We start from the raw sequence: 57,671 nt of genomic DNA, 5'->3' as shown, positions 1-57,671 counted from the left end.
AAATGGATTTTTACCTCTAAGTGTATTAGCGAGTGCAGCTTATCCCTCTTTGATAGAACCTATTAAAATAAATAATAAATTATATATTGATGGTGGTATAGTTGATAATTTCCCTGCTAAAGCATTAAAAGACAAAGGTATAGATATAATTATCGGTGTAGATTTAGGATCCGGATTACAAAAAGCTGAAGATATTAAATCATTAATAAATGTGATAAATCAAATTATTAGTTATAGAATAAATATGAAAACTGACTTTGAAAGAAGTTATGTTAATCTTTTAATAAAACCTGACTTGAAAGATTATAGCGTTACAGATTTTGATAAGAAGGATTCTATATTACTAAAAGGTAAACTTGCTGCAGAAAAAGCATATATAGAATTAAAAAAAATAGCTAAACTGCAAAATAATAAAGATACGATTAACAATACAAAAGAAATACCAGTTAATAAAAATTTATATGTTACTACATTAAATATTGAAGGTAAAAACTCGTATGATTCTAAATATATTAAGAGAAAAATTGGAATTGAAATTCCTGGTAATACTTCTATAAAAGACATAAGTAAAGGAATTTCCGCTTTGTATTCAACAGGAAACTTTAATAGAGTATATTATCAAATTCAAAATAATAAGGAAAAAAATGATAGTATAAAACTAACACTGTTTTTAGATGAAAAAAATAACAATTCACTTAAATTAGGAATACATTATGACGATGTTTATAAAGCTTCTATTCTTACAAATATAACTTTATATAAGCTTTTATTTAAAAATTCTTCCTTATCAACAGATATAGTTTTTAGTAATAATTTTAGAACTTATATTAACTATTTTATTGATAATGGAGTTTATCCTAGCATAGGGTTTAATACAAATTTTAATGCTTTTAATTTTAATTATTCTGATTTAAAGAAAAGTAAATATATTATAAACAGAATACGAAATTTTGATCAGCAAATATATTTTCAATCAACTCTTAAAGAAAAATATGCTGTAGGATTAGGTTTAGAATATAGTTATATTAATTTTTCTCCTTTTAAATCTAATCCAACTTTCTTAAAAGATGAAAGCTATTTTATAAATCCATATTTTTATATCAAAGTTGATACAAGAGACAACGCAAATTTCTCTTCTAGAGGTTTTAAAATAAATGCTATTGCTAAGCAAATATTAGTTTCTAATGCACCAAATTTTAATGACTTTACCATTATAAAAGGAGATTTAAACTTTTCAATACCCATAACAAAAAAATTATTTATTGAAAACCAAGATTTTTTAGGAACTTCTTTTAATAGTCCGGCAATGCAATATAAATATTACATTGGAGGTTATTTTGAGCAAGAACTCTATAATTTTAAACGATTTTTAGGATTACCTTTTGCATATACAAGTGGAAATCATCTTATTTCTTTATACAGTTCTATAAATTATAAAATATTAAAAAATCATTATGCTAAATTATATGTTAATTATGCCAATGTAGAAAACTATTTTAAAGATATAAAATATTTTAATTATAAATATTCCAGTTATGGAATAGGCTATGGTTATGATAGTCCTTTCGGCCCAATTAATTTATTATACACTTATTCTGTAAATCAAAAAAAAGGAGTATTTAGCGTAGGATTAGGTTATTGGTTTTAAATTAAATATAATACAAATACAATGATACATTATTTTTCAGAAAATAATTTTATTCTAAAAAATAAAAGAAAAAGAAAAAAATGGATACATAATACCATTATAAATGAAAATACAAAATTAGGTAATATTAATTATATTTTTTGTTCTGATGAACAGTTATTAAAAATTAATATTGAATATCTCAATCATGATTTCTATACTGATATTATTACATTTGATTATAGAGAAAATGATATTATTTCTGGTGATATTTTTATTTCTATTGATAGAATCAAAGAAAATTCAAATATTAATAAATCAAATTTTGAAGAAGAATTGAATAGGGTTTTAGTACATGGAATTTTACATATAATTGGTTATAAAGATAAATCAATTGAAGACTCAAAATTAATGCGAGAAAAAGAAAATTATTATTTAAACATATATAAAAATTTACAATAAATATTTGTTTCACGTGAAACATTATAAAATATGATATTAGAAAAATATGATGTAATTGTAGTTGGTGCAGGACATGCAGGCTGTGAAGCAGCTGCAGCTGCAGCACAATTAGGTTCTAAAACCTTATTGATAACTATGAACCTTCAAACTATAGGTCAAATGTCATGTAATCCTGCTATGGGAGGAATTGCAAAAGGACAAATTATAAGAGAAATTGATGCTTTAGGAGGTTTATCAGGTATTGTAACTGATAAAACTATGATTCAGTTTAAAATGTTAAACTTATCTAAAGGTCCAGCTATGTGGAGTCCTAGAGCTCAATCAGATAGAATGAAATTTTCAGAAGAATGGAGAAATCAATTAGAAAATATTCCTAATTTAGATTTTTTTCAGGATATGGTTACGGAAATAATCACAGATCAACATAAAATTGTGGGTGTTAAGACATTTATGGGAGCCATAATTTATTCTAAATCTGTAATACTTACAAATGGAACTTTTTTAAATGGATTAATTCATATAGGTGAAAAACAATTTGGAGGTGGTAGAATGGGTGAAAAAGCAGCTTTTGGCATCACGGAAAGTTTAATAAAATTAGGTTTTGAATCTGGAAGAATGAAAACAGGTACTCCTCCACGTGTAGATGGTAGAAGCATTGATTTTTCTAAAATGGAAGAACAAAAAGGAGATACAGATCCACAAAAATTTTCATATACCAATACACCAAAATTAAAAAAACAAAGAAGCTGTTATATAACCTATACAAATATAAAAGTACATGAAACTTTAAAAGAAGGTTTTGAAAGATCACCTTTATTTAATGGTACAATTAAAAGTACCGGTCCCAGATATTGCCCTTCTATTGAAGATAAAATTAATAGATTCTCTGAAAGGGAAAGACATCAAATTTTTGCTGAACCAGAAGGTTGGAAAACTATTGAATATTATATAAATGGATTTAGTACATCTTTACCAGATGATATTCAAATAAAAGCATTACAATTAATACCAGGTTTTGAAAATGCTAAACTATTTAGACCTGGATATGCTATAGAATATGATTATTTTCCTCCAACACAATTAAAAAATACGTTAGAAACAAAAATAATAGATAATTTATATTTTGCCGGACAAATAAATGGTACAACAGGTTATGAAGAAGCTGCTGCTCAAGGTTTAATTGCAGGAATTAATGCCTCTTTAAAAATTCAAGAAAAAAATTCTTTTACTTTAAAAAGAAATGAAGCTTATATAGGTGTACTTATAGATGATTTAATAACTAAAGGTACAGAAGAACCTTATAGAATGTTCACTTCTAGAGCAGAATATAGAATGAGTTTAAGACAAGATAATGCAGATGAAAGACTTACTCCATTAGGTTATAATATAGGTTTAGTTTCAGAAAAAAGAATGAAAAATTTAGAAGAAAAATTAAAAAAGACTAATGAGTGTATAGCTTTTATAAAATCAACTTCTATAAAACAAGAGGAAACAAATCCAATATTAATCGATAAAAAATCTACTCCTATTACACAAACTGTAAAAGCAGATAGTATTTTAGTAAGACCTAATATAAAATTAAAAGATTTAGAAAAAATTAATAATATTCAAAATTATTTATATGCACATAATTATTCAGATGAAATATTAGAACAAGTTGAAATTAAAATTAAATATAAAGGATATATAGATAAAGAACTTGAAAATGTTGAAAAATTAAATAGACTAGAAAATATAAAAATACCATCTAATTTTGATTATTCAAAATTAAATAGTATTTCTACAGAGGCAAAACAAAAATTAATAAAATTTAAACCTGAAACTATTGGTCAAGCTAGTAGAATAAGTGGAGTATCGCCATCTGATATTAATGTACTATTAATATATATGGGAAGATAAAAAAATAAAAATTAAAAATACATAATCTAAATGTTCCACGTGAAACATTAAATTTTATGTTTAAATTTCAAGGAAAATAAATAATGAAAATTAAAGATCATTTTTTAACAAAAGAAATTTTTGAAGTTAAAGAAACTCAATATAAAGGTGTTTTAAAAACACAAAATATACCTGAAAATTTAGAAAAATATTATGAAAGTAATAAATACTTATCACATTCAAAAGATAATTCATTAAAATCTAAAATATATCAGTATACTCAAAAATTAAATGAAAAATATAAACTTAAAATAATTTCTAAATATAAAAAAACTGGTAAAATTCTAGATTATGGTTGTGGAGATGGATCTTTCCTGAAATTTATGAAAAATAATAATTATTCAATTATAGGATATGAACCAAATTCTAAAGCTTTAAATAATGCTATTTATAAAATTGGAAAAGAAAATACAATTAATTCATTAAACGATATTGAAAATAATTCTATAGATATTATTACACTTTGGCATGTATTAGAACATATATCAAATCCAGAAAAAATTTTAAATGAATTAAAAAATAAATTAAAAAAAAATGGAATACTCATAATAGCTATTCCAAATTATAAATCCTATGATGCAAAATATTATAAAGAAAATTGGGCAGCATGGGATGTTCCAAGACATATTTATCATTATTCTAAAGAAGGAGCTATAAACTTTTTTAATTTAAATCAGTTTAATGTAATCCACACTTATCCCCTACCCTTTGATAGTTTTTATATTTCATTAATTAGTGAAAATTACTCTAAAAACTATTTTAGTTTATTACGTTTTCCATTTATTGGTATACTATCTAATATAAAAGCTTTGAAAAATAAAAATTATTCTTCACTCATATATATTTTAAATAAATAAAATTGTATAAATATTATATAAAAAGAGACAATGATAACATTGTCTCTTTTTATTATATTATGTAAATATTTAATTAATTGTTTAAAATAGCAGCAACACCCGGTAATTCTTTTCCTTCTAAAGATTCTAACATTGCACCACCACCTGTTGAAACATAACTAACTTTATCAGTATAACCATTTTGTTTAACAAAAGCTACACTATCTCCACCTCCTACTAAAGAAAAAGCACCGTTTTTTGTAGCTTCTGCAATAGCATCCCCAATTGCTTTAGTACCAACTGCAAAATTTGGCATTTCAAATACACCTAATGGTCCATTCCAAAGAATAGTTTTTGAATGTAAAATTACATCAGAAAAAGATTTAATTGTTTTAGGACCAACATCAAGTCCTTCCCAACCTTCCGGAATATTCTTTGTTTCAACAACCTGAGTTTTAGCATCATTAGAAAAATCATCAGCAATAACAGAATCTTCAGGAATGAAAACTTTTACATTATTTTCTTTAGCTTTTTTTAATATATCTAAAGCTAAATCTAATTTATCATCTTCACATATTGATTTACCTACACTTCCACCTAAAGCTTTGACAAAAGTATAAGTCATCCCGCCACCAATAATTAAATTATCAACTACCGGAAGTATATTTTCTATAATTGTAATTTTTGAAGATACTTTAGATCCTCCTAATATTGCAGTAACAGGTTTTTCTCCTGTTTTAAGCACCTTTTGAATAGCATCTAATTCTTTAGCCATTAATAAACCAAAACATTTAGCATTTGGAAAAAACTGAGCTATTACAGCTGTTGAAGCATGTGCTCTATGTGCAGTTCCAAAAGCATCATTTACGTAGATATCTCCTAATTTTGCTAATTGTTTAGCAAAATCTACATCACCTTTTTCTTCTTCTGAATGAAATCTTAAATTTTCTAACAATAAAACTTCACCAGGTTTTAATGCTAAAGCTGCAGATTCAGCTTTTGATCCAACACATTCATCAACAAATTTTACTTTTGTACCTAATACTTCTGATACTTTATCTACTATATGTTTTAGAGAGTATTTATCAGTAACCTGTCCTTTAGGTCTTCCTAAATGAGTCATTAAAATAACAGATCCACCATCATTTAATACTTTATCTATTGTAGGTTTTGCTGAAATTATTCTAGTAGAATCTGTAACTTTTAGATTTTCATCTTGTGGAACATTAAAATCTACACGAATTAATGCTTTTTTTCCATTAAAATTAAAATCATTAACTGTTTTCATATTTTACCTTTTAATATTTAATACAAAGATAGTTTCATTGAAAGTAAAATAGAAATTTTAAAGGCTGAAATTTATCCACATTTGTACTATTATTATTATAAATTTTTTTAATTAAAAACAAAATATATAGTAATAGTAATAATATAGATGTTTATATGTTAATAAATTTTATAATAATAATTTTAAAGGTGATATTAACATGTTTATTAACATGTATACAAGTATAATAATTTGTATATTAATAATTTACATATATTTTAACAAATAATTACAAATTTGAATAACTTATTTGTTTATAGATTTAATGTTAATAACTGAAATAAATAACTTTCAAAACTTAGTAGTAATATATATAAATAAATTTGGATAAAAAATAAATTATATAATAATATCAAAAATCGTATTTTATAAAAATATTTTTAATTTTATTTTTTAACAATAATTTTTTTTAAATGTTAATATTTGTTTAACCTACCTATTTTTAGGTAATTAAATAATTAGAAATAAATATTTTTTTTATAAATATTTGATTTTGTTTATTATATATATTTTTATATAATTAATATATTTATAAAGTTATAAACAACATATTAATTAACTATAAATCAATATATTATGACTTAATTTTTATTTAATTTATTAATAATCAATAAAATAATTATAAAAAAAACCATCTATTATTATAGATGGTTTTTTTTTTATAATTAAGATTATTATTTTTTAATAATATATATACTAAAAATAATATTAAGAATGAGATTTAATAAAAATCCTCCTATAGCAAAATAACATGCAGATTTAGATTTTTTAGGATTTTTATTCTTTTCTACAAAAAATAAAATTATACCTACTAAAGGAATTAAGACACTTGCAACTTTAAGTAAAGTGCTTAAATCTTCTTCATTAGAAGGATCTTGTTGATTAAAATTTTCAGATTGATTTTCTGTTGACATAATTTATAAATTTTAATGATTATTATTTATTTAATATATATTCTAAAATAAAATTACCAATAAATTTACCTAAACAAGAAGCTAGAGAAGCTAATCCTATACCACATAAAAAACCAGTAATTACTCTTAATATGTTATTACTTTCTCTTTTAAAAAATAATTGTGTTGATCCATCTAAATATGCAGGTAAAAGCAATAAAATAGAATACCAAATATTTATATCAAAAAATATAAATAAAAATGAGAAGGGAACAAAAGCTATATAAATTCCTGTGCATCGTGCACACAAAGGAAATTGTTTTCCTTTCCAAAAAAATGATCGTTCCGGTTTTTGATGACAGGCATGGAATTTATACATAGTTTAACTTAGTTTGGATGGCAAAAGTAAAAAAAATGTTAATATAAAAAAAATATAAATTATATATAATTAGTATTTATATGTTTCTTCCTTTTTCATTAGAATATAAATATGTAAGTAAATCGCTTTGCCAAAACTCTTTTGTATCAATATCTAATACAGATATTTTACCAGTAAAAGCAGCTCCTGTATCTAAATTCCATACGCAAGCTTTTTGTGTAGGAAAAGGTGAATTTATATGTATTGTAGGAGTATGACCTATATAAATTTCTTTATAAATTTTTAATCTTTTTGGATATAAAGGTGAATTCATACATAAGTTTGTGTCCATAGCTGTTGCAGTTTCCCAAAGTGTTCTATCCCAATAAAACACATCTTCATGAGTTTCATTTTCAATACCTCTTACGTGTGTAAAACCAGCATGTAAGAATAACCGTTTTTTGTCATCGAGGTAGTAAGTTAATAGATTTTCTAAAAATTTAATATGTTTTTTTTTTGTTTTATCAGAGATATTCGCATAATTTTTAATTGTAATAGCTCCACCATGTTTTAACCATTTAGGATTAGGTGTATTGGATTTTAACCAATTTAGTAAAAGAACATCATGATTTCCTTTTATGAAAATACAATTAAATTTTTTTTTCAATTCAATTAGAAAATCTAAGGTGTTAGGAGTATCACTCCATCCATCTACATAATCTCCCAAGAAAATAAGAAGATCATTTTCAGTTATTTCAGCTTTTTTTAATACTTGTTTTAAACCTTTAAGTCCACCATGAATATCACCTATTACTAATTTTCTTTTCATTAATTAAATTTTTTTTAAAATGATTTTGAAATTAGCGATTAAATTATGATTATTTATGATTATTATTACATTTTTTTGTCACTTCATTTTGTAACTCTTCGAGAACCGGTTTTATAGTACTTTCTGGTAAATCGCTAATTCTAATATACATTAAACCATCAATAGCATCGTTAAATTTAGGATCTACGTTAAATGCTATTACTCTAGCATTTTGTTTAAAGTATTTTTTTATTAAAACAGGCAATCGTAAAGCAGGTTCCAATTCATCAATTAATTTATCAAACTTATTTAAATCATCTTCTGCAGCATCAAAAAATAGATCTTTTTCGTTTTCTTTTAATTTTACTTTAAATTCATTTTTAGGGTGAACATATTGAGCTACGTATGCATCAAAATAATGAGAACGCATAAATTCTACCATTATAGATTTAGAGAAATTTGAAAATTGATTGCTTATACTTACACCTCCAATTAAATATTTATAATCAGAATGTCTTAAACATACATGAACAATTCCTCTCCATAATAAAAATAAAGGTAATGGCTTTTGTTGAAATTCTGAAATAATAAAGGCCCTTCCCATTTCAATAACTCTTTTAAAAAACGGATAGAGTTCTGTATCAAATTCAAATAAAGAAGCCGTGTAAAAGCCATTGATTCCGTATTTTGTATAGATACTTTTACCCATTCCCATCCTATAAGCTCCTACAATAAGTTCATTTTCACTATCCCATAAAAATAAATGATGATAAAACTGATCAAATTCATCTAAATCAAAAGGCTCATTTGTGCCCTCTCCTACTTCTCGAAATGTTAGTTCCCTTAATCTTCCAATTTCTCTTAAAATATTGGGAATTTTTTCTGCTTTGCTAAAAAATATTTCATATTGATAATTAGTAAATAATTGACAATCAAATTCTCTTAGAAGCTCTATTTCTTTTTTTATATTGTTTTTAGGAGTTTCTTCTATAATAGGTTTTACTTCATCAGAATTTGCTGATTTGGTCATAGCGGAAACAGAAAGAAATTTTACATTTTTAAAAGGATTTTTTGTCATGGTATAAAAGGATTTAAGCATATAAACCTTATTCCTTAAAAAATTACCATAATCTTTTATATCAGAATATTCTTGTTGCTGTTTTATAGATATAGGCTTTCCGATTCTTATTTGTATAGGTTGCTTCCTTTTCCTTACCATTTCAGATGGAAGTAAAGCCGTTTGCAGGTCAGGATGTATATCATAAGCTTTATAAAAAAGTTTACTGTTTTTAGCGTGAAAATACATAGGAATTACCGGTACCTTTGCTTTTTGTATAAATTTAAGACCGCTTTCTGTCCATTCTCTATCTTGATATTCTTTTGTTTTAGAATTATAATGAGATACTTCTCCTGCCGGGAAAATAGCTAAACAGTGTCCTTCTTTTAAAAAACGGAAAGCTTCTACAATTCCTTTTTTACTATCAAAACTTTCTTTTCTTGTTTCAAAAGGATTTACGGGTATAACTATATTTTTTAAGGGATTAATTTTTTTTAATAAAAAGTTGGCCATCATTTTAAAATCAGGGCGTATTTCCGATAGTATTTTCATTAAGATAATACCATCTAGGGCACCTAAAGGATGATTAGATACAATAATAAATGGACCTTTCTCCGGTATTCTTTTCAGGTCCTCTTCATGTATATGATAAGATACTTTAAAATTTTTTAAAATTGTGGATAAAAATTCTTTTGTAGGTAAATTTTTAGTTTTATCATATTCTTCGTTTACCCGATTGAGTCGAAAAGTTTTTAATATAATCCATGAAATACATTTCCCTAAAAATCCAAATTTTTTTAGTTTTAAAACATCTTGTATATCGTTTAAAGAAATTAAGCTCATAACGAATCATTTATAACTACTTGATAGGTATTTTTTACTAATTGTTCTAACAAAACATTTTTATTGCTTTTAAGTTTATGCTGTATTTCAGCATTAGAATGTCGAATAGTATATAAAGATACATTTTTAATAATATTTAATTTAAAAAATATTTCTAATTCTTCTATTAATTTACTTAAATTATTATACTTATCTTCAACACATAAAGATATTGAAACAGCTGCTATATTTAACATAGTAACTTTAATGTTTAGAACAGATAATTTATTAAAAATATAACTTAAATTTTTTTCTTGCATAAATGAAAAATCACGTGATGATATTGTTAAAAGATGTATATCTTTTTTTAATATAAAGCAAGGAATTAAAGGATCAATAGTTGCCCCTTTTTTAATAATGGTTCCTTTTTTTTCTGGATATATAAAAGACCTAACATTTAGTGGTATTTCTTTTTGTTGTAATGGTTGTATGGTTTTTGGGTGTATAACAGAAGCTCCATAAAAAGATAATTCTATAGTTTCTTCATAAGAAATAAATTTTAACAATTGAGCTTCTTTAAAATATTTTGGATCTGCATTCATTACTCCAGGTACATCTTTCCATATAATCATTTTTTCAGCTTGTAAGCAATAAGCAATAATTGCAGCTGAATAATCTGATCCTTCACGTCCTAGTGTTACACTAAAGTAATTGTCATCTGCAGCTAAAAAACCTTGAGTAACATATACTTTAGAAGTATCAAAATTTTCAAAATTTTTTTCAGTTAATTTCCAAATTACTTTTCCTTCTCTATAAGTATTGTCAGTTTTTATATAGTCTCTGATATCAATCCAAGTATTTATTATTCCGGATTTATTAAGATAATTGCTTACAATTTGACTGGAAATAAGTTCACCAAAACTTACAATTTGATCATAAATAAAATTATAATTTTGAGACTTATTTTTCTTCAGAAATGTATATAGATCAGAGAAATATTTATTGATAATAGTAAAAATATTTTCCTTATAATCAAATAGTTGCGAAAGTATTTCAAAATGATTTTTCCTTATTTTTTCAATACAATCCGAATAATTATTGTTGACAAAATAAGAATTTACAATTTCTTCTAATTCATTAGTGGTATTACCCATAGCTGAAACAACAATAACTGTATTATTATAACCAGAAGTACGTAAAACATTTACAACGTTTTTAATACTATCAGCATCTTTAACAGAAGCCCCACCAAATTTATAAACATTCATAAGGACATTAAATGTTATTATAATTCTAAACGACTAATTTGCCAGATTTCACTAATTTCAGCACCCATTTTTTTATAAAAATTTTTAGCTTCGATATTTATACTATGTACCTCCCACTCTATTCTTTTTAATTGTTCAGTTTTAGCTATAGAAATTAACTTTTCCATTAATAATTTACCTATTCCTTCTTTACGGTAACTTTCATCTACAAATAAATCTTCCAAATGAATATGTTTGCCTTTCCAAGTAGAATACCTATAATAATAAATTGCAATTCCTGCTATAATATTATTTTTTTTTGCTGTTAAAATATGAAAAATAGGAGATGTAGTAGAAGTAAGGTTAATAAACTCTTTTAAACTTATAATAGAGTTACTATCTTCTCCTTCATAAACAGCCAATTTTTGTATCAACTTATAGCAATGTGTTATTTCATTCAGTGCTGCTTTATTAATAGTTATCATATTGTTTTACAGAAATATAAATTATATTTTTATATAATTTTAATTAAACAAAGATATGATAAATATAAATATAGTTATAAAGTAAAGCTAAAAATGAATATATTTGGATTGAAGATAACCACAAATATAGGTTTAAAATGAAAATAATAAATCCGCAAACACTAGGAGAATTTATCATAGAAAAACAATCTGAATTTCAATATTCTTCAGGAGAATTATCGAGACTTTTAAGTGCTATTAAATTGGCATCTAAAGTTGTTAATCAAGAAGTTAATAAGGCAGGTTTGGTAGATATTATCGGAGCTATGGGAAACAAAAATGTGCAAGGAGAAGAACAGCAAAAATTAGATGTTTTTGCAAATGAAGTTTTTATAGCGGCATTAAATAACAGGGAAGTAGTATGTGGAATAGCTTCAGAAGAAAATAAGGATTTTATTGAAGTAAAAGCAGGAAAAAATGCTAATGAAAGTAAATATGTTGTTTTAATAGACCCCTTAGATGGTTCTTCAAATATAGATGTAAATGTAAATGTAGGAACTATTTTTTCTATATATAGGAGAGTTACTTCTGAAGGAACGCCCGTAGAACTTAAAGATTTTTTACAACCAGGAAATAAACAAGTGGCAGCAGGGTATGTAGTTTATGGTTCTTCTACTATGATAGTATATACAACAGGATACGGAGTAAATGGATTTACTTTAGACCCGGCTTTAGGTGTTTATTATCTTTCACATCCAGATATTAAAATCCCTGAAAAAGGGAATATATATTCCATAAATGAAGGAAATTATATAAAATTTCCTTTAGGAATAAAAAAATACATAAAATATTGTCAAGAAGAAGAAGGAGAAAGGCCCTATACCTCTCGATATATTGGTTCATTGGTAGCTGATTTTCATAGGAATATGTTAAAAGGAGGAATTTACTTATACCCGTCTTATTCCCATGCGCCGAAAGGTAAACTACGTTTGCTTTACGAATGTAATCCTATGGCCTTTCTAGCTGAACAAGCAGGTGGTTCTGCTAGTGATGGTTTTACTCGTATTTTAGACCTGAATCCTATAGAATTACACCAAAGGTCACCTTTTATTTGTGGATCAAAAGAAATGGTTATAAAAGTTGAGGAATTTATGAAAAATGCAAACGAATAATTTTAAAAGTGTAGTAAAGAAGTTTAATGAATTAACTTTGTATGAATTGTATGAAATAATGCAATTGCGAAATGAAATTTTTATTGTTGAACAAAATTGCCCTTATCAGGACTTAGATAATAAAGATTTTAAAGCAACACATATTCTTGTGTATTTAGATGGTAAACTGGTAGCTTATTCTCGTATTTTTGATGTAGGAATCACCTTTAAAGAAGCCTCTATAGGTAGGGTAATTACCCATAAAAAAGTACGTTCATCAGGAATAGGTAAATTATTAATGGAAAAGTCAATAGAAACCTTATATGAACTTTATGGAAAACAAAACATAAGAATAGGAGCACAATATTATGCTATTCCTTTTTATAAAAAATTTAATTTTGTAACAGAAGGTGAGGTTTATTTAGAAGATGGAATTAAGCATATTGAGATGATAAAACATGCTAAATAGGAATAATTATTTATAAGGTATGTTAAAACTATTTTTTTGTTTATCATTATCTATAATTGTATTTTCTTTTTTAAGATTTTTTAACTTTCCGAAGTTATAAGATAATTTTAAATAAAATATTTGATTATCATCTTTTTGATAAGAATTAGTATTTAGGTTATGACTTATAATACCAGCTGCAATTTTACTGTTATTAAACAAATTTTCTACCCCAAATGATGCTTTAAAAGCTTTGTTATAAAAAGATTTTGATAATTCAAAATTTGAATAGTTAAAAGGTCTATTTGCAGTATATATTTTATAATTTCCTTTATTAGTACTGAACAAATAAAATCCAGAGAATTTTAAATCCATAGGAAGAAAGATTTGTGTATAAAAACTAAAAATCCATATAGGTTTTACCTTATTTATATAAGGATAGTCATCAAGTTTAAAATAATTATACATATTAAAAAAATACAGAAAACTCATTTTATCAACATTTAAGGGCTCTTTAAAAAATTTTTTACCTTTTCTAATTAGATCAAAAGGAATTGGTATTCCTAAAGAAACGTTATAATTTTTTAATCCGTTAAATGTTTGAGTTGTTTGGTTTACATTAAGAGAATTATCTTTAGTTTCAAAAGAAAGTAGGTTTACCTGATTAGAATACGTGTATTGAAAACCTAAACGTAAATAATTAAAAGCACTGAAAGTTATCTCATAATTATTGTAAAAATCCGGTTTTAAATAAGGGTTTCCTGTAGTTGTATTAAATTCATCATAATATCCATTTATATTAGGATCTAAGTTAGTATAGGGAGGGAGTGATATACTTTTTCTATATGATGTAGTAAAATTTAGTATAGGAGTTATTTTATATAAAAAGCTTATAGAAGGATACATTTTGTCTAATCGATTATCAATTTCTCGAACATATTCCTTTATATGACTTTTATATTTCAAATTTTCATAACGTAAACCAGCAGTAATATTTAATTTTTTAAAGTTTTTATTTACCTCTGTGTAAAAAGCATATTGATAATCATCATAATCAAAAGTAAGATTAGAAATATACTCCGGATATTCAAATATAGAAGAAGACTTGTTCATTAAATTATATTTTCCTGAACTTGATGAATGAGTGATAGAATATTTTCCCCCTAAATTTACACTTAAGTCTATTTTTTTTATTGGAATTTCAAAGTTGGATTTTGCATAAAAATTATTATAATTCAAATCAATTTTATTGATAGAGTAAGAATTGATACCTGAATTATTTTGAGCATTTTTATTACTAGGTATTTTATCATAATGAGAAAAATAGGCTGTAACATCAAATTTTGTTCCTAGACTGTCTAATTGAGTTTTATATTGAGTTATTATTTCGTGATTAGAGTTTTTGTTTGTGGATTTGTTAGTAGAAGATAAATCTATAGATTTAATAGAATTTAGGCTTTCAGAATTAGTAGTGTTAAAAAGATCATTATATGTATAACTATAATTATAATTAATAAGTAAATTACTTTTATTTCCTAATTTTATATTAGCTGAAGGTCGAAAATAATAATAACGATTATATCCTTCATCTTTTCCTTTTTGATAGAAAAAAATATGCGGAGAAAAATAAATGAACTCTCTCTCATAATTATTGGTTTTGTTCCATTCCCTATAATTAAATCCGCTATTCAATTGTACACTTATATTATTAAGCCGAGAATTTATATTAATAGAAGGAGAAATTTTATTATTTCGGTTAAAACGATAATTTAAAGTAGCAGCTCCATTAATACCTCTCAAAGCATTTCCGTTGGTAATAATATTAATAATTCCTCCTCCCGTATTTGCATCATAAGAAGCTCCGGGATTATTTATAATTTCAATTTTTTCAATAGAACTTGCTGGGATACTTTGTAAAAGATTTTCCAAGTCAGAACCTGTCAAACCTGAAGGGGAATTATCAATATAGATAGCCATAGATTTACCGTTGACAGTTAACTCTCCACCAAAACCTTTAATCACACCAGGCAGTTTTTTAACAGCATCTTCTATGCTTCCCCCGGATAATAAATCATTATCTTTTACCATATAAATGGTTTTATTTGCCTCAAATTTCACTAAACTTTTGCGTTCTCCTGTTATAGTAACTTCATGTATTTCCTTTTCTTTATAATATATGGGTGCTTTATTAAAAAGAAATATTTCATTGATTTCTAAAGAATCAGAGGTTTTTTCAGTTATTTCGAAAGTAGAAAATTCGGTTTCATAGCTCTTAGTTGTAACAATAAATTTATATTCACCATTAACTTTAGGAATAATATAATAATTTATACATTTATTAGATTTAAAAGTATTAATATCTATATAAGAGTTATTTTGTTTATACTGTAGGGTAATTTTTTTATTTGTACTATCTTTTCTACAAGGAATATCAGGATTTATAATTTTAGATATAATAACTAAACTATCCTGAGTATAAGCAAACAAAGAAATAAAAAAAGAAAAGAATACAATAATTAAAAATTTCATGGAAATCTTTGTTTTAGTTACTTTATAAAAGATAAAAAACAAAGGTAATTAAAAATAGAATCCATTAATATAAATATATAATTATAAACATATTTTAAAGGTATTATTAAAAAATATAATAATAAAAAAATATAATTTATCTGTTGAAAAATAGGTAATAAATATAGAAATATGAACAATAAACAATGATTTAAAAACGAGCAAACTATTGTCTTCTATATTTCATTTTCATAGTACGAAATAAATCTATGACAATGATTATAATCTATTTGGATTAACCGCTTTTTACCTTTTAATACTATAATAAATCATTGCCCATCTTATATTCTATTATCATTTCAGCGCCATCCGTCTATCAAAAACTTGTCTTTGTCTACTTTTTTTGAATGCTAATAAAACTAAATATAGATTTACAAAATGTCAAATTCTATAAATAGTCGTAGATATGAAATATTTTGTTATTAGCTTTTTAATAGGATTCTTATGTTATGCTCATATAAAAGCACAAGTAACAAACGATCAATTTACTCAAACGATACGTGGCATAACCGTTGATTCTCAGTCCGGAAAACCATTATCTTTCATCTCAATTGGAATATCGGATATACCTGAGATAGGAACGACAACAGATGAGCAAGGAAATTTTATATTGAAAAATGTACCGGTAGGAAGACATACTATTCAAGCAACATGTATAGGTTACCAACCATTTTTTATTCGTGAAATCCTAGTAACTACATCAAAAGAAGTCTATTTGGAAATTCCAATGACGGAAAGTTCACATGAACTAAGTGAAATTACTATAAGCGCTTATGAAAAAGATGCCCCAATAAATAAAATGGCACTGACAGGAGCACGTATGTTAAGCGTGGAAGAAGCTAGCCGCTTTGCAGGAGGATTGGATGATCCCGCCCGTTTAATTTCTTCATTTGCGGGAATCGCATCTGCACCATCTTCAAATGGAATATCCGTTCACGGTAACGCGCCACATCTGCTACAATGGAGATTAGAAGATGTTGAAATACCAAATCCCAATCACTTTGCCGATATACAAACCCTTGGCGGGGGTATACTATCTTCACTGAGCAATAAGGTTCTTGGTAATTCTGATTTTTTCTCCGCCGCTTTTCCCGCTGAATATGGCAATGCAGTATCAGGAGTTTTTGATATGCGCATGAGAAATGGGAATACTCAAAATAGAGAATATACTTTACAAATTGGAACTTTAGGGATAGATTTAGCATCCGAAGGAGCGATTAATAAGAAACAAAATTCTTCCTATATTATAAACTATCGGTATTCGCTTATTGGTTTGATGAATAAGATAGACAAAGATTCAACCTCAAATCATTTTAACTATCAGGACTTGAATTTCAAACTAAACTTTCCGACAAAAAAAACAGGCACTTTTTCCGTTTGGGGTACTGCATTATATGATAGCTATAAGCAAAAATTTGAAAAAGATCAGGAAAAATGGGAATATTTTTCAGATAGAAATAAAGGTCAATCAAAGCAATATATGCTTTCGGGTGGATTAACGCATCGCTATTTCTTCAATGATAATACGATGTTGAAAAGCTCTTTGGCAAGTACATATGCGAAATATAATGTGAAACAGGATGTATTTGACGCCAATATGAACTCAACTCCTTATGGATATCTTGATAGTCATACTACCAATTTAATTTTCAACGCATCTCTAAATAAAAAATTCAGTCATAGATTTACCAATAAAACAGGATTTACTTATACAAAAATGTTTTATGGAATGAATTTGCAAAAAGCACCTCATGAAGCTTATCCACTCGAAACAATTTCACAAGGTAAAGGAAATACTGAATTAATATCGGGCTATACAAGCGCATCGTTTGGACTAAGCGATAGAGTGACATTCAATCAGGGTATATACAGCCAGATTCTAACTTTAAATAATCATTGGACTATTGAACCTCGTATTTCCATGAAGTGGAAGAGCGGGGATCGGACCTACTTTGCAATTGCATATGGTATGCATAGTAGAATGGAAAAAATAGATGTTTTTTTTGTAAAGACTCAAAGCACAGGTAGCAAATCAATGAATAAAGATTTAGATTTCACAAAAGCTCATCATGCGATGTTTACTTATAGTTATAAATTATCAGACAATACTAATTTAAAGATAGAACCATATTTTCAGTATCTTTATGATGTGCCGGTAATAGCGGATAGTTCTTACTCAGTATTAAACAGGGATCAGTTTTATGTTGAAGAACCTTTGGTCAATAAAGGGAAAGGAACAAATTTAGGTATTGATATTACTTTGGAGAGATATCTTAATAAAGGCTATTATTATTTGATAACTGCTACATTGTTTGATTCAAGATATAAGGGAGGAGATGGGGTTTGGCATAATACAAAATTTAACCGGAATTATATATTGAATGCTTCGGGAGGAAAAGAATGGATATTTGGAAAAAGGAAGAATAAAATACTTAGCGCCAATCTTAGGTTAACGTTACAAGGCGGTGACCGTTATTCTCCTTTAGACGTTGAAGCAACAATGAATGATCCTGATAAAGAAGCCCAATATAATGAACGAAAAGCCTACTCCAAACAATTAGGGGCAATGCTCTTGTTAAATTATACCTTGAGCTATCGCGTTAATAATAAAAAAAGATCGTATGAATGGGGCATTGTAGGTTTAAATGCGACAAGCGCAAAAGAATTTTATGGACACAGATATAATTTTAAAACCGGCGCAATAGAGAAATATAGAGATTCTTCTTCGATAGGTAATCTCTATTATAAACTTGAATTTTAAATTATGATAAGTATTTTTAGATAAAAAGAAAATAATATTGAAATCAAATAAAGAAAAATATAGTTTTCTGCCTGATTTATTGACAAAAAAACGGTTCGAAATATGGAGACATATTTTTCTCATTTTATCTATTGCGATTATTGAGATGAATAGCACTTTAATTACTTACGGTAAAAATTACTCTATTCTCGAAAATAAGATATATTGGATAATTCTTTTTTCTTTAATATTAGACATGACAATTATCTATTTCAATTTATATATTATTGTTCCGAAATTATTATTAAAGAGTAAGTATTTGCAATACACAGTCACATTGTTAATATTAATAACCTTCTCTATTGTAACTAATCTGGGTTTTGAATACTTTATTTTCAAACCTAAGAATACTATATTCGATTCCTCGCTCACTTTTTATTCGGAGATAAATCTCATTATCGAGTTGGTTCGTTCGTTCTTGATATCTGGAATTTATATAGTGGGTATTTCAATGAGTGTACTATTTAAAAGTTGGCTAATGAATATTCAGCGTATTAATCAGCTGGAAACAGAAGATCTACGCTCTCAATTAGAAAGAATGAAAGAAAAAGTAAGCCCATCTTTCTTATCCCGAATATTAAAGAAATCAGCTTCTCTAGCCATATCAGCGCCGGAAGAATCGTCTGCGATGCTTCTGAATTTAAGTAAGATACTTAGATATCAATTATATGATTGCGGCAGGGATAAAGTTTTGTTAAGTTCTGAGATCGTTTTTTTAACGAATTACCTCAGTCTTGAAAAAAACTATCTCGGAAATTTTGATTTTATTATCAATAAAAATGGGGATATGACACATCTTTTTATACCTCCATTATTGTTTCTTCCATTTATTCAGCAATCTATCATATCTAATCATGAGCTTAACAATAAATTAATTCTGCAACTTAGCTTTTTAGTAGAAAATAATCTTTTGCAATTCAGTTGTATAAGCAATAACGTTGAGAATATAAATTATTCGCAGGTTAACCATAGACTCGAATTATTGTATCATAATAAATATTCGATAAAAATACAAAATGAAAAAGAACTGACTATCCAAATCGCTGTATAAATATGTTTGTAAACAGTATAAATAACACCTTTATCCCCAATATCCTGACCGGCTCAAAGTTCAGATTATTCAGGCATTTTATTCTATTGTTTATCATCAGTATTGTAGCATCTTGTATGAATCTCAATGGTGCATATAAAGCATCCTTTTATCAATATTATGAATGGTTGGTATTCTTTATAATATTTACCGGGGTTATATATATAAACATGTATGTTATGGTTCCTTCATTCTTATTGAAAAATAGAAGTTCGGTATATTTTATACTTTTGTTCTTAATTATTCTCATATTGTTACTACTAATATCACTTTCACAATTTGTATTTCATATTGTTGATTTGAGTAAAGGTATAAACTACGTTAGTCTCTTCCTTAGTTTGACAAACTCAATTATAGCCTTTGGTATTATTATTATTTGTTCCTCAACATTTATTATTTTAAAAAACTGGATTATAAATAATAAACGGATAAGGGAATTGGAAACAATTACCGTAAATGCTGAATTACAACAATTGAAAAATCAAATCAATCCACACTTTCTTTTCAATATTCTTAATAATGTGAACATCATGATAAAACACAATCCGATAATGGCTGCAGAAATGCTTACAAAGTTTAATGATCTACTATCTTACCAAATAGATGGCAGCACTAAAGAATTTGTTTCCCTCGATGATGAAATCAGATTTTTGACCGATTATCTTGAACTGGAAAAATCTCGCAGAAACAGGTTTAATTATGCTATTTTAAAAGAAGGAGTATTACACACGATCAAAATACCTCCTATGTTATTTATACCTTTCATTGAAAATGCGGTAAAACATAGCTCCGGAAATAAAAACATGTCTTATGTTGATATCTCATTCAAAATAAATAACTCGCAATTATTATTCTTTTGTGTAAACTCAAAGCCCCAAAGCCCGCCTATTAAGACTGAAGGAGGATTAGGATTGGCAAATATAAGACGTCGTCTGGAATTGCTCTACAAAAATGATTTTGCTTTGAAAATACACGAAACCAATACAATATATTCTATTACATTAAATTTGAAAATATGAAGTGTATTATAGTTGATGATGAACCGATTGCTCGCTTGGGACTTGCAGCCTTAGTGGACAAAATCTCTCAGTTGCAGCTTGTCGGTAGCTTCGAAGATGCTGAGTCTGCATCTGAATTTATGTTAGATAAAACTGTTGATTTAGCATTTCTTGATATCCAAATGCCGGGAATAAATGGAATCGATTTTGCAAAAAATATACCTCGAACCACTCTTGTTATATTCACTACTGCTTATTCGGAATATGCACTTGATAGTTACGATGTTGATGCCATAGACTATTTGGTAAAACCTATTGAAGAAGATCGCTTAGCAAAAGCAGTGCAAAAAGCCGTTGCTTATCATACCTTATTGATGAATGAAGAAAAGGGAAACATGGGAGATATTAAATCTGACCATATTTTTGTAAAATCAGAAAGAAAATTCTTCAAAATTTATTATAGAGATGTCCTATTTATTGAAGGTTTGAAAGATTATGTTATCATACAGACAGAAAATAAAAGAATTATTACTAAAATGTATTTGAAAAACATATTAGAATTACTACCTCACAACATCTTTTTTCGTATCAATAGATCATATATAGTCAATCTGAATCGGATTGAATCTTTTAATAACAACGATATTTTCATCAATACATACGAAATTGGAATAGGAAACAATTATCGGGAAGCATTTTTTCAAAGGATTATTCCGGAAAAGCGTTAACATCTTACAAATTTCTAAAATAGACGAATTGGTATATTAAACGTGCTAATCTGTCTACTTTTTCATAAGCTATATGGGTGATTCATATATTTGCAATATCTCTAATTCCCAATTATATATGGAAAAAGAAATCTTAGTATTAATCTAAACATATATATATGGGAAATTTAGTTAATTTGGACTTGTTTAAATTATTAATTAATAACTCATAAGAAAACATTACATCCACATGATGATTTTAGATTCCTGATAAAATAAAAAATATTTTAATGAAGTTTTCCTTGATATAGAAAAAAGGATACAAACGAAAAAAAATAATCAAATAAAAACAGTAATATATTGAACATTTAGTCAAAGTATGTACTTTTTTAGAATAAAAAAATAAATATTTATATTATAAAATTAATATACAGACTCGATAATATTAACTAATTTTATGCTATAAAAATAAAAAAATGGAGTATAAAAAGCTAGGAGATTCAGAATTGTCTCTATCAGTAATAACTTTTGGAGCTTGGGCTGCCGGAGGATGGATGTGGGGTGGCTCCAATAGAAAAGATGCCGTAAATGCTATTAAATCAGGATTTGAGGTAGGAATTACTTCTATTGATACAGCCCCCATTTATGGACAAGGAACCAGTGAAGAGATTGTGGGAGAAGCTATTAAAGAATTTTCAAGAGATAAAGTTCAGATTTTGACAAAGTTTGGAATGCGATGGGACTTACCCAAGGGTGACTTTGTTGCACATAGTAAAGACAATTCAGGTAACGAGATTGATATTTATAAATATGCAGGTAAAAAAAGTATAATATATGAATGTGAACAAAGCTTAAAACGATTAGGAACAGATTATATTGATCTGTATCAAATGCATTGGCCGGAAACAGTTACTCCTATTCAGGAGACATTTGAAGCTGTTTCAACATTAATAGAACAAGGGAAAATAAGATATGCCGCTGTTTGTAACTATTCAGCAGCTCAAATGAAAGAAGCAGAAAAATACTGCAATATAGTATCTAATCAGCTTCCTTATAGTATGATGAATCGTAAAATAGAAGCAGAGGCTATTCCTTATTGCATAAAAAATAATAAATCTATTTTGGCTTATAGTCCTATGGAACGAGGTTTATTAACCGGAAAAATAAAACCGGATCATATCTTTGCTGCAGGAGATGGAAGAAGCAATATGAAAATATACCGACCGGAAAATATCCAAAAAGTAAATGAATTTTTAAACAGAATAAAACCAATTGCAGAAGAACATGGTGCTACTCTGGCACAATTAGTACTTAACTGGACAATAAAACAGCCGGGAATAACCATTGCTTTAGCTGGTGCCAGAAATGCAGAACAAGCCCTTCAAAATGCAAAAGCGGCAGAAATTACGCTTACACAAGAGGATATTGACTTTATAAATAAAGAAATAGCAAAATTATAAAATAAAAATATGGAAAATCTTAAAGGAAAAAAAGCATTAGTTACAGGAGGTAGTCGTGGACTAGGAAAAGCAATAGCCTTAGCTTTAGCTGCTGAAGGAGTGGAGGTCGCTATTACAGGACGCAACGAAAAATCTTTGAAGGAAACAACTAAAGAATTGCAAACCAGAGGAATAAAAACAATGTATTCTGTTTTTGACATTTCAAATTTCCAGGAAGTAGAATTTTCTTTAAAAAAATTACAAAATGATTTTGGAACCTTTGATATTCTAATTAATAATGCAGGAATTGCAGCATTTGGAAGTTTTTTGGATATGCCTGAAAAGGAATGGATGAATATTGTACAAACCAATCTATTCGGACCATATTATGTATCTAAAATCATACTTCCCTCTATGGTAGAAAAAAAAGGAGGAGATATAATTAATGTTTCCTCAACTGCCGGATTAAAAGGGGGGGCTACTACATCTGCATACAGTGTTTCAAAAGCAGGATTAATTTCTCTTTCCGAATCCTTGATGTTTGAAATGAGAAAACATAATATACGTGTGACAACATTAACTCCTAGTACAATTGCTTCTGATATGTCTGTGAAAGAACTGAAAATAACCGATGGAAATCCTGAAAAAGTTTTACAACCAGAAGATTTTGCAGATTTAGTGATTGATATTTTGAAGCTTAACAAAAGAGCTTTATTAGCCAATGCATCCCTTTGGTCTACCAATCCATAAAAAAAGAAAAGAATTTAATTAATAAAAATAAAAGAAAAAGAATAAAAATAGTATGGGATTATTAGAAGAATCTAAATGGAGATATGCTACAAAAAAATTTGATCCTTCCAAAAAACTAGATCAGGACCAAGTAGATAAAATAGTAGAAGCAGCTTATCTAGCACCAACTTCATCAGGATTACAACCTTTTAAAATACTTATTATAACCAATACGGAATTAAAAGAAAAAATTTATCCTATAGCAAAAAACCAGCAACAAGTAATAGATTGTTCTCACCTTTTAGTATTTGCAGGTTGGGATAATTATACTGAGGAAAGAATAGACTATATCTATCATTTAATAACCAGCGAAAGAGATCAGGGTAAAGATCAATATAAACCTTATACCGATTACATTAAATCTATATATCTTTCAAGACCTGAACATTTAAATTTTGAACATATAGCACGTCAGGTATATATAGCGTTTGCCTATTCCATAGCTATGGCTGCCGAGCTGAAAGTAGATGCAACCCCAATGGAAGGATTCAATAATGAGGCATTAGACAATTTATTGAATCTTCATGAACAGGGACTGAAAAGTGTAGTTGTATTACCGTTAGGATATAGAGATGCCGAAAATGACTGGTTAGTAAACCTAAAAAAAGTAAGACACCCAAAAAATGAATTTGTAATGGAAATAAATTAATAAAATACAAATATTAAGAATATGAAAATATTTATTTCCGGAGTTATTCCCCAAATTGGCGTGAAGATGCTTCAAGAAGAAGGGTATATAGTTGAGGAATGGAACCATTCTCAACCCATTACTTTAGATGAATTGATTGATAAATGTAAAGATGCAGACGGCTACATTAATGTTATGTCTCCAGTTTCGGGAAAGTTTTTAGAAGCCTGTTCTCAATTAAAAGTGATATCTACTTTTTCTGTTGGTTTTAATCATATTGATATTCCAACATCTACCCGTTTAGGTATTCCGGTGGGTAATACTCCTGATGTATTGAGTAATGCTACAGCAGATACGGCTTTTTTATTAATGTTGAATGTTTCAAGAAAAGCTTTTTTCAATTACCGTAGGATTATAGAAGGAAATTGGAAACCCGGTTTTTTATCTGTGGATTATTTAGGGCAAGAACTGAATGGAAAAACTTTGGGAATATTCGGAATGGGGCGTATAGGTTTTAAAATGGCTGAAAAATGCAAGGGAGCATATGGGATGAAGGTGATTTATCATAATCGTCATAAACAAGAGCAAGCAGAAAAAGAAATAGGAGCTACTTATGTCTCTTTCGAAGAATTATTGAATCAAGCAGATGTATTGAGTATACATGCTCCTTTATCTGAAGAGAATAAAGGTATTTTTAATGATTCTACCTTAAAAAAAATGAAAAATACTTCTATTCTAATAAATACGGCTAGAGGTGCTATGGTGAATGAAAAAGATTTGATACAGGCTCTTCAAAGCGGTCAAATATGGGGTGCAGGATTAGATGTAACAGATCCGGAACCAATGAAAGCAGATAATCCTCTGTTACAAATGGAAAATGTGGCAATTACTCCACATATTGGATCAGCTACGGTAGAAGCTCGAAATGCCATGTCTGTATTATGTGCAAAAAATATAATTGCAGGAATAAAAGGTGAAAAATTACCCTGCGTAGTAAATCCGGAGGTTTATAAAAATAATTAAATTAACATATTCGCAATTAGTTATAGATAAAAAAAGCGGTTTTAACCGCTTTTTTTATTTATTGAGTTTACATTTTTTTAGGATGAATGATAAATTTTCATTAGTTAAAAAAGATATCATCAATTCATTCAATGTTTTAATATTTTAAATATTTTATTTATAACAATTAAAATAGTTTATTAATTAATTCAAATAAAACTCAAGGTAAATTTAAGATTATCGGGTTACTTCATCAATCAAATAAAAAATAGATTTAAAATTAATATCGCTGTATTCCTCCATTCCTATTTCACAAGTTCGGCTCGTAGAATATCCTTCAGAGCAACCTGTATGGATTTGTTCTTTTAAGTGTCTTTGTCCATGTTGATTAAGCTCCGGATAGGTAAATCCTCGATCTCCAGCAAATCCACAACAATTAGTTTGTATTATATTTACATTTTTTGCACATAGTTGAGTTAATTTCATTAGATCGTTCATAAGCCCTAATTTTTTAACCGAACAGATAGGAAATATGGTGGCATTTTCCTTAGGATTTTTTACTTTCAATTTAGGCATTACAAATTCCAACATAAATTTTATAGGATCATATATAGGTAAATCTTTATGAGAAAAATGAGAATGTGAAGTATAATAACAAGGACTCATATCATAAAGTATAGGATATTTTCCATTATCTGAAGCTTTATATAGAGCATCTTTCAGCTCCATTGATTTTTGTTCAGATTCTTGAACGTATCCTTTGCTGCTAAAAGGCATTCCACAACATAAAGAATTAAGATTTTCAGGATAAATAATAGTATAACCTGCACGAATTAATAATTCTTCTGTTTTTTGTGTAAGGGAAACTTCTTCTGTAGGATATTTTTCAGATTTTCCCATAGCACGATTAATACATGATGGAAAATATACTACTTTTAATTCATTTCCTTCATGTACAGCATTAAGTTTAATTTTTTTAGCAGGATAAGGCATAGCCCGGTTCCATAAAGGTATTTTGTCAAAAGATAATTTTCTTATCCCAGAAGATAGGAAGCTCATTAAGTGATTACCTAAAAATTTTTGTCCAAAATAAGCCACACTAAGACCTGTTTTTAAAAAAGAAGAAGTCCTCTGAAAATGGTCTGCAATATAACGTGCATTTTTTTTCTCAAAAGAACGTATTTTTTCTTTTCTTAAAGCTTTTACAAAAATACCTGTATCTATGCCTACTGGACAAGCTAATAGACATAAACCATCAGTAGCACAAGTTTCATCTACATTATAGTTAGATTTTTCTAAAAAATGTTTTAAACGTTGAGTATTTTCCCCGGTTTTTTTTAATCGCGCTATTTCACGGCTTACTACAATCCTTTGTCTAGGAGATAAAGTAAGACCTTCAGAGACACAAGATGATTCACAAAAACCACATTCCATACATTTATCAATCAAGTCATGTGCTTCCGGTAGTGGTTTTAAGTTTTCTAAATGAATTTGTGGATTAGGGTTAATAATAACTCCAGGGTTGATGAGTTTAAAAGGGTCAAAAGTATTTTTTATTTGTACCATAAGCTTATAGGCTGCTTCTCCCCATTCTTTTTCTACAAAAGGAGCCATATTCCGTCCAGTGCCATGTTCTGCTTTTAAAGAACCGTCAAATTGATCCACTACAATTACAGCCAATTCATCCATAAGGTCAGCATATCTTTTTACTTCTTTAGGATCTGAAAAATCCTGCGAAAAAACCAAATGTAAGTTTCCTTCCAGAGCATGTCCGAATAAAACTGCATCCTGATATTTATATTTTTTGAATAGTTTTTTTAAAGCTGTACAAGCTTCTGCTAAACGCGGAACAGGAAAAGCCACATCTTCGATAAGACAGGTAGTTCCTTTTTTTCGGAGACCTCCGACAGAGGCTAGTAAACCTTTTCTTGCTTTCCAATTAAAATTATATTCTTTAGGATCAGAGGTAAATTTGTAGGGTTGCAATATTGGAATAGAATTTACAGATTTTCGAATTATAGATTCTTTTTCCTGTATTTCTTCTTTATTGTTTGCTTGTATATCTACTAGTAAGACCCCTACAGTTTCAGGTAAGGATTTGAAATATTCAGGTGCATCAGGGTCATTTTCTACCGAACGTATACTATCACGGTCTAATAACTCCACAGCAGATACAGGACTCTCACGTAATAAAGGAACTGCTTCACAAGCTTGTTCTATGGTTGTGTAAATTAGAAGAGCACAGGCTTTGTATTTAAAATCGGTAACCGTATGGTAAGTAATATGGGAGATAAAGCCTAAAGTTCCTTCAGATCCTATCATGAGGTGTTTTAGAATATCTATCGGATCTTTATAGTCCACAAAAGCATTAAGGCTGTAACCTGTAGTATTTTTAATTTTAAATTTTCTTTTGATTCTTTCATAAAGTAAAGAATCAGAAGTAATATTATCTCTTATTTTTATTATATTCTGTATAATATCAGAATGTTCTTTTTTAAATTGTTCAATGCTGTAAGGATCTGAAGTATCTAATATGGATCCATCATATAGTATTATTCTAATATCTGCAATTGTATTATATGAATTTTGAGAAGTTCCACAACACATTCCACTAGCATTATTAGCCGCTATGCCCCCAATTCTGGCAGAATTAATCGAGGCCGGATCTGGACCTATCTTTTTAGCGTATGGAGATAGGAAAATATTAGCACGAGCACCAACTATTCCAGGTTGCAATTGTATTTTATTACCCCCATCCAGAATAGTATAATTATTCCATGAATGAGTGGCAACTATAAGTACTGAATCTGTGATTGCTTGTCCGGAGAGACTGGTTCCTGAGGCTCTAAAAGTTACAGGAATTTTCATTTTTCCTGTGATTTTTAGTGTTTCTATGACTTCTTTTTCAGAATGTGCTTGTACAACGATTTTAGGGATAAGTCTATAAAAACTGGCATCGGTTCCATATGCTAGGGTTTTTAGAGGATCGGTAACTAATCTTTTAGGAGGTATTTTTTTAGATAGCTCCTTTAATAAAAGGGAATATTTTTCAGGTAACATAAATTTATATAAGGTTTTATTATATGGATAAAAGTAAGCTTAATTAAATCTCCAAGGTCAACTTTATATAAAGATTTTTATCTAAATTACTTACCTGATAGGCACCTAATCTACAATATACTCCGACTCCTATAATTCCCAATAAAAGTTTATTGGCTTCTACTCCAAACTCTTGGTAATAATCTTTGGGAACATCAAAATCTAATAACTGATGGTCACTTTTATTTTTCATTGTTCCTATGAGACCGTTGTATATAAGAGCAAAGTGCAGAGATTTAAATTCACTGACTCTTATCGGTCTAAGATAATGAGTAAATTGGATTGATGCAAATTTATCTGAAAAAAATGAAGCAGGATCCATAGTTTCAAAGCTTTGAAACCCTCTTACACTAAATCTTCCCCAAAGATTGTGTCCATGTTTGGCTACCCCCATACCTTCGTAGGTATTCATAATAGGTGTTTCTCCGAATATGGCCCCTAAATTACCTGTTATTTTAGTATTACCTAATTTGTTCATAAATGTATATACGGCAGATAAATACAATCTATGTGTAGCTGTACTACGATCAAAAAGATTCCATGATTTGGAATAGGTTAAATAATAATATGGAGGGCTATCTTTAAATGTAGTTCTGCCAACAGGGGTTTCTAAATATTTAACTTTTGGGGCATATCTTAATCTTATAGCTGTATTAACAAAATTAAACCAGGTATCCTTGTTATAATCTTTAAAAAGATAATCAAACTCAGCACGTTGTCTTTGATAATCTACAGAAAAAGTAATATCCAAATTTTTGAAAAAATCTTGTTGATAGGAGAGTTCTAGTTTTCTATAACTAAAATAAGTGTCATTATATATATTGTTGGACTTAGCGGATATTTCATCTTTAGGGGTAAGATACTTTATTTTAGTTCTACCTGCAGGTAAAACGTCAGTTTCTGCTTTAAAAGAGAGTTCTCCTCCTTGTTTCTTATTTATAAAAAATTTAATTTCTCCTCCTGCTTTCACTTCTTCATCTCGGGTTGCTTTGGCTATATATCCCCCAATTTGAAAATTGGTGCTCAATTTATAATTTGTATGTCCTCCAAGTTGATAGCGGAAAGATTCATACATATTATGGCTAAATAAATTATAGAGATCGAGACTAAAAAAGCTTAATTCTAATTCTCCGGATGATAAGCTTCTTAAAAAGCGAAGTTTAGATTCCAGTTTATATTTTTGAAAGATTTTATTTAACTGATTATATGTAGAAGCTTCTCTAAGAGTTAGACTATCAGTTCTTAAAGATGCAATTTTTTCATTTGAATTTTGAGATACGTTTTTATCAATTTGGTATTCATACCCTTGAAATTCTTTAGCGGTAAAAGATACCGGACTTTCAAAATTTAAAAAATGTGATTCTACTGTTGAGGTAGTAGTAAGTTTTGTTATAGTATGTAGTCCTTTAGGTAGTATTTTATTAATTTTATTTATAAAATTTTTACTCAGAATTTTTGTTTTCATATATTCTGATTCGGCATGCCATATTCCTTGGTACGGAGTATAAACTATTTCATAATAAACATCAGAAATTTTTGATGTATTACCTAGTATTTTTACTAAGGCAAAACTTTCTGCATCTACAAAAATATCAAGATTTCTGTAAAATTGTGTTTCACTTTTACCTTTGGAATACATTAAAATTTCATATGTTTTTCTACCATTAATATTTAAACTATCTATGAATTTTACTACGTTATTTTGTATTTCTTTAGGTTTTAGTATTTCCGGATATGTATTAACCATTGATTGAGACATTGATATGTTATATAATTCCGGATTATTTAATCCTCCTGCTTTATATGCTGTAATAATGGCTTTTTTTCCATATTTTTTATCGTATTTATATACCATAATTCTTTCTCCTATAAAAAGCAGATTTTTTTCCAAAAGTTGTTTAAAAGCATTGTTTAAACTATCTAATTTCCTTTTGGGATTTGTGATATATTTCACCGAATCGGATGGTACATCTAAAGTAAATTTTACATAAGAGTTAAATCTATAATTTTCTAAAAAATCAGGATTATTTTTGGATCGATTTATCCAAGATTTTTGTATAATTTTAAGAGCCAAAGGATCACTTTTAGGGTTTGTTTTTGGTGGAAATAAATAAATAGTTTTATTTAATTTTCCTAAAGTTTCTGTTTTCTTTGCGAAACTATCTGCCAATATTAATATTTTGTCTTCTTTATTATTTATATAAAAAATACCTTGATCATTTGTTTTTCCTAATAATTTTTTTGATTCGTCATATATATGAGCATTAACTACGGGTTGTTTATTATTAATATTAACAACTTTAATTTGTAATTGGGCAAATGCTTGTGTAAATAGAAGGAGATTGAGAAAAGATATAAAAATTTTTCTACTCATAAAAATGGTTAGCTCGACAGATTTTTATTTATAAAATTATTCCTGCCCAATTTTAGACATTTAGAATACAAATGTAACAAAAGATATTTTATTTAATACAAAAAGCAATTATTTAATTATAAGAATAAAAAAAAACCTATGCAAGCTTGCATAGGTTTTTTATTGTATAAAAGTTCAATATTATCTTCTATTTAAAATAAAGATGTGGCTATCTGTACTCGAGCTTCTTTATTTGACGGATTCCACATAACAGTGGCAGATACAGGAAGTTTATATCCTAATACAGGAATATCTTTAGCGGCTTTAAATCCAACATTAACTATATCAAAATCATGTTTTTCATTTCCATAAAAATGGGACTGTCCCCCGTTTAAGGGAAAAGCTCCACCACAGAATAAGTTTACATTAATTTTTTCATTATCAATAATTGGGTAGCTAAGTTCTACGTTAGTGGAAAATTTTTGATCTCTATCTTTATTTTCTTTTCTATCTTCTCCAAAAAATGAAGAAACTAGATCTAATCTTAGAGGGAAATTTTCAGCAAAAACTACATATCCTCTTAAATCAAGTCTGTGCCCGGTGTCTTTTCTGTCATAATTCCAAATATCATTATTAGGATCCCCTTTCTCTCTTCCTGTAGAGTTGAATACATCCCAAATACCTATACCGTATCTTTTTGTGCCATAATTTATGTAGTAATTGATTTCATGATAATGTTCACCATTATTATCTGATAATCCCATACCACCCCAAACTCCTATTTTGAGATTTTTATTTCTATCTAATGAGTAATTTAGATCTACAGCAGCGATAGGAACATCAGAAACTATTATCCCTTTCCATAGGTGATTGGATTTTAATTCTAGGTTAAAATCAAATCGATCCAGGACTTTATCCAGATTATTTGTCTCCTGACCATAAGAAATTATGGTAAATATTGTTGTTGTTAAAAGTGCAATAATTTTTTTCATTTTTTTATAATTTTAATTTGTAAGTTATTATTTTTTATATTGCACTGAAAATGATTCTAAAGGAATATACCATTGGTTGTTAATATTCCTATTATAGGACCTAATAAATAAAGCTATAGGTACAGAGATTAAAGAACTTAATCCAAAAATTGATGAATTTTCATTAATTTTAAAATACCCTATTAAAATGTAAAAAATTGTAAATGTAAGTACATAGATCCCTATTACCTCTGATATTGGATTTTTGAGGTAATTTTTTATAGTTGGATTTGTACTAAATACATCTTTTTTAAAATTCGGGTTTTTAGTAGTATCAAAATTTTTTTTGTATTGGATATATACTAAAATAGTTCCTAAAACAGTTCCTATTAATTGTGAAATAATATTAATTTGTATTTCATTACATAGTAAGTTTTCTGCTATAGCTCGTTTTATTTTAACTGCTGGAATAGAATGTACTTTATTTATGATTACGGAAATTATTGCTCCCAGAAATACAATAAAAGTAAATCCGGAAGCAATATTAATTAACCTTGATCTATTACCTACAGTTTTTTTCAGTGCAAGATTTGTACAAACACTATTTCCTATTAAAATGGCTAAGAGTAATGTACTAATCAATTCTGCAAAATGTATATATAAAGGGACCATTTTGTTAATTCTTGTGGTTATTTATCTTCCTCATCTACCCAGTTAAGAACTCTGCCTACTGCTTTCTTCCAACCACTTATATTATGGGCTACATCTTCAGCTTTCATTTCGGGTTTAAATACTCTATCTATAACTCTTTGACTTTGAATTTCATCTATATTTTTCCAATAACCAACAGCTAATCCAGCTAAATAAGCAGCTCCTAAAGCGGTTGTTTCTAATGTTTTAGGTCTAACTACATTAAAACCAAATATATCAGCCTGAAATTGCATCATTAGATTATTAGCACAAGCTCCACCATCTACTCTTAATTCAAGGTCTTTAACCCCAGAATCGGCTTCCATAGCTTTTACTAAATCATATACTTGATAAGCTATACCTTCTAAAGTAGCTCGGGCTATGTGTCCGTCTGTTGTTCCTCTTGTTATTCCAAGAATACCGCCCCTTGCATAAGGATCCCAGTAAGGAGCACCTAATCCAGTTAAAGCAGGTACAAAATAAACCCCTCCATTATCTGGAACTGTTTTTGCTAGGTTCTCAGTATCTGGAGAGGTTTTTACTAGTTTAGCACCATCTCTTATCCATTGTACTGCAGCACCTCCTACAAATACACTTCCTTCTAAAGCATAATGTGTTTTTCCATTTATTTTCCAAGCAATGGTAGTTAAGAGGTTATTTTTAGACATTACAGGTTTTTCTCCTGTGTTCATTAATAAGAAACATCCAGTGCCATAAGTATTTTTTGCCATTCCTGGTTTATCACATAATTGACCAAAAAGAGCAGCTTGTTGGTCTCCTGCAATACCTGCAATTGGGATTTTAGTGGAGAATAAGGTAGTTGAGGTTTCTCCATATATTTCGCTACTTTGTTTTACTTCAGGCAAAATAGATTTTGGGATGTTAAATAATTTTAACAAATCTTCATCCCATTGCATGGTATGTATATTAAATAATAATGTACGAGAGGCATTTGATACATCTGTAACATGCATTTTTCCAAAGGTTAACTTCCATATTAACCAAGTATCAACAGTTCCAAAGCATAATTTCCCTTGTTCAGCTCTTTCTCTTACTCCGGGAACATTATCTAATATCCATTTAACTTTTGTTCCTGAAAAATATGCGTCAAGGATTAATCCTGTTTTTTCACGAATTTCTTGCGTTAATCCTTGTGCTTTTAATTCATCACAATATTTTGCAGTTCTTCTGTCTTGCCAAACAATAGCATTATAAACGGGCTCACTGGTTTCTCTATCCCAAATGATTGTTGTTTCCCTTTGGTTTGTAATTCCTATTGCCGCAATGTCTAATCCAGAAACGCCTTTTTTTGCAATTGCTTCCGCAGCTACAGAAATTTGAGAAGACCAAATTTCTTCCGGATCATGTTCAACCCAACCTGGTTTAGGGAAATGTTGGGTATAATCCCTTTGTGCAACAGATGTAATTTCACCGCCATGGTTAAATAAAATAGCTCGGGAAGAGGTAGTTCCTTGATCGAGAGCTAAAATAAATTTTTCTTTCATTTTTTTGTGTTTTTAGTTAAAATTTTAGTTAAAAATTACCTTTACTATTGTTGTATAATACAATTTGATAACTTAAACCAAACCAGTCATTTGCAATTTTTGGTCCACCGGTTTCATCTCGATGTTGATAGAAAGCAGTTATTTTTGCCATTCTAGGACTGTTTGGATATACGTAATAGTTTACTCCAATAGTATAAAGGTTTAGTTTTTCATAGTTAAATCCTGAAATTGCTTTATTTCCTTGATCATAATATTCATATCTTGCTACTGGTTCAATATGGTTAGTAACGTTGTAGCCTACTAAGAATGAATATCCTAATTTGTTTACTTTTATAAAGTCATGTTTCGTATAATCTAAATTTCCACCGGCAGATGATGTTAAATTGTAATCTCCTGTTTTAGGATTAAAGAATCTAACTTGTTTGTGTGTACCATAATCAAATTTAAATTTATATTTTTTAGGGTTTATATAATATAGATAACCTGAATAAGCCCAAGATTGTTTATATCCCATACCAGGAAGGTTTACGCTACCCATATGCCCTCCGAATTCAATATTTTTTATAGGGAATAAGTGTAATGAGAAATCCCAACTTTTAAATTCTAGTCCGTGATTTCCTTGGTCTACATTTGGGCCATCATTAAATCCAGACCAGTATCTATCTCTATTACTATCGCTGTTATGCCAAAAGAAAGAGTATTTTACCCATTTCCATTTACCATAAAGATCTATACCATAGTGTCTTAAGTCAGGAGCTCCTTGGTCAGTACTTTGATTTTCTGAGGTGTAAGTGAAATCGACTAAGTCTATGTCATAAGCAGAGGTTTCATTTGCAGCTCTGTTTCCGGCACCTTTGAAACGCCCAATTTGCACTCCTAATAATTTATGAAAATCGTATTTGATAAATGCGTCTGTAATTTTATTAGCATGTAAATTCCAAGTAACACTAGCACCTAACTTTGGTGTAATTTGCATGTCGGTGTGCAAAAATCCAATTTTAAATGCTCCCGGTTGGAAGTTGTAACTGGAATTTGCTTCTTTATAAACGTTTTTATCGCTAGGAACTTCTTGATATATAGTTTCCAATACCATACCAATTCCGTATTTAAGGGTAGGGGTAAAGCTATTTTCATCACCTCCTAATATATCTTTAAGGAAATTAAGTTTAATTCCATCTTGTAATGCTGATCCTTCGCCGGTTACACGTTGTATAAAAGGTTTTTCTGTACGAGCAATTGTATCATAGCTCATTAAATTAAGAGTTCCTGTAGAAGTGTTTTTTACAATTTCGGTATTTTCATTTTTAGTTTTTATAGCTTCTTCTAAGGCTTTATTTTTTTCTTCAAGTTCTTTGTTTTTAACATTTAGAGCTTGTTCTAAAGCCTCTACTCTTTTTTCAAGATCAGATTTCTCTTGCGAGTATAAAGAAAAAAAAGGAGTTAATAATATTAAATATAAAAGTTTATATTTCATAATGATGTGTATTATTAATAAGGTAATTTATTTTGTAAAAATAAGGCAAAGACTAATATTAATTGTCTTTACCTTATTGTTATTTATCATATCTTTTAATGAGTCAAATCATTCTATTATTTAATTCTTTCAAAAATATATACTTCATGGATTTCTTTATCGTACCCAGGATAAAATCCTGAAGGCATTCCCATTTTTATGATAGAACCTCTGTTATTAAGAATTAATAAATCATTATTAGTTGGGTCAATAGTAATTCCTTCTATTTCACCTTCTTTTTTAAACTCAGGAATAGATCTAAATAAACTTACATTGGTTCTTGTTTGGTCATCAGATGTATTAACGTCTGCTATGTAAATGTTATCGGGTTCGTTTAAGTCCGCATCTCCATCGTCTGCAGTAATTAATACTTTTCCGTTATTATAAAAAATTCCTTGTTGCCATTGTGGAGAAGGCTGTAAATGAATTTTGCCTATATATTTTTTATTTTTCAAGTCATATTTGTATATATAGTTACCTTGTGTCCAATCAGCCATCCAAGCTATATCATTTTGTTTATCAATGGCGATACCGCATACTTCTGGTTGTTCAATTTGTCCGAAATCGATAGAATATTTATAATCTAATGTTTTAGCATCATATACAGCGATTTGTATATTTCTAACATTTCCGGATTCAAAAAATTCAACGCCTGTATAAACTTCTCCATTATATACATCAATATCACCGAAATGGTTTACTTCTTTTTTAAAGTATATAAAAGGTTTTTCATTTTTGGTAATTAATTTTCCTGTTTTATCATATTTAAATAGAGCAGTACTACTAGATACATAATAGAAGTCTTTATCAGCAGCTATACCTTGTCTGCCATCTACTGTAATTACGTTTTTTAACTTGTAATCTTTTCCAGATTTTGCAATCTCTTGTGCATTTATTGTTGTAAATCCTAACAATAAAGCAGCCAATAATAATTTCTTCATGTTATTGTTTTTATTATTTAAGTGTTATATTTTATAAATTATACTAATATTCTGTGAAATGATCTCATGTTATAATGAGTACATTATTACAAATATTTAGTTATATAGAAAAATTATACTGTTTTAAATAAATATAATATTTAGGAAAAATTTTAAAATGTTTTTTCATTTTACGAAATTTTTTTAATAACCTAATGTTGTTAATACTGTTTTTGCATCTTGATATGCGGGCCCACCGTTTCTTAAGCCTTTGCTATGATAAAATAATATTGTCATGTCTGATTGATTGGTAAACATCCCGTCAGAGTTATTGAAATATTTTTCCATTTGTTCTTTATTATCAAAAGAGTAAGGGTGTATTTTCATGCCAGATTTATGTATTAAATCAGCTTGCCAAGAATTCAATAATTCTGGCCAGTTATCCGGAGGAGTACCACCTGCTATAGAAGGTCCAATGAATTGTGCTAAATTATCTAAACCAAAATTAATGTGTTGTATATAGGTTGATGTTTCATCATTGTGAATATCATCAGGACCTGTTCCTTTCCAAAAAAGTAGTGCTGTTGGTATTTTTCCGTTAAATATACTTTTTAGGATTAATAAACTTTCATGAGAAAATGTTTGTAATACAACTTTACCATTTGTATTTCCCACATTTATTTTTCCATTTTTAAATTGTGCTGTTTCTGTTGCAGGTTGGGTATTAATATTCCAACCTAATCTGTTTAATTCTTTTTCTAAAGCTTGTTCTATTCCTGGATTTAAAGCAGGTTCTTTAGTTTCAACATAAATTCCGGGTCTATTTCCGTTATCATTAGGGTCTTGCTCATATTCAAAATTATAAGATCCGTCTGAGTTTTTGCTCCATATTCTTTCACCTTGTGCATTTCTTTTTAATCTTTTACCTTCTGCATACATAATAAGGTCTTCAAGAGTAGAAATATATTGATGTTGATTTTTAAAACTTGACCTTGCTCTGTCTGGATTGTCTTTATTAAACCAACTTCCGGCATCTAGTTTTAATAATTCTTCATAAGTAAATGTTGAAGTTGGGTCTTTGGCTCGGTTAGGATATATATCTTTAATATTTGTGGTCCTTGTCATTACATTATCATGCATAACTAAGATGACCCCATCTTTAGTCATCTGTAAATCGGCTTCCAAGTAATCAGCACCTATATTTCTGGCCCATCTATAAGCGGATTCAGTTGACTCCGGTGCCCAATAGGATGTTCCCCTATGAGCTATGATAGCATTATCAGGAACATAATCTCTAACAATTTTCATTTCAGCCGTTAGTGAATGTAATCTTTCGCCACGTAATGGAAGTGCATTATCGTCATCGTCACTGCATGCTATTGTTAGCATACTTAAACAAGATAAAAGAGCTATTTTAATGGATTTCATAAATTATTGATTTTGTGGTTTAGTTAAATATTTATGGCTTAGAAGTATCTTTATTTTTTCTTATTTTCCATTGTTTAGTGTGATAATTAATATTTGAATCTTCTGAATCTTTACAATAAACAATGATACCGTCATTCTTTTCCCAATAAGATTTTACAGTGTATCCTCCAATTACTCCATCTTCTTTCGGACGTACAACTTCATTATCTGGGTTTACTATAATTTTTAGACCTGCAGATTCATTAAGCATATCTAGATCACCACGACTATTTCCGCCAACGATAAGTGGCTTGGTTTGAATAAAAGTTTCTATTGTGTAAGCTTTTCCATCGTCTTGAGGTATAGGTAATATTATTTGTTTGGTTGATAGATTGTTTTCAATTACAGATTTCACTCCCAATACATTTAACGGAGGAATTTCCAATTCATCTGAAACAAATTTTTGATATAGCAGCTCTGGAGAAGCAGTTAGTATCCAAACTTCAAAACCATAATTTTTCAGGTTTTTAATTAGTTCTTTCATTTCGGGATACATCTTATTTTTGTAGGTTTTTTGATAACAATCTACACCTATTTGTCTAATTTCTTCAGGAGATAATCCGGAAAGAAAATGAACACGGTCTTCTACATAATTTTTTCCAACATTATTACCATCCTTAACCATTCTATCCAGAATTGCTAACTTTTCTTTAGATATTTCATCAGTTTTTCCTCTGTAATTGTTATCTGCATACATATAAAGTGCTTCATCAGCAAGATAATATGGTACTTGACCAAATACGGTACCATCGCAATCAAATACAGCTACTTTTCTTTCTTTAGATTTTATTTGAGAGTTTAAAAATTTTTCAATTTTTGTATTTGCCTCTTTAGACCAACCTTGAATATAGCTGTATTTTTGCGCATTTATTAAAGAAATTTGGGCTAAAAAAATATATAATAATAATTTTTTCATTACTTTTTTGTTTATTTTTTTAGCATTTTAAGTTTTGATTTTTTATTTTCATCTGGAATAGTAAAAGCCATTAAAATAGAAGCTATAATACAACTTCCAATTAATAATTCAAAACCGGCACTCCAGCCATAGTGTTCTGCAATATATCCCATAAGAATATTGGATAGAACAGCGGTTCCTATAAAATAACCAAAGAAACCGGTAAATCCGGCAGAAGCTCCTGCTGCATTTTTAGGAGCTAAGTCAAGAGCATGTACTCCAATCAACATTACTGGACCATAGATTAAAAATCCTATAGATATTAAAGCTATGATATCTATCATCATGTTATTTTCATTTTTCCAATAAACAAAAACAGCAATCATTACTAACAGCATAAAGATAATTGTAGTAACCGCTCTTTTCCCTTTGAAAATTTTATCGCTAATCCATCCACAAATAATGGTTCCAGGTATAGCAGCAAATTCATAAGCAAAATATGCCCAGCCTACTTGTTTGATATCGTATCCTTTTACTTCTTTAAGGTACGTTGGAGCCCAGTCTAATACACCATATCTTACGAGATACACAAAAGCATTTGCCAGTGCTACAACCCAAAGAATTTTATTGTTTAAAACATATTTAAAGAATATTTCTTTTGCAGATAATACTTTTTCAGATTCTTGGCTATAGTCTGCAGGATAATCATTTTTATATTCTTCTATAGAAGGAAGTCCACAAGATTGAGGATTATCCCTAATTAATGCATAAGCAAGTAAGGCAATAAGTATAGCAATTACTGCAGGAACTCCAAATGTACCAAATTTCCAAGAATGTTGGATTCCTAATAAGGCTATATAACCGGTAGCACTAGAAGTTACAGGGCCAATTAACATTCCCCCTACATTATGTGCCGTGTTCCAAATAGACATTTTACTACCTCTTTCAGATGAAGAGAACCAGTGGGTCATAACTCTACCACAGGGAGGCCATCCCATTCCTCCAAACCAGCCGATTAAAAATTGAAGAATTCCAATAATAAAAACATTGGAAACTCCAAAATTAGTACCGGCAATAATTATAGTTAAGGAAGCTAATATTAAACCGAGGGATAAAAATTTACGTGCATCACTTCTATCAGAAATTCCTCCCATGACAAATTTAGAAATACCATATCCAATACCATTACAGGCTAAGGCTGCCCCTAAATAGTCTTTAGTGTATCCAAATTCTTTTTCTAAAAATGGCATAGCTAGAGTCAGGTTTTTTCTAACTAAATAATAAGCAGCATATCCTGCATAAATACCAATAAAAACCTGAAGACGTAATTTTTTGTAAGATGCATCTATTTCAGATTCTGGTTTACGCTTTATAGGCTTGGGAGGTGTTAAAAAATTTGACATTTTTTTTAATTTAATAATAGTTGTGTGTTTAAGTTATATTAATTTTTTGTTAGTAATCTACTAATAAATAGCCTTTGGCTAAATCTCTAAATTCATTTACTTCTTTTTCAATCCATTGATTATCATGCCCTAGTTCTTTTGCCATAATTTTAGCGACTGTTTCTGCACAATCAATGGCCGCTCTTGCGTCTATAAATAATAAACGTACTCTACGAGCCAGGATATCTTCAACTTTTTCAGCCATTTCTGTTCTTATAGCCCAAATGATTTCTGCTTTAGTATAATCATGATTAGGGTGTATTTTTTCAGCATATTCACTGTTTTCTTGTTGTAATTTTAAAATTTCTGGTATATCTGCCCCATAAATGTATAAATGATTAGTTCTATCTACTTTTTCAGCAGGAATATTTCCATGTATAGAAAGATTTTCTGTTTTACATGGTTTATTAGGAATTTTATTTATTTGTATGGCTTTATTAATAAAATCTTCAGCCATTTGTCTATAGGTAGTCCATTTTCCTCCTATTATTGAAATCAAACCGGTATTAGAAACCATTATTTTATGACTTCTGGATACCTCTTTTGTACTTTCTCCTTCTTTTTCAGGAGCAGCCAAAGGTCTTTGACCAGCAAAGACTGTTAAAACATCTTTTCTTGTAGGTTTTTTTGTTAAATATTGGGAAGCGGTAGATAATACAAATTCAATTTCTTGTTCCAGAGCTCTGGGTTCTAAACTTGGGTGTTCTACTAAGATGTCGGTAGTACCTACAACAATTCTATTGTGCCAAGGGACAGCAAATAATACTCGCCCATCGCTAGTTTTAGGGATCATTAAAGCACTATCTCCTGGTAAAAAGGATTTATCTAAGACAAGATGAATTCCTTGGCTAGGAACAACAGTTTTTTTATGGTTAGGATCATTCATATTCAAAATGTCATTGGTAAATACTCCAGTGGCATTAAAAATTGCTTTTCCTTTCACATTATATTCGTTTCCATATAATGCATCTTTTACTTTTACTCCAATTATTTTCCCTGTATTGTCTTTTAATAAATCAGTCACTTTTATATGATTAATAACAGTAGCTCCATTTTCTACAGCTGTTTGTGCTAGGTTAACCGCTAATCTTGAATCATCAAATTGACCATCATAATATACAACCCCTCCTCTAAGTTTTTCTTTTTTAATAGTAGGAAGCTGTTCAATAGTTTTTTCTTTATTAATATGTACAGATTTTCCTAAACTTAGTTTTTTTGATAACATATCATAAAGTTTCAGACCTATCGTATAGAAAGGTCCATCAAACCATTTATAGATAGGAATTACGAAAGATTGTTTTTTTGCTAAATGGCTAGCATTTCTTTCTAATAACCCTCTCTCTCTTAAAGCTTCTTTTACTAAAGATACATCTCCCTGGGCAAGATATCTTACCCCACCGTGAACTAATTTTGTAGATCGGCTTGATGTAGCTTTAGCAAAATCATTTGCTTCAAATAAAATAGTTTTATATCCTCTGGTAGCTGCATCAACAGCTGTACCTAAACCACTGGCTCCTCCTCCGATAATTATTACGTCCCATTCAACATTAGAGTCGTTTAATTTTGATATTTGCTCTGTTCGTTTCATTTTAATTATTTTTTTATTCTTTTCATGTGTGCCGTAAATATACAAAAAAACAATACGAAACCAGAATGTTTTTTTTAATGATATTTTTCAGATTTGTAGTAAACCTACTATTTATATGTAGTTATTTGTTAAAAAACAAATAATTATTAATATAATATTAATAAATAATATAAAAAATATATAAAAATATCATTTCAAATTTATATAGGAAAATGTATAAAAATAGAGAAAAAGTTAATTTATTACTGTTATTTTTTCGTTATATTTAGCCCAAAAACGAATCATGGTTAAGTTAAATGGAAGACAACAGATAATTATTGATGAGTTAAATGATCAAAATTTTATTAAAGTTAATGATCTTTGCGAAAAGTTAAATGTATCTGCTGTAACTATTCGTAAAGACTTGCAATATCTTGAAAATAAAGGATTACTATATCGTACCCATGGTGGAGCAAGTAAGCAATCTTTATATGCTTTTGAAAAAAATATTAATGAAAAAGAATTTGTTCAAGTTGCTCAAAAACAAAAAATAGCGAAAGCGGCATTACAATTTATAAATGATCATGATTTTATTATTCTTGCTTCTGGGACTACAGTTTATTATCTAGCAAAAATTATTTCTGGATATGAAAAGTTAACGGTAGTTACTTCTGCCTTACAAGTTTCTATGGAATTAAGTAATGATCCATTTACGGATGTGATTCAATTAGGTGGAGATTTGAGAAAAAGTTCTGTTTCTGTTATTGGAGCTATTGCAGAATTAGAACTTAAGAATTTTTCATGTAATAAATTATTCATAGGAATAGATGGGATAGATTTAGATTTTGGATTATCAACTTCTAATTCCACTGAAGCTCATTTGAACAAAGTAATGATTGATCAATCTGAAAAAGTCATCGTTCTGGCCGATTCTACTAAAATCAATAAAAGAGGATTTGGACAGATTTGTTCTTTGGATAAAGTGGATGTTTTAATTACAGATAATGATATTTCCGAAAAAGATTTAATTTCTTTTGAAGATCATGGTATAGAAGTAATTATAGCTAAATAGAATAAATTTAAATTAAAAAAATCTTACAATTTTTGTAAGATTTTTTTAATTTAAATGATAACTTATTAGTCTTCTAAAGCATTAGCTAAAATACTTATCGGATTTTCGCATGCTTTTGTTGTAAACATTTCAATTTGCCACTTACATGTTTCACAATCTGTAGCAACCAAGTCAAATCCACCTTCTTCAATTTGTTTGAAAAGAGGATCCCCTATTTTTTTGGAAACTTCATGATTTTCTTTTTTAAATCCAAACGTTCCGGCAATTCCACAACAATTAGAATCTAAAACAGTAACTTCAGCATTCGGAATTAGCTTAAGTAATTCTATAGAATAATAAGACCATCCTAATTTTGCCATGTGACAAGGCGTATGATAAGCAATTTTTAATGGTTTATTTTTAAATTTTAGCTGAAGATTAGTATTACTTAATAGTCTGTAAACATAGCGAGTTGCTAATTCTATTTGATCTTTTACTTTACTGTTATCTACACCCAAAAGATGTGGATGTTCTTCACGAATAGTAAAAGTACATGATGAAGATGTAGTAATGACAGGAAGTTTTTTATCTATTACAGATTTACGAATTTCTCTTTCATCCAACTCAGCATTTTTTCTTGCTTTGTCAATAAAACCATTAGAAACTAAAGCAATACCACAACATCGTTCTTTTTCAAGCAACTGAACTCCTATTTTTAATGAGTTAAGTACCTTTATCATATCTTTTCCTAATTGAGGATTGTTATAGTTAACATAACATCCGTGAAAATAAGAAACCTGTGAAGAAAATTCTTTTTGTTTTTCAGCTACTTTTTTATACCAGCTTTTAAATGTTCCAAAAGAATATTTAGGTAGACTTCTTCTTTTATCAATTTTTAAAACAGGCTCAATTAGGCTTTTAATGGGTTTTGCTGATGTCATTGCATTTACAATAGGAGCAAAAGGAGTGGCAAGAGAACCCATAAAATCAGTGTGAGCTAAAATAGCATCTCTAAGAATTGGCTTTTTCTTACTATATTTAATACGGGCCAATTGGATAATATCCCCAATTTTAACATTTGAAGGGCATGCCACTTCGCATCGTTTACAATTAATACAATATTTTAAAGATTCGTCATAAAAATTAGCGTCTTTTAATCGTAATCTTTCTCCATCTGGTCCAGCTTGTTTTGGTCCGGGATAATCTGGATTAACTTTGGAAACGGGACAATACACAGTACAAATAGTACATTTTATGCATTGTTCGAAATTATTTTCACTTTTATTGAGTAATAGGTTCATGAGTTTTTTCTTTGGTTAAAATTTGTTCAGCAACATGTAGGGCAGAAAGTATGGATACTCCAGCTCCGCATCCTTCTTTTAATGGATTAAAACCACTAAGGGTGGCTCCTGCAACAAATAAGTTGTCGATAGGTTGATCATCTTTTATTGCATTAAAGTTAGAATTTGTTTTCACACCAAATTGCTGGTAATTTTGTCTATCAAATAAATTAGAGTTGTACCAATCAGCTCTATCAGTTAAATAATCGGTATCTAAATTAAATACGGGCTCATATACTTGCTTAGTATCAGCTATTAATCCTTGGCTGAAAAAGCTTCCGGAGGAAAGTATTATATTTTTAGCAATAAATGGAATATCTCCATGATTATGTGTATATATTTTAGATACATGGTATCCTTCTACATCAGCATGAACTACGTTATCTCCCAGCATGTAGATTCCACCTAATTTTGTAAAATAATTTTTTAAATATTGTTGTGTGCGAACACCTACTAATGATGGAGGAAATGTAGGTACCAGAAGAATGGGTTTTCCTATTTTTTTAATGAGTGTAGGTAAGATTTCAGTATTTTTAAATCCAATGCAATCAGGGAAAATAATGGCATCACTATTTTTACTGTTTTCAGAAAAAATCTTAGCTAAAGTATCCATGTTTTCTTCTTTGTCAAAAACAATGGAAAGATTAGTTGATCTGAATTCACTAGGATTTTTCCTTACAGCATCTAATTCAGGAAGGTTAAAGTATTTTATTTCAGTTTCAATATGAATTTTTTCAAGAGCTTCAGAAATAAATTCAGGATGAAAATCTAGAAACCCTTCTATATTAAGTATAGAAACTTTTTTCCATGGAAGTTTTTCATTATCTTCATTATAAGCAAAGTTTGGCATGGTTAGCCAGGTAGGCTTTAATACCCCCATAGGAGTAATCCTGTAATGATTTTTACTAGAAGAACCATGTGCAGGAATACCTATTTCTAAAAGAAATTTTTCTGCTTCTTTTGCTAATTGCACAAATTTGGATTCACCTATTTTCGCATATGGGTGATTAGGGGCTTGTTGAGCAAGATCTTTTATAGAAGCTTCTGGGTTTTGAACAGGACTTCCATCCGGTAAAAAATTTAGCAAATCAAAAGAACCCGAAAAAAAATGTAAGGCGCTTTGTCCTGAAGATATAATTGCACATTTTTGTCCGCGCTGTAATAAGCGGATCCCACTAATTAAACCTGTTAACCCACCACCTATTATTACTGTATCAAATTTCATCTTTTGCTTTTTTAATTTGTTCTTGAGATAAATTTAAACCACATACTCCTTCATATACCCAACTTGTAAATTCACTTTCCCTTAAAGTATCCCCCCAAGCAATGGGTCTGATTCCTTTCCATCTTTCGTTAAGGAATATAGATAAATCTTCTTTAGATTTATCTGTATTTAATGCCTGATAGTGGTTCATAAGTCCTGTAGCTCTACATGCACAAAGTTCTCCTTGGCAGGTTCCCATACCAACACGGGTTCTTCTACGAAGATCTATAAGGTTATTTACATGTAATTCTTGAATAGCATATTCTACTTCACCGGCAGAAACTTCTTCACATTCACAAACTAAACTGTTGGCTGTAACTGTATTTTTTGACAGATTCTCTGCACGATCACCCATTCTGTATATGGCAGATTTCCTAATAGAGGAAGGAAATGATGCCATTTTTTGATTTATTTCTTCTGTACTTTGTTGTGAACCCGGAAGTTTTTCAACAGCAGTAGTACATGGAGTGGAATTGTTTAATTTTTTACATACTAAATCTGTAGCCCATTCTGCCATTAATCGATAGGTCATTAATTTTCCTCCTGTAATCGTAATAAATCCTTCTAATCCGTCACGGGTGGCATGGTCTAGCAAAACAATACCTCGGCTTACATTACGACCAGATGGATCATCATCGGAAGCTACCAAAGGCCGAACTCCTGCATATCCTCTTAAAATTCGGGTTTGAAGTAGGATAGGTGCTAATTTTTCTCCTTCTCGGATTAAAATATCTACTTCTTCTGGGGTAACATACATATCATCTATTTCATCATAAGGAACATGTGTAGAAGTAGTTCCGATTAAACATATAGTATCTCCAGGAACTAAGATGTCTGCATCTGCAGGTTTACGGCATCTGTTTAATACCATTTTATTTACCCTATGTCCAAAAATAAGTAGAGCTCCTTTTGCGGGGAACATTTTTATTTTTAGATCTGCATATTCAGCTATTTTTTGCCCCCATATTCCTCCTGCATTCACCACTATAGAGGCATATATTTCTTTTTCTTCTTTTGTTTTATGGTCGTATACTTTAACACCTATTATACGATTTTGTTCTTTAATTAATCCTAAAACTTCATGATAGGTTAAAATTTCCGCTCCATGATCTTTGGCATCCATGATGTTAGAAAGTGTTAGTCTAAAAGGATCTACGGTACCATCAGGAACTTTTACAGCGCCAATTATAGAAGGGTTGGCAGAGGGTTCCATTCGTAAAGCTTCTTTAGGATCAATTGCTTGGGCATCAATTCCTGCTGATTGGCAAGATTCAATAAATTTGGTTTGATAAGCAATATCATCTTCAGGGAGAGTTAAAAATAACCCGTCAGTTTTCTCAACGCAATGACTGGCAATTTTTTTAAGAGTCATATTCTCTTTAATACATTCTTCTGCGGATTCTCTATCGGTTACCGCATAACGACTTCCACTATGTAGTAACCCATGATTTCTACCGGTAGCTCCTCCTGCGATATCATGTCTTTCTAGCATAAGTGTACGTAAACCTCTTCTAGCACAGTCTCTTGCAGTTCCTGCGCCAGTTGCACCCCCTCCAATAATAATTACATCCCAAGGGTTGGTTTTACTTGAATTTAAAGATTTTATATTCACAATGATTTTTGTTTATTTTTACACTTCAAAAATACGAAAGGAAACGAAACAAAGTGTAAATTAAACACGTGATATAAGTCATTTTTGTTTATATGTTTTCATTCTAAATTAGGAACTATTGATAGTGTTTTATTATTTTATATTTTTTTCAAAAACCTTTATTATAAAATGTTTGTAAAAAAAAAATGATAAAAAAATGTTATTACTTCGGCAAAGTAAAACCATATGAAACCTAATTATTACATATTAGTTTAAATACAGAAAAGAAATTTTTTGCTTTATAGTGTTTAATTAGAAAAGGAAAAAGACTTTAAAAGGGTTGTTTTTAAAACAACCCTTTTATAATTTTTAAGGAAATTTGGGGAATTGTTTAAAATTGGGTTTTCGTTTTTCCAAAAATGCTTTTTTACCTTCTTGAGCTTCATCCATTAAATAATACATTAAAGTGGCATCACCAGCTAGCTGCATGAGCCCATGTTGTCCATCTAATTCTGCATTTAAACATCGTTTAATCATACGTAAAGCCATCGGGCTTCTTTGTTGCATAATTTGACACCATTCAACTGTTTCATCTTCTAATTTCTCAAGTGGAACCACTTTATTTACCATTCCCATTTCCATTGCTTCGTTTGCTGTATATTGCTGACATAAAAACCAAATTTCTCTTACTTTTTTTTGTCCCACGCTTCTGGCTAGATAAGATGATCCGAAACCTCCGTCAAAACTGCCTACTTTAGGTCCTGTTTGTCCAAATTTTGCATTTTCAGAAGCGATAGTCAAATCACAAACTACATGTAGTACATGACCACCTCCTATGGCATATCCGTTTACCATGGCAATTACGGGTTTAGGTATTTCTCTTATTTTTTTATGTAAATCTAATACATTTAATCTGGGAATACCATCTTCACCCACGTAACCTCCTATACCTTTCACGTTTTGATCTCCTCCACTGCAAAAAGCTTTATCTCCAGCTCCGGTTAAGATTATTACATCTATTTCAGGGTGTTCACGACAATAATCTATTGCTTCTAACATTTGAAAATTAGTTTCCGGGCGAAAAGCATTGTAAACTTTAGGTCTATTAATCGTTATTTTAGCAATTCCTTCCCAATATTCAAATAAAATATCAGAAAATTCTTTTATAGTCTGCCAATTTCTAGCCATTTAATTTATTTTTAGTCAAATTTACTAATTTTAAAGAAATAGTTTTTCTAGTCTTTGTTTACAAATTATTTTTGAATGATTTTATCCATTGTTGTTTTATTTTTTTAGGAATTATTAAATAACACATTCCTAATATTATAAACCATAAAGGGGTGTATGTAAGAGCTTGTTTAGTATCTTCTTTAAACCAAAAAGAAATTATTAGTAATAGGAAAAAAATTAATGAAATATAGATTGAAAATAAACCTCCGGGAACTTTGTATTTTGATTTTTGATGTAATTCAGGCCTTTTTTTTCGAAAGGAAATATATGCAAATAAAATCATAGACCAGACGAAAACAAATAGAACAGTGGCAACTGTAGTTACTAAAGTAAAGGCATGCATAACATTTTCGTTTCCAAAATAAAGAAGCAAAACCGATGGAAGAAGACAAATACATGAAAAAGTTAGTCCCCAAGCCGGAACAGATGCTTTAGATAATTTTTTAAAAGCCTTAGGTGCTTTTTGGTTTAAAGATAGTCCATAAAGCATCCTACTTGTAGAAAAAATTCCGCTATTAGCAGAGGATGCTGCAGAGGTAAGTACGACAAAATAAGTTATATTAAAAGCCGAGGTAATTCCAGCAAAAGAGAATAGAACAATAAAAGGACTTTTATCGGGATTTATAGTTCTCCAAGGCATTACAGACATAATTACAGCTAATGCTAAGACATAAAAAAGTATTATTCTTATAGGGATGGCATTAATTGCTTTAGGTAATGTTTTTTCAGGATTATTAGTTTCAGCTGCAGTTGTTCCTACTAGTTCTACACCTACAAAAGCAAAAGCAGCAATCTGAAATCCAGCTACAAATCCAGCAAAACCAGTAGGAAAAAATCCTCCATCATTCCAAATGTTGCTAAGGGAGGTTGTTACTCCAGAGGGAGGTGTGAATCTGTAAATAATAAAAAAAATTCCTATAGCTATTAAACTTATAATGGCTAATATTTTTATAATGGCAAACCAAAATTCTGTTTCTCCGAATAATTTTACGGTTAGTAGGTTTAAACATAAGAAAAAAAGTATACAGACAAATGCAGGAATCCATGGGGCTATCATTCCAGGAAAAAGGTATTCTACATATCCAGAAATAGCTATTAAATCTGCACTTCCAGTAACTATCCAACAAAACCAATATGTCCATCCCATAAAAAAGCCAGCCATTGGACCTAATAAGTCTGAGACAAAATCTACAAAAGATTTATATTTTAAGTTAGATAAAAGTAGTTCTCCCATTGCTCTCATTACAAAAAATAAAATAAAACCAATAATAGTGTATACTAATAAAATGGAAGGACCTGCTAAATTTATAGTTTTTCCTGAACCCATAAATAGTCCGGTTCCAATAGCTCCTCCTATTGCAATGAGTTGAATATGTCTATTTGTAAGATTTCTTTGTAATTTTTTGTTAGAATCATTCATAAAAACAGGTAAGTTTATATTTAATATATCATTTTGAAAAAGGGAAAGTTTAAAATTAGGCTTTTTTGTTAAATATCTCAAATTTTCATTGTTTTAATTTTATATGTTTATGAATTTAGGATAATAACACGTTAATTATTATTTTTTTATAATAGTTTTTTAGTAAGGTTATCAAATAATTAAATCAGAGATTGTTCTAAATAAAAGATTTATCTATATATTTATAAATTATACTTATTTTAAAATAATACTAAATTTTATTTTTTAAATTAATGTATATATATTTATTTTATTTTAATTATTACATTTATTTATATTTAAATTATATTTGTAATAAATGGATTTGTTCTTTAAATGGTTAAGATCTTATCAAAAAAAGCATTTATACAATCACGATTTAAAATTTAAATTATGAAAATATTTTTATATTCTTTTAAAAGCAATTTATTGTTTTTATTTTTAATTTTCATTTATATTGGACATGCACAGCCTATACCAAGTTTTGAAACTTTAAAAGATACGTTACAAGCAACTTATGGTACTTCTAATAAACATTTTATTAAAACAACTTATGAAATGAGTTGTGGGGAATACACATTGGCATCAAGCGAGTCTAAAAAAGTAAGTGGAATGAAAGCTTATATAGAAGCAGCTACCTTAAAATCACCTTCAGGAAAAATAGCTATAAAAATTGAAGGAGATCCTGATAGCACAAAAGATATAACTTTAAAACTTCCGCTTTTAAATTCAAAAAAAGATACAATACAAACTCTAAAAATAATAGTTTCTGTATTAAAAATAGATAAAGAAGTGGAATTAATGCTAAATTATGGAGAAAATGCAGATACTGAGGTAGAAATTCCTTATTCTTTATCAAGTGGGAAACAAATTATAAAGTCTTCTTCGGTTCAGAAAGATGGGCTAGTTTATATAATAAATGGAACTACACTGAAATCTTCTGGTAAAATTAAAGTTTTAGTAAAAGGTAGTCCCAAATATTTTATTGCGAGTTCTGTACATATTCCAATTAAAAATGAAGAAGGATTGCTTATACAAAATAGTGAAGTTTTAATTTCCACATTTAAAATAACGTGTCCTAAAAATCCTGTAAAAGTTGTAGTTGGGAAAAAAATTGATAACCCCTTACTAGTTCAATATGATATGAATTTGGCTGGAGAAAAATATTTTTTTGATATTCCTCCTAAGGTTTCAGATACAATTAATGGGCTAAATAGTTCTGTTCCTGCCCAGAAGCTTATTGGTTTGGGTGGAACTGTTAAGGTAAATTTATTAGGAAAACCGATAGCGAATGCAGAAGTTCCAATTAGTATAAACAAAATTGATTGCAAAGTTTCAGTTCTGGTTGATGCTGAACTTATGGTTGAAAATCCTATTAATGCAATAAAAGCTGTAATTAGAGATCCATTAAAGCAAATGGGAAGTATATCCTATATATTAAAAGGAGACTCTATAAATCTTGAATCTTCCAATTCTATTAAAGTTAGTGGTTTAACAGCATATCTAGACGCTGTGAATTTAAATTCGTCTATAGGAAAATTAAATTTTAGAGTTGAAGGAGTTCCAGAAAAAACAGGTATTATAACTTTGAAATTACCAATTAATAAAAAAGGAGGGAAAGAGATAAACACCTGTGAGATTACTATTAAAGTTGAGGATAATAATGAAAAACCAATTATTTATTCAAATTTATTTAATTTAACAATAGCAAAGGATCAATCAATTAATGTTGATTTAGAAATAGGATATTTGTTTAAGGGAGAAAAATTTGAGCTAAAAGCTACATCTGCAGAAGTTAATGGGATCAAAGTAAGTATTAAATCAACGATGTTTTCTAAAGCTACAAATGAATTAGGGAAATTTTCTATAGAACTATCAGGTAAATTAGTAAAAGCTGAGAAAACGCTTTTAAGCTTGCCTTTAAAGAGTAAAAATGATGAGATTTTATATATCGTAGATATTGTTATAAATACTTCTGATTTTAAAACGGTTCTTGAAGAAAAAGATACAGAATTCACTTCTGTAACTGTAGATAAAAATAATAATGTTTGGGTGGGTACAAAATATAAAGGATTATATTTTATGGATCAATCTAAAAAAGACACAATTTTCTCAAAAATTACTATTAATAAAAATTTAGATCAATCCTGGATAAGGTCATTAGCGGCAGATACATTAGGGAATTTATGGGTAGGGCAAAGTGGAATACAGTCGTCATTTGGTTTTTTTCAATTAGGAGGAGTAAATAGAATTAATATTAATAATATATCAGATCAACGACATTTTAAACCCGATCAGGACACCTATAAATTACCATTTCTTGAAAATGATGGTTTGGGAACCCGTAATACATTACAAGTAATTGTAGATCCATATAACATAGTACGAGTATCACAGGGATTTCATCATATTCTTTATTCTGGAATGGGCTCTAAATATATTATAACTCCCGGAAGTTTTGCTTCAATTTCAGCTTCAGATACTAATGGGAAATTTATTCCTGTGGGTACTTACCACAGGCAAGATTCTGGCATTTCTTTTCCAGATAATACATATAATCCGCCAATTAATAAAAAAGAAGGAACCCGAAATATTTATTCCATTTCTGCTGATAGTTTAGCAGTATGGATAGCTGTAGAAAGTTTTGAATTTGAAAATAAGCTAATTCCTTCTAAAATTATGAAATATGGTTTTGATAATAAATTAATAGCTTCTGCTACTATTGATCAATTAACATTATCAGGTCAATTGACGTCTGTATATTCTGATGGTAAAGTTGTATGGATAGGCTCAAATTCAAATGAAGGTAAATATGCTATGTATATAATGTCTACTGATGAGTTAAAATTGAATAATGATAGCAATATTATTTTTCCCAAATCAAAAGTGAATCCTGCGGGAATATGGGGAGATAAATATGGGAGAGTTTTTATTGGTACTACAGATGGTATGATTGTTTATAATGGAGTAGGAGATTTATTTAATTATAATTCTTATAAACATTATGTGAACTTATCTCTTTACCAAGGGAAACTACCGAATAATTCTCAATGTTTAGTTGATATTCCTTTGATTTCAAATAATATAAAAACAGGAGTGGTAGATGGTAAAGATCCTAACTATGTATGGTTGGTAACTGATAAAGGTGTTGTAAAAGCACATATACCTATTGTGGAAATGTATGCTTATCATGTACAAGATATAGATGTTACTAAAGATCCGGATAAACCCTTTAAAGAAAAAGTAAACGGAAAAACAAACCATGTTTTTTTAACACAGTTAAAAGAGGCTAGTGCTAAAGAGAGTCAAAATAATAATGATGAATCTACATTTTCAGTTACTTCAGACGGAAGTCCCTCTACAATATTTTCAATTGTGGGTTATAAACCCTCTGTTTTTTACAAAAAACATCAATTTAAACTGGCTATTGGAGATGAAGAGGGAAATATTATTGAGGGGGATGAAAATAGTGATGAATATATTAAAAAATATGGCAAGTTAACTTTAAAGCCGGCTAAATTTTATAATGGAAATATAGAGGATTTAAATTATGTTGATATTTTGTATCAGCATCCAAGCTATATAGATGAAAAAGATTTAGAGGAAGGGAAAATAGAAAAAAAATACAGTTTAATACTAATAAATAAAGATTTTCCTAAAGAACCATTAAAAACCCGATATCCTATTAAATTTACTCTGTCCCCTGTATTATTAATACATGGCGCATGGTCAGATACCTTGACTTTAGATAGTATACAAAATAACATGTTGGATAAAGGATATACCCGTAATCAAATACTTAAAATATGGAAAACAGATAAAAACACGGCAGAAGTATCATCTAAGGAGATGATAGATGAGATTCCTAATTATATTGATCTGTTGAAAGGATCAGCTTCTAAAGCAAATATGTCGGTAGGAAAGGTAAATATAGTTGCCTATAGCCGTGGAGGATTATATACACGCGGGTATATAGAAAGTCTTTCAGATAAAACCCCATACAGATTTGATGTTAATTCATTAATTACGGTAAATACACCACATAGTGGTACACAATTAGCTAATGCAGTAGTAGATCAAAGAGTGATTAGTCCCAAGATAAAAGTCCCTGTAGTTCCAGAAACTGAGTTTAATTTTAAAAAGATTACATTTAAAGATGAAAGTTCTCTTAAAATAAAAGATATCTTTCAGATGGTTCCTTTTATGTCTGAAGCTGAAAGTAAAACTCTTTGGGGCGCAAAAAATATGATGGTTGCGAAAGATTCACTTTCAGGGGCATATAAAAAAGAAGAAACAGATTTAATTGAAAAATTAAATTCAAAAGAAAATCTAGCTAAATTTAAAGAAGCAAAAGTACCGATTCATACATTTAACTCAACATTTGATAATAAACAAAAATGGTATGTAAATCAGACAGCGTTTACAAGAGTTCCCGAAAAATTGTTTGCAACCTATTTACTAGGTAAGTCAGTAAATCCTTTAGGGGAAGATGGAACCATAAAATTTATAGGATATAAGAAAAATGTAAATGGGTTGACTATTGAAGTAGGAGAGGTTGGTAAGGTAATGAAGTTATCAGGAACAGGAAATCTACCGGTTAAAATTATGGGAACACCAGTAGCCCCGGGAAAAATTAAAGTAGAGGTAAATTCCACATTTTGTTCACTTTTTGTAAATGGATCTAATAATGAAGATTACGGGTTAGACTCTTCAGATTTAAATAATACAGATGTGGTAGTTGGAAATGAAATTAAAACTACAGTAAAATTATCTTATAATATGGTCAAACCTATAAATTTTGTAGGGTATAAAATAGAGGTAAACGGTTTATCTATAGAAGTAGGAAAACAAGGAAAAATGGAACTGTTAAAAGGAAAAGGAAGTATTGATGTATCTATCAATGGTAAAGCTACATCTTCTGGTAATATTCCTGTTAATGTAGGAGATTATTTTTGTGTAATTGTGGTAAGAGATTCTAAAGATACAAAACCTGGAAAGTTAACTTTAAATTGTGATAATTTCAGATTATTAGATTTAGAAACTAATACAAATATTGATACTACAGAGAAATTAGAATATATAGTAAATGGTAATCCAATTAATTTTATTGGATATAAGATAAATAAAAATGGTTTAACGGTAGAAGTGGGAGAAGATGGAAAAAATATTTTATTAAAAGGCAAAGGAAATCTTCCAGTTAAAATTAAAGGTAAATCGTTATCTCCTGTAAATATAAAAATAGAAATTAAAGATAAATATTGTACAATACATGTAAGAGAAGAAAAAAAACAAAACTCAGGAATTTTAACTATAGATTGTTCTGCTCTAAGTGGAGTTACGCTACAAACAAATACAAATACAGATGTTAATGTAAATATAAAATATATAGTAAAAAAATCTACAGATTCTTTACCATATGTAAATGTTTTAGAAAATTTATATGATAATCAATCTAATGATTATGTAGTTCCTACTTCAAGTATGAATGCCGGATTATCCGAGAAATATACTAGCGAGTTTCCAGATCTAATGCATATAGAATTTCCAACATTTAAAATTGAAGGAATAACAAAATCTTTGGAAATACAAAATGAAATAATTGAATTATTAAAACAGGATGTAAGAAGTGAGTCAGGAAGTTTTTCTCAAAATATTCAACCCAAAGAAATAAAATATAATTTTTTATCCGATTTTAAGTTAGATGAAAACAAGAAAAATGAAAGTAAGCTGGCAATAAATCCCAAATCTTTTATATCAAATTCTTTGAACCTATCTCCAGGGGATAAAGTTTCTTTTGATGTTTATCAGGAAAATATAGATCAGATGCTTATTGCTATTCAGTATCCGGGTGTTGAAGGAATTTATTCCTTCGCTAGAAATAAAATAGTAAATGAGGCAGAGAAACCCATACTTGATCCTGACTCACTTTCAAATAAAAAATTAGAATTAAAAAATACATTTACCTTTGAAATACCCGAAGGTTATTTACCCTCTAAAGATTTTTTTGTAACAGTATATGGATTTAAAGAAGGAAATATGGTAGCCAAACATACGGTATCTCCTAAGGTTGTTAAACCAGAGACTTTGCTAGAGAAAATAAGATTTTCTAATACTGAGATTAAAGCGAATCAAGGAAATATTTATAAGTTTGATTTATTGGGAACATTTGCAGATGGAGTAGAAAGGCGTATTAATGATAGAGAAGATATTATTAACTATAAAATTTCAGACGAAAAAGTAATTAAGAAGATAGATAAAGAAAATATTGAGGGAATAAAAGGTGGAGAGGCAACTTTGAGTGCATATGTAGGTATGTTGAAAGCGCAACTTAAGATTATAGTAAAAGGGCCTATAATATCTCCACCAACAAAAGTAAGTGATTTTCATTTTGAAAAAATAAAACCTCAAAGCATAAAATTGGTATGGAAAACTACTAAGGAATATTTAGCGCAGTATTTTACATTAGAAAGAAGTATGGATAATGAAAATAACTTTATAATTATTAATCAACAGCCTGCTAAAGGAATTACAACGAATGATCCTAAAAATTATGATTTTACAGATGAAAATATATCCGGTCATATTTATTATAGATTGAGATTGTATAATTCAAATAATATATTAATATATTCTAAAGTTATAGAAGTGTCTGAACTGGTTTTAGATTGTTCAGATTTAAACACTTTGCAAATTAATATAGGAGAAAAGTTAAATGTTTTACAAGAATTAAGATATAATATAAAAGGGAATGTGCCTATAAGTTTTACAGGATATAAGAAGGTTTTAAATGGATTGATCATAGAAATAGGTAAAGAAGGACGAACAATAGAGTTAATTGAAAAAGGAATAATTCCAGTAACCATAAGTGGAACTCCGACACAAACCGGCATAATACCAATAGAAGTAGAAACAAAAAGTTGTAACATAACAATTCAGGACAAAACGTTACCACAACCCGGCAAACTAACTTTGGATTGTAATAGTATAAATGGATCCACCTTAGAAGTAGGAAGTTCTTCCAATAAAACATTACAATTAAAATACACAGTAATCGGAAATCCTATAAACTTTACAGGCTATAAGAAAACGGAAAAAGGGATAACAATAGAAGTAGGCACAGAAGGGCAACAGATAAGTTTATCCGGAAGTGGAGTAATAGCTGTGACTATAAGTGGAACTCCGACACAAATCGGTATAATACCAATAGAAGTAGAAACAAAAAGTTGTAACATAACAATTCAGGATAAAACGTTACCACAACCCGGCAAACTAACCTTGGATTGTAATAGTATAAATGGATCCACCTTAGAAGTAGGAAGTTCTTTTAATAAAACATTACAATTAAAATACACAGTAATCGGAAATCCTATAAACTTTACAGGTTATAAGAAAACGGAAAAAGGGATGACAATAGAAGTAGGCACAGAAGGGCAACAGATAAGTTTATCCGGAAGTGGAGTAATAGCTGTGACTATAAGTGGAACTCCGACACAAATCGGTATAATACCAATAGAAGTAGAAACAAAAAGTTGTAACATAACAATTCAGGATAAAACGTTACCACAACCCGGCAAACTAACCTTGGATTGTAATAGTATAAATGGATCCACCTTAGAAGTAGGAAGTTCTTTTAATAAAACATTACAATTAAAATACACAGTAATCGGAAATCCTATAAACTTTACAGGTTATAAGAAAACGGAAAAAGGGATGACAATAGAAGTAGGCACAGAAGGGCAACAGATAAGTTTATCCGGAAGTGGAGTAATAGCTGTGACTATAAGTGGAACTCCGACACAAATCGGTATAATACCAATAGAAGTAGAAACAAAAAGTTGTAACATAACAATTCAGGATAAAACGTTACCACAACCCG

40 protein-coding genes (1 of these 40 running past the window's edge) are annotated in these 57,671 nt (G+C 29.0%); 16 read left to right on the top strand and 24 right to left on the bottom strand.

Annotated features, from left to right (window positions below):
* From C4S77_RS05270 to C4S77_RS05255, 4 genes are all read left to right on the top strand, one after another.
* On the top strand, nucleotides 1–1,648 hold the 3' portion of the coding sequence (locus tag C4S77_RS05270) for a patatin-like phospholipase family protein (RefSeq protein WP_181042828.1). It extends 566 nt beyond the left edge of the window; only the last 1,648 of its 2,214 coding nucleotides appear in the window; its start codon lies beyond the left edge, outside the window; the stop codon is at nucleotides 1,646–1,648.
* A 21-nt stretch (nucleotides 1,649–1,669) separates the two neighbouring features.
* Nucleotides 1,670–2,089, top strand: coding sequence for an rRNA maturation RNase YbeY (gene ybeY, locus C4S77_RS05265; RefSeq protein WP_105246601.1), 420 nt, complete (start codon nucleotides 1,670–1,672; stop codon nucleotides 2,087–2,089).
* 30 nt (nucleotides 2,090–2,119) lie between these two features.
* A complete protein-coding gene (mnmG, locus tag C4S77_RS05260; RefSeq protein ID WP_105246599.1) occupies nucleotides 2,120–3,988 on the top strand; it encodes a tRNA uridine-5-carboxymethylaminomethyl(34) synthesis enzyme MnmG in 1,869 nt (622 codons plus the stop codon).
* Nucleotides 3,989–4,071: 83 nt separating this feature from the next.
* Nucleotides 4,072–4,884, top strand: a complete 813-nt coding sequence (locus C4S77_RS05255; RefSeq protein WP_105246597.1) for a class I SAM-dependent methyltransferase — start codon at nucleotides 4,072–4,074, stop codon at nucleotides 4,882–4,884.
* Between the two features lie 73 nt (nucleotides 4,885–4,957).
* Here the strand turns inward: C4S77_RS05255 and C4S77_RS05250 are convergent, their stop codons facing one another.
* The 7 genes from C4S77_RS05250 to C4S77_RS05220 form a co-directional block, all read right to left on the bottom strand.
* Nucleotides 4,958–6,151 (bottom strand): phosphoglycerate kinase, encoded by a 1,194-nt coding sequence (locus C4S77_RS05250; protein WP_105192808.1) that lies wholly within the window; start codon nucleotides 6,149–6,151, stop codon nucleotides 4,958–4,960.
* A gap of 713 nt (nucleotides 6,152–6,864) precedes the next feature.
* Nucleotides 6,865–7,104: a hypothetical protein gene (locus C4S77_RS05245; RefSeq protein ID WP_105246595.1), complete on the bottom strand. Its 240-nt coding sequence runs from the start codon at nucleotides 7,102–7,104 to the stop codon at nucleotides 6,865–6,867.
* A gap of 22 nt (nucleotides 7,105–7,126) precedes the next feature.
* Nucleotides 7,127–7,462 (bottom strand): DUF2085 domain-containing protein, encoded by a 336-nt coding sequence (locus C4S77_RS05240; protein WP_105246593.1) that lies wholly within the window; start codon nucleotides 7,460–7,462, stop codon nucleotides 7,127–7,129.
* Between the two features lie 76 nt (nucleotides 7,463–7,538).
* A complete protein-coding gene (locus C4S77_RS05235) occupies nucleotides 7,539–8,270 on the bottom strand; it encodes a metallophosphoesterase family protein (protein ID WP_105246592.1) in 732 nt (243 codons plus the stop codon).
* A gap of 49 nt (nucleotides 8,271–8,319) precedes the next feature.
* On the bottom strand, nucleotides 8,320–10,149 hold the full coding sequence (locus C4S77_RS05230; protein WP_105246590.1) for a lysophospholipid acyltransferase family protein: 1,830 nt from the start codon (nucleotides 10,147–10,149) through the stop codon (nucleotides 8,320–8,322).
* Nucleotides 10,146–11,396 (bottom strand): aspartate kinase, encoded by a 1,251-nt coding sequence (locus tag C4S77_RS05225; RefSeq protein WP_105246588.1) that lies wholly within the window; start codon nucleotides 11,394–11,396, stop codon nucleotides 10,146–10,148. Before C4S77_RS05225 ends, C4S77_RS05230 begins: the two co-directional genes overlap by 4 nt.
* Before the next feature lie 17 nt (nucleotides 11,397–11,413).
* Nucleotides 11,414–11,860, bottom strand: coding sequence for a GNAT family N-acetyltransferase (locus tag C4S77_RS05220; RefSeq protein ID WP_105246586.1), 447 nt, complete (start codon nucleotides 11,858–11,860; stop codon nucleotides 11,414–11,416).
* 137 nt (nucleotides 11,861–11,997) lie between these two features.
* Here C4S77_RS05220 and fbp point away from each other — a divergent pair, with 137 nt between their 5' ends.
* Together fbp and C4S77_RS05210 are read left to right on the top strand one after the other, a co-directional pair.
* Entirely contained in the window at nucleotides 11,998–13,011 is a 1,014-nt protein-coding gene (fbp, locus tag C4S77_RS05215; RefSeq protein ID WP_105194524.1) for a class 1 fructose-bisphosphatase, read from the top strand.
* Complete coding sequence (locus tag C4S77_RS05210; RefSeq protein ID WP_105246584.1) at nucleotides 12,998–13,459, top strand: GNAT family N-acetyltransferase; 462 nt, start codon at nucleotides 12,998–13,000, stop codon at nucleotides 13,457–13,459. Before fbp ends, C4S77_RS05210 begins: the two co-directional genes overlap by 14 nt.
* Before the next feature lie 6 nt (nucleotides 13,460–13,465).
* Here the strand turns inward: C4S77_RS05210 and C4S77_RS05205 are convergent, their stop codons facing one another.
* Nucleotides 13,466–15,967, bottom strand: a complete 2,502-nt coding sequence (locus C4S77_RS05205; RefSeq protein ID WP_105246582.1) for a TonB-dependent receptor domain-containing protein — start codon at nucleotides 15,965–15,967, stop codon at nucleotides 13,466–13,468.
* Nucleotides 15,968–16,412: 445 nt separating this feature from the next.
* Between C4S77_RS05205 and C4S77_RS05200 the strand changes: the two genes are divergently transcribed.
* From C4S77_RS05200 to C4S77_RS05165, 8 genes are all read left to right on the top strand, one after another.
* A complete protein-coding gene (locus C4S77_RS05200; protein ID WP_105246580.1) occupies nucleotides 16,413–18,767 on the top strand; it encodes a TonB-dependent receptor in 2,355 nt (784 codons plus the stop codon).
* Between the two features lie 517 nt (nucleotides 18,768–19,284).
* Nucleotides 19,285–19,857, top strand: coding sequence for a histidine kinase (locus tag C4S77_RS13005; protein WP_181042827.1), 573 nt, complete (start codon nucleotides 19,285–19,287; stop codon nucleotides 19,855–19,857).
* Between the two features lie 476 nt (nucleotides 19,858–20,333).
* Entirely contained in the window at nucleotides 20,334–20,915 is a 582-nt protein-coding gene (locus C4S77_RS13000; protein ID WP_181042826.1) for a sensor histidine kinase, read from the top strand.
* Nucleotides 20,912–21,622, top strand: coding sequence for a LytR/AlgR family response regulator transcription factor (locus tag C4S77_RS05185; RefSeq protein ID WP_105246574.1), 711 nt, complete (start codon nucleotides 20,912–20,914; stop codon nucleotides 21,620–21,622). Before C4S77_RS13000 ends, C4S77_RS05185 begins: the two co-directional genes overlap by 4 nt.
* A 455-nt stretch (nucleotides 21,623–22,077) precedes the next feature.
* Nucleotides 22,078–23,061 carry an aldo/keto reductase gene (locus tag C4S77_RS05180; protein WP_105246572.1) on the top strand — a complete coding sequence of 328 codons (984 nt, stop codon included), beginning with the start codon at nucleotides 22,078–22,080 and terminating at the stop codon, nucleotides 23,059–23,061.
* Nucleotides 23,062–23,070: 9 nt separating this feature from the next.
* A complete protein-coding gene (locus C4S77_RS05175; RefSeq protein ID WP_105246571.1) occupies nucleotides 23,071–23,790 on the top strand; it encodes a 3-ketoacyl-ACP reductase in 720 nt (239 codons plus the stop codon).
* Nucleotides 23,791–23,842: 52 nt separating this feature from the next.
* On the top strand, nucleotides 23,843–24,478 hold the full coding sequence (locus C4S77_RS05170; protein WP_105246569.1) for an NAD(P)H-dependent oxidoreductase: 636 nt from the start codon (nucleotides 23,843–23,845) through the stop codon (nucleotides 24,476–24,478).
* Between the two features lie 21 nt (nucleotides 24,479–24,499).
* Nucleotides 24,500–25,480: a 2-hydroxyacid dehydrogenase gene (locus C4S77_RS05165; RefSeq protein ID WP_105246567.1), complete on the top strand. Its 981-nt coding sequence runs from the start codon at nucleotides 24,500–24,502 to the stop codon at nucleotides 25,478–25,480.
* A gap of 216 nt (nucleotides 25,481–25,696) precedes the next feature.
* Here C4S77_RS05165 and C4S77_RS05160 read toward each other — a convergent pair whose 3' ends face one another.
* The 11 genes from C4S77_RS05160 to C4S77_RS05110 all read right to left on the bottom strand — a co-directional run bounded on the left by C4S77_RS05160 (nucleotide 25,697) and on the right by C4S77_RS05110 (nucleotide 41,902).
* Nucleotides 25,697–28,519 (bottom strand): FAD-binding and (Fe-S)-binding domain-containing protein, encoded by a 2,823-nt coding sequence (locus tag C4S77_RS05160; RefSeq protein WP_105246565.1) that lies wholly within the window; start codon nucleotides 28,517–28,519, stop codon nucleotides 25,697–25,699.
* Between the two features lie 43 nt (nucleotides 28,520–28,562).
* Entirely contained in the window at nucleotides 28,563–30,932 is a 2,370-nt protein-coding gene (locus C4S77_RS05155) for a hypothetical protein (RefSeq protein WP_105246563.1), read from the bottom strand.
* Nucleotides 30,933–31,123: 191 nt separating this feature from the next.
* Entirely contained in the window at nucleotides 31,124–31,903 is a 780-nt protein-coding gene (locus C4S77_RS05150; protein WP_105246561.1) for a hypothetical protein, read from the bottom strand.
* A 27-nt stretch (nucleotides 31,904–31,930) separates the two neighbouring features.
* Nucleotides 31,931–32,554: an aquaporin gene (locus C4S77_RS05145; RefSeq protein WP_105246559.1), complete on the bottom strand. Its 624-nt coding sequence runs from the start codon at nucleotides 32,552–32,554 to the stop codon at nucleotides 31,931–31,933.
* Nucleotides 32,555–32,571: 17 nt separating this feature from the next.
* Entirely contained in the window at nucleotides 32,572–34,077 is a 1,506-nt protein-coding gene (gene glpK / locus C4S77_RS05140) for a glycerol kinase GlpK (protein ID WP_105246557.1), read from the bottom strand.
* A gap of 28 nt (nucleotides 34,078–34,105) precedes the next feature.
* Entirely contained in the window at nucleotides 34,106–35,551 is a 1,446-nt protein-coding gene (locus C4S77_RS05135; RefSeq protein WP_105246555.1) for a hypothetical protein, read from the bottom strand.
* Between the two features lie 116 nt (nucleotides 35,552–35,667).
* The gene (locus tag C4S77_RS05130) at nucleotides 35,668–36,531 is read right to left on the bottom strand and encodes a hypothetical protein (RefSeq protein ID WP_105194541.1); all 864 of its coding nucleotides are present in this window, start codon (nucleotides 36,529–36,531) and stop codon (nucleotides 35,668–35,670) included.
* Nucleotides 36,532–36,714: 183 nt separating this feature from the next.
* Complete coding sequence (locus C4S77_RS05125) at nucleotides 36,715–37,938, bottom strand: glycerophosphodiester phosphodiesterase family protein (RefSeq protein WP_105246553.1); 1,224 nt, start codon at nucleotides 37,936–37,938, stop codon at nucleotides 36,715–36,717.
* Nucleotides 37,939–37,969: 31 nt separating this feature from the next.
* Nucleotides 37,970–38,893, bottom strand: coding sequence for an HAD family hydrolase (locus C4S77_RS05120; RefSeq protein ID WP_105194543.1), 924 nt, complete (start codon nucleotides 38,891–38,893; stop codon nucleotides 37,970–37,972).
* Between the two features lie 11 nt (nucleotides 38,894–38,904).
* Nucleotides 38,905–40,275, bottom strand: a complete 1,371-nt coding sequence (pgtP, locus tag C4S77_RS05115) for a phosphoglycerate transporter protein PgtP (protein WP_105194544.1) — start codon at nucleotides 40,273–40,275, stop codon at nucleotides 38,905–38,907.
* Nucleotides 40,276–40,324: 49 nt separating this feature from the next.
* Nucleotides 40,325–41,902: a glycerol-3-phosphate dehydrogenase/oxidase gene (locus C4S77_RS05110; protein WP_105246551.1), complete on the bottom strand. Its 1,578-nt coding sequence runs from the start codon at nucleotides 41,900–41,902 to the stop codon at nucleotides 40,325–40,327.
* Nucleotides 41,903–42,185: 283 nt separating this feature from the next.
* Here C4S77_RS05110 and C4S77_RS05105 point away from each other — a divergent pair, with 283 nt between their 5' ends.
* Complete coding sequence (locus tag C4S77_RS05105) at nucleotides 42,186–42,953, top strand: DeoR/GlpR family DNA-binding transcription regulator (RefSeq protein WP_105194546.1); 768 nt, start codon at nucleotides 42,186–42,188, stop codon at nucleotides 42,951–42,953.
* Between the two features lie 65 nt (nucleotides 42,954–43,018).
* Here the strand turns inward: C4S77_RS05105 and glpC are convergent, their stop codons facing one another.
* From glpC to C4S77_RS05080, 5 genes are all read right to left on the bottom strand, one after another.
* Nucleotides 43,019–44,233 (bottom strand): anaerobic glycerol-3-phosphate dehydrogenase subunit GlpC, encoded by a 1,215-nt coding sequence (gene glpC, locus C4S77_RS05100; protein ID WP_105246549.1) that lies wholly within the window; start codon nucleotides 44,231–44,233, stop codon nucleotides 43,019–43,021.
* Nucleotides 44,214–45,497, bottom strand: a complete 1,284-nt coding sequence (glpB, locus tag C4S77_RS05095; protein WP_105246548.1) for a glycerol-3-phosphate dehydrogenase subunit GlpB — start codon at nucleotides 45,495–45,497, stop codon at nucleotides 44,214–44,216. Before glpB ends, glpC begins: the two co-directional genes overlap by 20 nt.
* Complete coding sequence (glpA, locus tag C4S77_RS05090) at nucleotides 45,487–47,148, bottom strand: anaerobic glycerol-3-phosphate dehydrogenase subunit A (protein WP_105246546.1); 1,662 nt, start codon at nucleotides 47,146–47,148, stop codon at nucleotides 45,487–45,489. Before glpA ends, glpB begins: the two co-directional genes overlap by 11 nt.
* Nucleotides 47,149–47,496: 348 nt before the next feature.
* Nucleotides 47,497–48,315 (bottom strand): 1,4-dihydroxy-2-naphthoyl-CoA synthase, encoded by an 819-nt coding sequence (menB, locus tag C4S77_RS05085; RefSeq protein WP_105246544.1) that lies wholly within the window; start codon nucleotides 48,313–48,315, stop codon nucleotides 47,497–47,499.
* A gap of 58 nt (nucleotides 48,316–48,373) precedes the next feature.
* Complete coding sequence (locus C4S77_RS05080; protein ID WP_260209468.1) at nucleotides 48,374–49,858, bottom strand: amino acid permease; 1,485 nt, start codon at nucleotides 49,856–49,858, stop codon at nucleotides 48,374–48,376.
* Between the two features lie 330 nt (nucleotides 49,859–50,188).
* Here C4S77_RS05080 and C4S77_RS05075 point away from each other — a divergent pair.
* The coding region (locus C4S77_RS05075; protein ID WP_146106049.1) for a DUF7379 domain-containing protein at nucleotides 50,189–57,671 on the top strand (7,483 nt) is incomplete at its 3' end.

It is taken from the genome of Apibacter adventoris (genome assembly GCF_002964975.1).
GTDB lineage: Bacteria > Bacteroidota > Bacteroidia > Flavobacteriales > Weeksellaceae > Apibacter > Apibacter adventoris.
Note: the sequence above shows the minus strand (reverse complement) of the source record. Positions and strands in the feature narration are given on the sequence as shown.

Coding starts and splice junctions, on each gene's coding strand:
- C4S77_RS05110 (WP_105246551.1), bottom strand. CDS start 41,902: ATGAAACGAACAGAGCAAATATCAAAATTAAACGACTCTAATGTTGAA.
- C4S77_RS05245 (WP_105246595.1), bottom strand. CDS start 7,104: ATGTCAACAGAAAATCAATCTGAAAATTTTAATCAACAAGATCCTTCT.
- fbp (WP_105194524.1), top strand. CDS start 11,998: ATGAAAATAATAAATCCGCAAACACTAGGAGAATTTATCATAGAAAAA.
- C4S77_RS05130 (WP_105194541.1), bottom strand. CDS start 36,531: ATGAAGAAATTATTATTGGCTGCTTTATTGTTAGGATTTACAACAATA.
- menB (WP_105246544.1), bottom strand. CDS start 48,315: ATGGCTAGAAATTGGCAGACTATAAAAGAATTTTCTGATATTTTATTT.
- C4S77_RS05230 (WP_105246590.1), bottom strand. CDS start 10,149: ATGAGCTTAATTTCTTTAAACGATATACAAGATGTTTTAAAACTAAAA.
- glpB (WP_105246548.1), bottom strand. CDS start 45,497: ATGAAATTTGATACAGTAATAATAGGTGGTGGGTTAACAGGTTTAATT.
- C4S77_RS05160 (WP_105246565.1), bottom strand. CDS start 28,519: ATGTTACCTGAAAAATATTCCCTTTTATTAAAGGAGCTATCTAAAAAA.
- C4S77_RS05185 (WP_105246574.1), top strand. CDS start 20,912: ATGAAGTGTATTATAGTTGATGATGAACCGATTGCTCGCTTGGGACTT.
- glpK (WP_105246557.1), bottom strand. CDS start 34,077: ATGAAAGAAAAATTTATTTTAGCTCTCGATCAAGGAACTACCTCTTCC.
- C4S77_RS05165 (WP_105246567.1), top strand. CDS start 24,500: ATGAAAATATTTATTTCCGGAGTTATTCCCCAAATTGGCGTGAAGATG.
- C4S77_RS05220 (WP_105246586.1), bottom strand. CDS start 11,860: ATGATAACTATTAATAAAGCAGCACTGAATGAAATAACACATTGCTAT.
- ybeY (WP_105246601.1), top strand. CDS start 1,670: ATGATACATTATTTTTCAGAAAATAATTTTATTCTAAAAAATAAAAGA.
- glpC (WP_105246549.1), bottom strand. CDS start 44,233: ATGAACCTATTACTCAATAAAAGTGAAAATAATTTCGAACAATGCATA.
- C4S77_RS05225 (WP_105246588.1), bottom strand. CDS start 11,396: ATGAATGTTTATAAATTTGGTGGGGCTTCTGTTAAAGATGCTGATAGT.
- C4S77_RS05145 (WP_105246559.1), bottom strand. CDS start 32,554: ATGGTCCCTTTATATATACATTTTGCAGAATTGATTAGTACATTACTC.
- pgtP (WP_105194544.1), bottom strand. CDS start 40,275: ATGTCAAATTTTTTAACACCTCCCAAGCCTATAAAGCGTAAACCAGAA.
- C4S77_RS05250 (WP_105192808.1), bottom strand. CDS start 6,151: ATGAAAACAGTTAATGATTTTAATTTTAATGGAAAAAAAGCATTAATT.
- C4S77_RS05135 (WP_105246555.1), bottom strand. CDS start 35,551: ATGAAATATAAACTTTTATATTTAATATTATTAACTCCTTTTTTTTCT.
- C4S77_RS05240 (WP_105246593.1), bottom strand. CDS start 7,462: ATGTATAAATTCCATGCCTGTCATCAAAAACCGGAACGATCATTTTTT.
- C4S77_RS05125 (WP_105246553.1), bottom strand. CDS start 37,938: ATGAAATCCATTAAAATAGCTCTTTTATCTTGTTTAAGTATGCTAACA.
- C4S77_RS05120 (WP_105194543.1), bottom strand. CDS start 38,893: ATGAAAAAATTATTATTATATATTTTTTTAGCCCAAATTTCTTTAATA.
- C4S77_RS05175 (WP_105246571.1), top strand. CDS start 23,071: ATGGAAAATCTTAAAGGAAAAAAAGCATTAGTTACAGGAGGTAGTCGT.
- C4S77_RS13005 (WP_181042827.1), top strand. CDS start 19,285: ATGAATATTCAGCGTATTAATCAGCTGGAAACAGAAGATCTACGCTCT.
- C4S77_RS05210 (WP_105246584.1), top strand. CDS start 12,998: ATGCAAACGAATAATTTTAAAAGTGTAGTAAAGAAGTTTAATGAATTA.
- C4S77_RS05155 (WP_105246563.1), bottom strand. CDS start 30,932: ATGAGTAGAAAAATTTTTATATCTTTTCTCAATCTCCTTCTATTTACA.
- C4S77_RS05150 (WP_105246561.1), bottom strand. CDS start 31,903: ATGAAAAAAATTATTGCACTTTTAACAACAACAATATTTACCATAATT.
- C4S77_RS05170 (WP_105246569.1), top strand. CDS start 23,843: ATGGGATTATTAGAAGAATCTAAATGGAGATATGCTACAAAAAAATTT.
- C4S77_RS05205 (WP_105246582.1), bottom strand. CDS start 15,967: ATGAAATTTTTAATTATTGTATTCTTTTCTTTTTTTATTTCTTTGTTT.
- C4S77_RS05255 (WP_105246597.1), top strand. CDS start 4,072: ATGAAAATTAAAGATCATTTTTTAACAAAAGAAATTTTTGAAGTTAAA.
- C4S77_RS05180 (WP_105246572.1), top strand. CDS start 22,078: ATGGAGTATAAAAAGCTAGGAGATTCAGAATTGTCTCTATCAGTAATA.
- C4S77_RS05235 (WP_105246592.1), bottom strand. CDS start 8,270: ATGAAAAGAAAATTAGTAATAGGTGATATTCATGGTGGACTTAAAGGT.
- C4S77_RS05200 (WP_105246580.1), top strand. CDS start 16,413: ATGAAATATTTTGTTATTAGCTTTTTAATAGGATTCTTATGTTATGCT.
- mnmG (WP_105246599.1), top strand. CDS start 2,120: ATGATATTAGAAAAATATGATGTAATTGTAGTTGGTGCAGGACATGCA.
- C4S77_RS05105 (WP_105194546.1), top strand. CDS start 42,186: ATGGTTAAGTTAAATGGAAGACAACAGATAATTATTGATGAGTTAAAT.